56 protein-coding genes, 1 tRNA gene and 4 pseudogenes (1 of these 61 only partly in view) are annotated in these 53,835 nt (G+C 69.3%); 21 read left to right on the forward strand and 40 right to left on the reverse strand.

Features of this window, described 5'->3' with window-relative positions; all coding sequences use genetic code 11:
- Positions 1–119 precede the first annotated feature (119 nt).
- Positions 120–1,064, reverse strand: coding sequence for an AraC family transcriptional regulator (locus ABZZ22_RS07910; RefSeq protein ID WP_354928924.1), 945 nt, complete (start codon positions 1,062–1,064; stop codon positions 120–122).
- A gap of 191 nt (positions 1,065–1,255) precedes the next feature.
- Between ABZZ22_RS07910 and ABZZ22_RS07915 the strand changes: the two genes are divergently transcribed.
- Both ABZZ22_RS07915 and ABZZ22_RS07920 read left to right on the forward strand, forming a co-directional pair.
- Positions 1,256–1,831, forward strand: a complete 576-nt coding sequence (locus ABZZ22_RS07915) for a flavin reductase family protein (protein ID WP_354928927.1) — start codon at positions 1,256–1,258, stop codon at positions 1,829–1,831.
- A gap of 32 nt (positions 1,832–1,863) precedes the next feature.
- Entirely contained in the window at positions 1,864–3,447 is a 1,584-nt protein-coding gene (locus tag ABZZ22_RS07920) for a 4-hydroxyphenylacetate 3-hydroxylase N-terminal domain-containing protein (protein ID WP_354928930.1), read from the forward strand.
- Positions 3,448–3,503: 56 nt separating this feature from the next.
- Here the strand turns inward: ABZZ22_RS07920 and ABZZ22_RS07925 are convergent, their stop codons facing one another.
- Positions 3,504–3,839: a hypothetical protein gene (locus ABZZ22_RS07925; RefSeq protein ID WP_354928933.1), complete on the reverse strand. Its 336-nt coding sequence runs from the start codon at positions 3,837–3,839 to the stop codon at positions 3,504–3,506.
- Positions 3,840–3,921: 82 nt separating this feature from the next.
- The gene (locus ABZZ22_RS07930; RefSeq protein ID WP_354928936.1) at positions 3,922–4,272 is read right to left on the reverse strand and encodes a metalloregulator ArsR/SmtB family transcription factor; all 351 of its coding nucleotides are present in this window, start codon (positions 4,270–4,272) and stop codon (positions 3,922–3,924) included.
- A gap of 89 nt (positions 4,273–4,361) precedes the next feature.
- Between ABZZ22_RS07930 and ABZZ22_RS07935 the strand changes: the two genes are divergently transcribed.
- Entirely contained in the window at positions 4,362–5,708 is a 1,347-nt protein-coding gene (locus ABZZ22_RS07935; protein WP_354928939.1) for an NAD(P)-binding domain-containing protein, read from the forward strand.
- Here ABZZ22_RS07935 and ABZZ22_RS07940 read toward each other — a convergent pair.
- Positions 5,695–6,144, reverse strand: a complete 450-nt coding sequence (locus tag ABZZ22_RS07940; RefSeq protein ID WP_354928942.1) for an arsenate reductase ArsC — start codon at positions 6,142–6,144, stop codon at positions 5,695–5,697. The genes ABZZ22_RS07935 and ABZZ22_RS07940 overlap by 14 nt on opposite strands.
- A gap of 38 nt (positions 6,145–6,182) precedes the next feature.
- Positions 6,183–6,854, reverse strand: a complete 672-nt coding sequence (locus tag ABZZ22_RS07945; RefSeq protein ID WP_354928945.1) for an ArsR family transcriptional regulator — start codon at positions 6,852–6,854, stop codon at positions 6,183–6,185.
- Between the two features lie 134 nt (positions 6,855–6,988).
- Here ABZZ22_RS07945 and arsB point away from each other — a divergent pair, with 134 nt between their 5' ends.
- On the forward strand, positions 6,989–8,029 hold the full coding sequence (gene arsB / locus ABZZ22_RS07950) for an ACR3 family arsenite efflux transporter (RefSeq protein WP_354929192.1): 1,041 nt from the start codon (positions 6,989–6,991) through the stop codon (positions 8,027–8,029).
- Positions 8,030–8,053: 24 nt separating this feature from the next.
- Here arsB and ABZZ22_RS07955 read toward each other — a convergent pair whose 3' ends face one another.
- From ABZZ22_RS07955 to ABZZ22_RS07985, 7 genes are all read right to left on the reverse strand, one after another.
- Positions 8,054–11,254: a BTAD domain-containing putative transcriptional regulator gene (locus tag ABZZ22_RS07955; RefSeq protein ID WP_354928948.1), complete on the reverse strand. Its 3,201-nt coding sequence runs from the start codon at positions 11,252–11,254 to the stop codon at positions 8,054–8,056.
- Positions 11,255–11,317: 63 nt separating this feature from the next.
- Complete coding sequence (locus tag ABZZ22_RS07960; RefSeq protein ID WP_354928951.1) at positions 11,318–13,384, reverse strand: MMPL family transporter; 2,067 nt, start codon at positions 13,382–13,384, stop codon at positions 11,318–11,320.
- Positions 13,385–13,457: 73 nt separating this feature from the next.
- The gene (locus ABZZ22_RS07965) at positions 13,458–14,465 is read right to left on the reverse strand and encodes an SDR family NAD(P)-dependent oxidoreductase (RefSeq protein WP_354928954.1); all 1,008 of its coding nucleotides are present in this window, start codon (positions 14,463–14,465) and stop codon (positions 13,458–13,460) included.
- Positions 14,462–15,802 carry a deoxyribodipyrimidine photo-lyase gene (locus ABZZ22_RS07970; protein ID WP_354928957.1) on the reverse strand — a complete coding sequence of 447 codons (1,341 nt, stop codon included), beginning with the start codon at positions 15,800–15,802 and terminating at the stop codon, positions 14,462–14,464. Before ABZZ22_RS07970 ends, ABZZ22_RS07965 begins: the two co-directional genes overlap by 4 nt.
- Positions 15,799–17,067 carry a cyclopropane-fatty-acyl-phospholipid synthase family protein gene (locus ABZZ22_RS07975; protein WP_354928960.1) on the reverse strand — a complete coding sequence of 423 codons (1,269 nt, stop codon included), beginning with the start codon at positions 17,065–17,067 and terminating at the stop codon, positions 15,799–15,801. Before ABZZ22_RS07975 ends, ABZZ22_RS07970 begins: the two co-directional genes overlap by 4 nt.
- Complete coding sequence (locus ABZZ22_RS07980; RefSeq protein ID WP_354928963.1) at positions 17,064–17,819, reverse strand: DUF1365 domain-containing protein; 756 nt, start codon at positions 17,817–17,819, stop codon at positions 17,064–17,066. Before ABZZ22_RS07980 ends, ABZZ22_RS07975 begins: the two co-directional genes overlap by 4 nt.
- A complete protein-coding gene (locus tag ABZZ22_RS07985) occupies positions 17,816–19,114 on the reverse strand; it encodes an FAD-dependent oxidoreductase (RefSeq protein ID WP_354928966.1) in 1,299 nt (432 codons plus the stop codon). The genes ABZZ22_RS07980 and ABZZ22_RS07985 overlap by 4 nt, the downstream gene beginning before the upstream one ends.
- A 76-nt stretch (positions 19,115–19,190) precedes the next feature.
- Here ABZZ22_RS07985 and ABZZ22_RS07990 point away from each other — a divergent pair, with 76 nt between their 5' ends.
- Together ABZZ22_RS07990 and ABZZ22_RS07995 are read left to right on the forward strand one after the other, a co-directional pair.
- Positions 19,191–19,628, forward strand: a complete 438-nt coding sequence (locus ABZZ22_RS07990) for an SRPBCC family protein (protein ID WP_354928969.1) — start codon at positions 19,191–19,193, stop codon at positions 19,626–19,628.
- A gap of 8 nt (positions 19,629–19,636) precedes the next feature.
- Positions 19,637–20,539, forward strand: a complete 903-nt coding sequence (locus ABZZ22_RS07995; RefSeq protein WP_354928972.1) for a MerR family transcriptional regulator — start codon at positions 19,637–19,639, stop codon at positions 20,537–20,539.
- A 46-nt stretch (positions 20,540–20,585) separates the two neighbouring features.
- Here ABZZ22_RS07995 and ABZZ22_RS08000 read toward each other — a convergent pair whose 3' ends face one another.
- Complete coding sequence (locus tag ABZZ22_RS08000; protein WP_354928975.1) at positions 20,586–21,269, reverse strand: TetR family transcriptional regulator; 684 nt, start codon at positions 21,267–21,269, stop codon at positions 20,586–20,588.
- A gap of 97 nt (positions 21,270–21,366) precedes the next feature.
- Here ABZZ22_RS08000 and ABZZ22_RS08005 point away from each other — a divergent pair, with 97 nt between their 5' ends.
- Entirely contained in the window at positions 21,367–21,849 is a 483-nt protein-coding gene (locus ABZZ22_RS08005; protein ID WP_354928978.1) for a nuclear transport factor 2 family protein, read from the forward strand.
- Positions 21,849–22,730, forward strand: coding sequence for an alpha/beta hydrolase (locus ABZZ22_RS08010; RefSeq protein ID WP_354928981.1), 882 nt, complete (start codon positions 21,849–21,851; stop codon positions 22,728–22,730). The genes ABZZ22_RS08005 and ABZZ22_RS08010 overlap by 1 nt, the downstream gene beginning before the upstream one ends.
- A 10-nt stretch (positions 22,731–22,740) precedes the next feature.
- On the opposite strand, the gene ABZZ22_RS08015 is transcribed toward ABZZ22_RS08010, so the two are convergent.
- Positions 22,741–23,187 carry a helix-turn-helix domain-containing protein gene (locus tag ABZZ22_RS08015; protein WP_354928984.1) on the reverse strand — a complete coding sequence of 149 codons (447 nt, stop codon included), beginning with the start codon at positions 23,185–23,187 and terminating at the stop codon, positions 22,741–22,743.
- Between the two features lie 65 nt (positions 23,188–23,252).
- Here ABZZ22_RS08015 and ABZZ22_RS08020 point away from each other — a divergent pair, with 65 nt between their 5' ends.
- The gene (locus ABZZ22_RS08020) at positions 23,253–23,837 is read left to right on the forward strand and encodes a hypothetical protein (protein WP_354928987.1); all 585 of its coding nucleotides are present in this window, start codon (positions 23,253–23,255) and stop codon (positions 23,835–23,837) included.
- A gap of 5 nt (positions 23,838–23,842) precedes the next feature.
- Here ABZZ22_RS08020 and ABZZ22_RS08025 read toward each other — a convergent pair whose 3' ends face one another.
- The 7 genes from ABZZ22_RS08025 to ABZZ22_RS08055 all read right to left on the reverse strand — a co-directional run bounded on the left by ABZZ22_RS08025 (position 23,843) and on the right by ABZZ22_RS08055 (position 29,282).
- The gene (locus ABZZ22_RS08025; RefSeq protein WP_354928990.1) at positions 23,843–24,613 is read right to left on the reverse strand and encodes an enoyl-CoA hydratase/isomerase family protein; all 771 of its coding nucleotides are present in this window, start codon (positions 24,611–24,613) and stop codon (positions 23,843–23,845) included.
- Positions 24,614–24,781: 168 nt separating this feature from the next.
- Positions 24,782–25,054, reverse strand: coding sequence for a hypothetical protein (locus ABZZ22_RS08030; protein WP_354928993.1), 273 nt, complete (start codon positions 25,052–25,054; stop codon positions 24,782–24,784).
- Positions 25,054–25,272: a hypothetical protein gene (locus ABZZ22_RS08035; protein ID WP_354928996.1), complete on the reverse strand. Its 219-nt coding sequence runs from the start codon at positions 25,270–25,272 to the stop codon at positions 25,054–25,056. The genes ABZZ22_RS08030 and ABZZ22_RS08035 overlap by 1 nt, the downstream gene beginning before the upstream one ends.
- Before the next feature lie 19 nt (positions 25,273–25,291).
- Positions 25,292–25,957, reverse strand: a complete 666-nt coding sequence (locus ABZZ22_RS08040; RefSeq protein WP_354928999.1) for a metalloregulator ArsR/SmtB family transcription factor — start codon at positions 25,955–25,957, stop codon at positions 25,292–25,294.
- A complete protein-coding gene (locus tag ABZZ22_RS08045) occupies positions 25,950–27,278 on the reverse strand; it encodes an MFS transporter (RefSeq protein ID WP_354929002.1) in 1,329 nt (442 codons plus the stop codon). The genes ABZZ22_RS08040 and ABZZ22_RS08045 overlap by 8 nt, the downstream gene beginning before the upstream one ends.
- Positions 27,275–28,633, reverse strand: coding sequence for an MBL fold metallo-hydrolase (locus ABZZ22_RS08050; protein WP_354929005.1), 1,359 nt, complete (start codon positions 28,631–28,633; stop codon positions 27,275–27,277). Before ABZZ22_RS08050 ends, ABZZ22_RS08045 begins: the two co-directional genes overlap by 4 nt.
- A gap of 55 nt (positions 28,634–28,688) precedes the next feature.
- Positions 28,689–29,282, reverse strand: coding sequence for a helix-turn-helix domain-containing protein (locus ABZZ22_RS08055; protein WP_354929008.1), 594 nt, complete (start codon positions 29,280–29,282; stop codon positions 28,689–28,691).
- A gap of 51 nt (positions 29,283–29,333) precedes the next feature.
- Between ABZZ22_RS08055 and ABZZ22_RS08060 the strand changes: the two genes are divergently transcribed.
- Together ABZZ22_RS08060 and ABZZ22_RS08065 are read left to right on the forward strand one after the other, a co-directional pair.
- Positions 29,334–30,092 carry an ATP-binding cassette domain-containing protein gene (locus ABZZ22_RS08060; RefSeq protein ID WP_354929012.1) on the forward strand — a complete coding sequence of 253 codons (759 nt, stop codon included), beginning with the start codon at positions 29,334–29,336 and terminating at the stop codon, positions 30,090–30,092.
- The gene (locus tag ABZZ22_RS08065; protein WP_354929015.1) at positions 30,089–30,853 is read left to right on the forward strand and encodes a hypothetical protein; all 765 of its coding nucleotides are present in this window, start codon (positions 30,089–30,091) and stop codon (positions 30,851–30,853) included. Before ABZZ22_RS08060 ends, ABZZ22_RS08065 begins: the two co-directional genes overlap by 4 nt.
- A 22-nt stretch (positions 30,854–30,875) precedes the next feature.
- On the opposite strand, the gene ABZZ22_RS08070 is transcribed toward ABZZ22_RS08065, so the two are convergent.
- Together ABZZ22_RS08070 and ABZZ22_RS08075 are read right to left on the reverse strand one after the other, a co-directional pair.
- Positions 30,876–32,729 (reverse strand): YhgE/Pip domain-containing protein, encoded by a 1,854-nt coding sequence (locus ABZZ22_RS08070; RefSeq protein WP_354929018.1) that lies wholly within the window; start codon positions 32,727–32,729, stop codon positions 30,876–30,878.
- Entirely contained in the window at positions 32,726–33,379 is a 654-nt protein-coding gene (locus ABZZ22_RS08075) for a hypothetical protein (RefSeq protein ID WP_354929021.1), read from the reverse strand. The genes ABZZ22_RS08070 and ABZZ22_RS08075 overlap by 4 nt, the downstream gene beginning before the upstream one ends.
- Positions 33,380–33,497: 118 nt before the next feature.
- On the opposite strand from ABZZ22_RS08075, the pseudogene ABZZ22_RS08080 reads away from it, so the two are divergent.
- Both ABZZ22_RS08080 and ABZZ22_RS08085 read left to right on the forward strand, forming a co-directional pair.
- Positions 33,498–33,620 (forward strand): annotated as a pseudogene (locus ABZZ22_RS08080) (FAD-dependent monooxygenase); the annotation flags it as partial.
- 29 nt (positions 33,621–33,649) lie between these two features.
- Positions 33,650–33,799 (forward strand): annotated as a pseudogene (locus tag ABZZ22_RS08085) (oxidoreductase); the annotation flags it as partial.
- 19 nt (positions 33,800–33,818) lie between these two features.
- Here the strand turns inward: ABZZ22_RS08085 and ABZZ22_RS08090 are convergent.
- Positions 33,819–34,673, reverse strand: coding sequence for an aconitase family protein (locus ABZZ22_RS08090; RefSeq protein WP_354929195.1), 855 nt, complete (start codon positions 34,671–34,673; stop codon positions 33,819–33,821).
- Between ABZZ22_RS08090 and ABZZ22_RS08095 the strand changes: the two are divergent.
- A pseudogene (locus ABZZ22_RS08095) lies at positions 34,584–34,915 on the forward strand (aconitase family protein); the annotation flags it as partial. The gene ABZZ22_RS08090 and the pseudogene ABZZ22_RS08095 overlap by 90 nt on opposite strands.
- A gap of 145 nt (positions 34,916–35,060) precedes the next feature.
- Here the strand turns inward: ABZZ22_RS08095 and ABZZ22_RS08100 are convergent.
- The 10 genes and pseudogenes from ABZZ22_RS08100 to ABZZ22_RS08145 all read right to left on the reverse strand — a co-directional run bounded on the left by ABZZ22_RS08100 (position 35,061) and on the right by ABZZ22_RS08145 (position 42,026).
- Positions 35,061–35,330: an aconitase family protein gene (locus tag ABZZ22_RS08100; protein WP_354929024.1), complete on the reverse strand. Its 270-nt coding sequence runs from the start codon at positions 35,328–35,330 to the stop codon at positions 35,061–35,063.
- A gap of 177 nt (positions 35,331–35,507) precedes the next feature.
- Complete coding sequence (locus tag ABZZ22_RS08105) at positions 35,508–35,756, reverse strand: hypothetical protein (RefSeq protein WP_354929027.1); 249 nt, start codon at positions 35,754–35,756, stop codon at positions 35,508–35,510.
- 39 nt (positions 35,757–35,795) lie between these two features.
- Positions 35,796–36,029 carry an erythromycin esterase family protein gene (locus ABZZ22_RS08110; protein ID WP_354929030.1) on the reverse strand — a complete coding sequence of 78 codons (234 nt, stop codon included), beginning with the start codon at positions 36,027–36,029 and terminating at the stop codon, positions 35,796–35,798.
- A gap of 67 nt (positions 36,030–36,096) precedes the next feature.
- Positions 36,097–36,453: pseudogene (locus tag ABZZ22_RS08115) on the reverse strand (erythromycin esterase family protein); the annotation flags it as partial.
- 111 nt (positions 36,454–36,564) lie between these two features.
- Positions 36,565–36,638, reverse strand: a tRNA-Met gene (locus ABZZ22_RS08120).
- Between the two features lie 53 nt (positions 36,639–36,691).
- On the reverse strand, positions 36,692–39,595 hold the full coding sequence (locus ABZZ22_RS08125) for a UPF0182 family protein (protein ID WP_354929033.1): 2,904 nt from the start codon (positions 39,593–39,595) through the stop codon (positions 36,692–36,694).
- A complete protein-coding gene (locus tag ABZZ22_RS08130; protein WP_354929036.1) occupies positions 39,592–40,188 on the reverse strand; it encodes a PPA1309 family protein in 597 nt (198 codons plus the stop codon). The genes ABZZ22_RS08125 and ABZZ22_RS08130 overlap by 4 nt, the downstream gene beginning before the upstream one ends.
- Positions 40,185–41,231 carry a PDZ domain-containing protein gene (locus ABZZ22_RS08135; RefSeq protein ID WP_354929039.1) on the reverse strand — a complete coding sequence of 349 codons (1,047 nt, stop codon included), beginning with the start codon at positions 41,229–41,231 and terminating at the stop codon, positions 40,185–40,187. The genes ABZZ22_RS08130 and ABZZ22_RS08135 overlap by 4 nt, the downstream gene beginning before the upstream one ends.
- Before the next feature lie 84 nt (positions 41,232–41,315).
- On the reverse strand, positions 41,316–41,552 hold the full coding sequence (locus tag ABZZ22_RS08140) for a hypothetical protein (protein WP_179659494.1): 237 nt from the start codon (positions 41,550–41,552) through the stop codon (positions 41,316–41,318).
- A 36-nt stretch (positions 41,553–41,588) separates the two neighbouring features.
- Entirely contained in the window at positions 41,589–42,026 is a 438-nt protein-coding gene (locus ABZZ22_RS08145; protein ID WP_354929042.1) for a molybdenum cofactor biosynthesis protein MoaE, read from the reverse strand.
- A 57-nt stretch (positions 42,027–42,083) separates the two neighbouring features.
- Here ABZZ22_RS08145 and ABZZ22_RS08150 point away from each other — a divergent pair, with 57 nt between their 5' ends.
- Together ABZZ22_RS08150 and ABZZ22_RS08155 are read left to right on the forward strand one after the other, a co-directional pair.
- Positions 42,084–43,448, forward strand: coding sequence for a zinc-dependent metalloprotease (locus ABZZ22_RS08150; RefSeq protein WP_354929045.1), 1,365 nt, complete (start codon positions 42,084–42,086; stop codon positions 43,446–43,448).
- Positions 43,445–43,972, forward strand: a complete 528-nt coding sequence (locus tag ABZZ22_RS08155) for an NUDIX hydrolase (RefSeq protein WP_354929048.1) — start codon at positions 43,445–43,447, stop codon at positions 43,970–43,972. Before ABZZ22_RS08150 ends, ABZZ22_RS08155 begins: the two co-directional genes overlap by 4 nt.
- A 16-nt stretch (positions 43,973–43,988) precedes the next feature.
- Here ABZZ22_RS08155 and ABZZ22_RS08160 read toward each other — a convergent pair whose 3' ends face one another.
- Positions 43,989–44,831 carry an AraC family transcriptional regulator gene (locus ABZZ22_RS08160; protein WP_354929051.1) on the reverse strand — a complete coding sequence of 281 codons (843 nt, stop codon included), beginning with the start codon at positions 44,829–44,831 and terminating at the stop codon, positions 43,989–43,991.
- Positions 44,832–44,896: 65 nt separating this feature from the next.
- On the opposite strand from ABZZ22_RS08160, the gene ABZZ22_RS08165 reads away from it, so the two are divergent.
- Positions 44,897–45,556 carry a dihydrofolate reductase family protein gene (locus tag ABZZ22_RS08165; protein WP_354929054.1) on the forward strand — a complete coding sequence of 220 codons (660 nt, stop codon included), beginning with the start codon at positions 44,897–44,899 and terminating at the stop codon, positions 45,554–45,556.
- On the opposite strand, the gene ABZZ22_RS08170 is transcribed toward ABZZ22_RS08165, so the two are convergent.
- Positions 45,475–46,020, reverse strand: coding sequence for a M48 family metallopeptidase (locus tag ABZZ22_RS08170; RefSeq protein ID WP_354929057.1), 546 nt, complete (start codon positions 46,018–46,020; stop codon positions 45,475–45,477). The genes ABZZ22_RS08165 and ABZZ22_RS08170 overlap by 82 nt on opposite strands.
- An 11-nt stretch (positions 46,021–46,031) precedes the next feature.
- Positions 46,032–47,084 carry a PHP domain-containing protein gene (locus ABZZ22_RS08175; RefSeq protein WP_354929060.1) on the reverse strand — a complete coding sequence of 351 codons (1,053 nt, stop codon included), beginning with the start codon at positions 47,082–47,084 and terminating at the stop codon, positions 46,032–46,034.
- Positions 47,085–47,624: 540 nt separating this feature from the next.
- Here ABZZ22_RS08175 and ABZZ22_RS08180 point away from each other — a divergent pair.
- From ABZZ22_RS08180 to argS, 3 genes are all read left to right on the forward strand, one after another.
- A complete protein-coding gene (locus ABZZ22_RS08180) occupies positions 47,625–47,783 on the forward strand; it encodes a DUF5679 domain-containing protein (RefSeq protein ID WP_091051197.1) in 159 nt (52 codons plus the stop codon).
- 234 nt (positions 47,784–48,017) lie between these two features.
- Positions 48,018–48,788: a hypothetical protein gene (locus tag ABZZ22_RS08185; protein ID WP_354929065.1), complete on the forward strand. Its 771-nt coding sequence runs from the start codon at positions 48,018–48,020 to the stop codon at positions 48,786–48,788.
- 157 nt (positions 48,789–48,945) lie between these two features.
- Complete coding sequence (gene argS / locus ABZZ22_RS08190; RefSeq protein WP_354929198.1) at positions 48,946–50,643, forward strand: arginine--tRNA ligase; 1,698 nt, start codon at positions 48,946–48,948, stop codon at positions 50,641–50,643.
- Positions 50,644–50,663: 20 nt separating this feature from the next.
- On the opposite strand, the gene ABZZ22_RS08195 is transcribed toward argS, so the two are convergent.
- From ABZZ22_RS08195 to ABZZ22_RS08205, 3 genes are all read right to left on the reverse strand, one after another.
- Positions 50,664–50,828: a hypothetical protein gene (locus ABZZ22_RS08195; protein ID WP_179659503.1), complete on the reverse strand. Its 165-nt coding sequence runs from the start codon at positions 50,826–50,828 to the stop codon at positions 50,664–50,666.
- Between the two features lie 79 nt (positions 50,829–50,907).
- Complete coding sequence (locus ABZZ22_RS08200; protein WP_354929068.1) at positions 50,908–51,390, reverse strand: carboxymuconolactone decarboxylase family protein; 483 nt, start codon at positions 51,388–51,390, stop codon at positions 50,908–50,910.
- Entirely contained in the window at positions 51,387–52,487 is a 1,101-nt protein-coding gene (locus tag ABZZ22_RS08205; RefSeq protein ID WP_354929071.1) for a dihydrodipicolinate reductase, read from the reverse strand. The genes ABZZ22_RS08200 and ABZZ22_RS08205 overlap by 4 nt, the downstream gene beginning before the upstream one ends.
- Positions 52,488–52,590: 103 nt before the next feature.
- On the opposite strand from ABZZ22_RS08205, the gene ABZZ22_RS08210 reads away from it, so the two are divergent.
- Positions 52,591–53,835, forward strand: partial view of a GMC oxidoreductase gene (locus ABZZ22_RS08210; RefSeq protein ID WP_354929074.1) — the 5' portion only. 399 nt of this gene lie beyond the right edge of the window; 1,245 of the gene's 1,644 nt are visible here — the first part of the coding sequence; its start codon is at positions 52,591–52,593; the stop codon falls past the right edge of the window.

Below are 53,835 nucleotides of genomic sequence, written 5' to 3' on the forward strand. Positions count from 1 at the left end.
AGGACGAGCCGACTCGACGCGGATCTCGGTCAGAACGAGCCGACTCGACGCGGATCTCGGTCAGAACGAGCCGACTCGACGCGGATCTCGGTCAGGACGAGCCGACTCGGCAAACAGGGTCAGCGGCAGCGCAGGGTCTGTGAAGGTGTCACGCCGTAGGCCTGGCGGTAGGCGGCGGCGAAGCGGCCGAGGTGGGTGAAGCCCCAGCGGTAGGCGACCTCGGCGACGGTGTCGCCGCGGCTGGCGAGGAGGTCGGCGTGGACCCGTTCGAGGCGGATCTCCTGCAGCTTCTGGGTCGGGGTGCGGCCGAGGTAGCGCTGGAAGCCCTGCTGGAGGCGGCGGGTGCCGACGTCGGCCTCGCGGGCGAGATCGGAGACGGCCCACTCGCGCGCCGGGTCGGCCTCCATGGCCTCGACGACGCGGGAGACGATGCGGGGCTGGACGGAGCCGACGGCCGGCTCCTCGGGGAAGCAGGCGGCGACGAAGGCCGCGGTCAGCGTCCCCGCCAACCGGCGACGCACCCGCTCGTCGCCGACCAGGGCCGGGTTGCGCATCGCCTCGGTGCCGAGCGAGCCGAGGAGGCCGATCCAGGCGCGGGCACCGTCGGCACGCAGGTCGAGCTGGGCGGGCAGCCGGTCGGTGTGCAGGCCGACCAGGGCCGCCACCTCCTCGACCAGGTAGTCACGGTCGACCCGCATCCCCACGATCGAGCAGTCGGCCGACCAGCGCGTCATCTTGGTCGGCCGGTCGGGAGGGCACACCGTCGCCTGGCCGTCGAGCGAGAGCACGTGGGCGCCACCGACGTTGGCCTCGAGCACACCGCTGCGCGGGATGTTGACCGCCCAGGCCCCCGGATGGTCCGACTCCACCGACACCTCCGCACCCCAGCCGATCCGGGTCAGCCGGACCGGACCGAGGTCGACCGCACGCAGCTCCGCCGGCCTAGCGGGTCGGCCGCGCATGATCAAGGCATGCGGGAAGTACGCCCGGGCGACCTCGTCGGAGAAGCTCTCCATGTCGCCGGACGACCCGGATGATGCGGTGAGAGTGCCGGTTACGCCCATCTGCCACCCCCTAGTGACGTCCTTCACATTAACAGCGCGTCCACCCGTCGCCGAGAGCGTCCGGAAACCCGGTGCGCAATCCGGATAGCCCGTTCGCGCAGCGGATCGCCGCCCTCGTGATCCGGATCTAGCGTCGTCCTCCAACGTGACCGCCGCCACACATCCTGCGGCCCCGACGAAGGAGGAGCTCCATGGACCCACGCACGCTGCGGTCGACCTTCGGCCGCTTCGCGACCGGCGTCACCGTGATCACCTGCCGCACCCCGGATGGCGCCCACCACGGCGCCACGGTCACGGCCTTCACCCCGATCTCGCTCGACCCGCCGTTGGTGCAGGTCGCCCTGACGCGTACGTCCAAGGCGGCCGCCTATCTCGAGGGTGAGGCCTTCGCGGTCAACGTGCTCGCCGATGACCAGAGCGATGTCGCCATGCACTTCGCCGGCAGACCCGGCAGCGACCCGCTCCCCTGGCGCGAGGGTGCGACGGCGCCGCGGCTGGGCGAGACGGCCGCGACGCTGGTGTGCCGCCCGTGGCGTACCGACGACGGCGGGGACCACCTGCTGTTCCTCGGCGAGGTCGTCGAGGTGATCACCACCGACCGCAAGCCGCTGCTCTTCCACGACAGCGCCTTCCACCACATCGGCAACCCGTCCTCCGAGGTCGTCTGGCTCGGTTGCCAGGACGACCCGAACACCGGCTGGTTCGACGCGACCACGTCGTTCACCGCCATCGAAGTCCCCGCGATCCCGCGATCCACCCACTACTGATCCGACCGAGACCCGATCCAAGGAGAAAGACCATGACCGACACCCTCGCCCCGGAGACGCAGCCCGACGGACCACCGACCGTCAACCCGGCCGCCGGCTCCCCGGCCAACCAGCAGACCAACTTCGCCTCCCGCCCGATGACCGGCGACGAGTACATCGAGAGCCTGCGCGACGGCCGCGAGATCTACCTGCACGGCGAACGGATCAAGGATGTCACCACGCACCCGGCCTTCCGCAACCCGGTGCGGATGACCGCGCGCCTCTACGACGCGCTCCACACCGGCCCGCACGTCGACGAGCTCACCGTGCCGACCGACACCGGCAACGGCGGCATCACGATGCCGTTCTTCAAGACCCCGACGTCCTCGGCCGACCTGCTCAAGGAACGCGACGCGATCGCACGCTGGGCCCGGATGACGTACGGCTGGATGGGCCGCTCCCCCGACTACAAGGCCAGCTTCCTCGGCACCCTGCACGCCAACAAGGAGCTGTACGCCCCGTTCCAGGACAACGCCGAGCGCTGGTATCGCGAGTCCCAGGAGAAGGTCCTCTACTGGAACCACGCGATCATCAACCCGCCGGTCGACCGCCAGCTGCCGCCGGACGAGGTCGGCGACGTCTACATGAAGGTCGAGAAGGAGACCGACGCCGGCCTGATCGTCTCCGGCGCGAAGGTCGTGGCGACCGGTAGCGCGATCACCAACTACAACTTCATCGCCCACTACGGCCTGCCGATCCGCAAGAAGCAGTTCGCGCTGATCTGCACCGTCCCGATGGACGCCCCCGGGATCAAGCTGATCTGCCGCTCCTCCTACACCGAGCAGGCCGCGCAGAACGGCGAGCCGTTCGACTACCCGCTGTCGAGCCGGATGGACGAGAACGACACCATCTTCATCTTCGACAAGGTGCTCGTGCCCTGGGAGAACGTCTTCATGTACGGCGACGTCGACCGGATCAACTCGTTCTTCCCGCAGTCGGGGTTCCTGCCGCGGTTCACCTTCCAGGGCTGCACCCGCCTGGCCGTCAAGCTCGACTTCATCGCCGGCCTGCTGATGAAGGCGCTCGACGCCACCGGCTCGGGCGGCTTCCGCGGCGTACAGACCCGGGTGGGTGAGGTGATCGGCTGGCGCAACCTGTTCTGGTCGCTGACCGAGTCGATGGCCCGCGACCCCGAGCCGTGGGTCGGCGACGCGGTCATCCCGAAGCTGGAGTACGGCCTGACGTACCGGATGTTCATGATCCACGGCTATCCGCGGGTCAAGGAGATCATCGAGCAGGACGTCGCCTCCGGGCTGATCTACCTGCCCTCGGGCGCCGCGGACTTCAAGAGCCCCGAGGTGAGGCCGTACCTGGACAAGTACGTCCGCGGCTCCAACGGCATCACCGCCGTCGACCGGGTCAAGGTCATGAAGGCGCTGTGGGACTCGATCGGCTCCGAGTTCGGCGGGCGTCACGAGCTCTACGAGCGCAACTACTCCGGCAACCACGAGAACGTGAAGGCCGAGCTCCTCTTCGCCGCCCAGAACCGCGGCGGGGCGGACGCGATGAAGGGGCTCGCCGACGAGTTCCTGGCCGAGTACGACCTCGACGGCTGGACCGTGCCCGATCTGTTCTGACCTGCTACTTGCTGAGGGCGGCGCCTCGATCGGACGCCCTAGATCAGGCGTTGCCCTCAGCGCAGCACGAACCAGAGGCCGACGACGGAGGGCACGATCCCGAGGATCAGCCAGGGCGTGAACGGGCTGCGCCGGTGGATGAGGAACCCGCCGGCCAGGCCCAGCACCCCGAAGGCGGCCGCGATGATGCACAGCCCGACTCGTGAGGCCTGGTAGGCCGGGTCGATCGCCACGGCCCCGATGACCAGCCCGACCACGATGTGGGCGACGGTGAACACGGCGAGCACGGATGCGACCCACTGCTGCACGTTCGTGAGCGACTTGTCGTTGATGGGCCGGATCGGGTTGTCCGGGTCCATCAGGTGTCGCGGTCGTCGCGGTTTCTCGTTCACGGTCGTGCCCTTCTGGTCCGGCTGCCGCCCCATGCTTACCAGGCGCGAGCGCACCGGGAAGATCCACCCAGGGTCGCGGAGCCTAGGAACGGGTGGCCAAGGTGCCGGCGAGCGAGTCGAGAACGCCGGGGACGATGGAGAAGTAGGCCCAGCGGCCGCGCTGCTCACGGGCGACCAGCCCGGCCTCGACCAGCAGCTTCATGTGATGGGAGACCGTCGGCTGGGACAGTCCCACCGGCTCGGTGAGGTCGCAGACGCATGCCTCCTGATCCTCGGCGGCCGCGATGATCGAGAGCAGCTTGACCCGGTTGGCGTCGCCGAGCGCCTTGAACACCCGCGCCAGCACCTCGGCCTGGTCGTCCTCGAGGACGCCTGCCGTCACCGGCGAGCAGCACGCGACAGCGGCGGACGGGAGCACGGGAAGAACGGTCATGCGAACAGTCTAACCCAAGGACATTGACGAACGTCGATACGTGATCTAAGGTCGGCCACATATCGACGATCTTGAATCCGAGGAGCATCATGACCGACCTTCCCGTTGCCGTCATCGGCGCCGGCCCCCAGGGGCTCGCCGCTGCCGCCCATCTCCTCGAGCGCGGCCTCACCCCGCTCGTGCTCGAGCAGGGTGCCGAACCCGCTGCGGCGGTCGCCGAGTGGGGCCACGTGCGCCTCTTCTCGGCCTGGCCCGAGCTGGTCGACAAGGCAGCCGCCCGACTCCTGGAACCGACTGGTTGGGCCGCGCCCACTCAGGGCTACCCGACCGGTGCGCAGTGGCGCGAGCGCTACCTCGTCCCGCTCGCCGAGGCCATCTCGACAAGCTCGACACATCGCCTCGGCGACCACATCCGCTACGGCACCACGGTCACCGGCGTCTCCCGCAAGGGCCGTGACCGCCTGGTCGACGCCGACCGCGCCGAGCAGCCGTTCGTCCTCCACGTGACCGGTGCGGACGGCGCCGAGGAGCGCCTCGAGGCGCGCGCCGTCATCGACGCCTCCGGCACTTGGCGCAGGCCCAACCCGGCTGGTGCCGACGGGCTCCCGGCCCTCGGCGAGCGCGCGGCGCACGCCGCGGGCGTGCTCGGCTACGCCGTGCCGGACCGTGCCCACCCCGAGGCGTACGCAGGCAGGCACACGGTCGTGATCGGCGCGGGCGACTCCGCTTTCAACGCCGTCAACGAGCTCACCGCCATCGGCACGGACCACCCGGGAACACGGGTCACCTGGGCGATCCGCCGCGGGGTCTCGACCAACACCTTCGGTGGCGGCGAGGCCGACGAGCTCCCGGAGCGGGGCGCCCTCGGCGTACGCGCCCGAAAGGCGGTCCAGGACGGCACCGTCGAGATGGTGACCGGCTTCCGCACGGAGCGGGTCGATGGCGCCACCGTCATCGCCGAGGACGGCCGCGAGATCGAGGCCGACCAGGTGGTCGTGCTGACCGGCTACCGCCCCGACCTCGGCTTCCTGAGCGAGATGCGTCTCGACCTCGACCCGACGCTGGAGGCGCCGCGAAACATCGCGGTCCAGATCGACCCCAACCTGCACTCCTGCGGCTCGGTCAGCGCGACCGGCGCCAAGGACCTCGCCCAGCCCGAGACCGACCTCTACCTGGTCGGGATGAAGTCCTACGGTCGCGCGCCGACCTTCCTGGCGATGACCGGCTACGAGCAGGTACGCAGCGTGGTGGCCGAGCTCGCCGGCGACCACGACGCGGCGGCCCGGGTGGAGCTGGAGCTCCCGGACACCGGGGTCTGCGGCGGCGCCGGTGTCTTCGACGACCCCGACAGCGCCAGCAGCGGCGGCTGCTGCGGGACCTCCGCACCGAGCGAGGAGCTGGTCACGATCAGCAGGGCGCCGATCACGCTCTCGTGATCGAGCGCTGCGGGGGCACACCGAGCTCGTCGAGCAGGCCGAGCACTCGCTGCTCGATCTCGTCGCGGATGCCGCGTACGTGCTCGATGCCCCCGCCCTTCGGGTCGGTGACCTTCCAGTCCTCGTAGCGCTTCCCGGGATAGAACGGGCAGGCGTCACCGCAGCCCATGGTGATGACCGCGTCCGCGCTCCGGACGACCTCGTCGGTCCAGGGCTTGGGATATTCCCCGGAGATGTCGATCCCGAGCTCGGCCATGGCCTCGACCGCGACCGGGTTGATGGCGGCGGCCGGCGCCGAGCCCCCGGACCAGCCGATCGCCTTCTCCCCGGCGTAGTGGGTGAAGAAGCCGAGCGCCATCTGCGAACGGCCGGCATTCTCGACGCAGAGAAACAGAACGGCGGGCTTGCTGTCGGTCGCGGATCCGTCGGTGCTCATCGAGTGGTTCTCCTGGTGGGTGCGTGGGGTGTGTGGGGTCAGGAATCGAAACGGGAGGCGAGCGCCCTGATCCGGTGCTCGAGCTCGAGATAGGCGACATCGAAGGCCTCGGGGCCGTTGCCCACCGGGTCAGGGATCGACCAGTGCAGCTCACCGCTGACCTTCGGCGTCTCGTGGGCGCGGTCACAGACGGTGACCACCAGGTCGTCCGGGTCGAGCACGTCGTCGACGTGGCGGGGCTCGACGATCGGAAGCTCGAGGTCGCGGCGAGAAGCGACAGCGACCGCCCCAGGATTGATGTGTTCGGCGGGATGGGTGCCTGCGGAGGCGGCGGGGATCGTGCTGACCTCGCGCCACAGTGCCGCGGCCAGGTGAGACCGCGCCGAGTTGCCGGTGCACACGAACAGGACACGCCTGGGCACCGCCACGGGGGACGCGGTGCCCAGGCTGTCGAGCATGTCCTGCTCGAGGTGCAGGTACGTGCGCCTCCCGTCGCCCTCGGACTGGTGGCGGGACACGACGCCTGCGCTCACCAGCGCCTGGACGTGGTGAGCGAACAAGTTCGACGGAACATCCAGCATCCCGGCGAGCTCCGTGGGGGAGGCATCACTCATCTGGAGGCTGTCGACGATCCGAAGCCGCATCGGATCACCGAGCGCCGCATGAATCTTGGCGCGGCGCTCCAGCTCCGACTTTCTCTCAACCTCCATTGACTCAATATTGACTGAGCAACCTTCCGCAGTCAAGATGTCCTGAGATGGCCGACGAATCCGAGGAGCCCCTGGTGACCAACACCGCCGACGCCGCTGCGTCCGACAAGGACCAAGCGCCCGTCCTTCAGCAGATGTCGGTCCTCGACCGGTTCCTGCCGGTCTGGATCCTGGCCGCGATGGCACTGGGGATCGGGCTGGGCCGAGCGATCCCGGGCCTGGACCAGGCACTCGATGCGATCAAGATCGGCTCGGTCAGCCTGCCGATCGCGATCGGTCTGTTGCTGATGATGTATCCGGTGCTGGCCAAGGTGTGCTACCGGCAGCTCGACCGGGTCACCGGCGACCGCAAGCTGCTGATCTCCTCGCTCGTCCTCAACTGGCTCGTCGGTCCGGCCCTGATGTTCGCGCTGGCCTGGCTGCTGCTGCCCGACCTGCCGGAATACCGGACCGGGCTGATCATCGTGGGTCTGGCCAGGTGCATCGCGATGGTGCTGATCTGGAACGACCTCTCCTGCGGCGACCGCGAGGCCGGCGCCGTGCTGGTCGCGATCAACTCCGTCTTCCAGATCCTCGCCTTCGGCGTGCTCGGCTGGTTCTACCTCCAGGTGCTGCCCGGCTGGCTGGGCCTCGACCAGGTCGACGCCGACTTCTCGTTCTGGACGATCGTCGTCTCGGTCCTCGTCTTCCTCGGGATCCCACTACTGGCCGGCTTCCTCACCCGAACCATCGGCGAGCGGAAGATGGGCCAAGAGGCGTACGAGTCGAAGTTCCTGCCCAAGATCGGCCCGGTCGCGCTCTACGGCCTGCTCTTCACCATCGTGATGCTCTTCGCGCTGCAGGGACACACCATCACCTCACAGCCGCTGGACGTCGTCAGGATCGCGCTCCCGCTGCTGGCCTACTTCTTCCTCATGTTCGGCGGCAGCTTCGTCCTGGGTGCCGGGATCGGACTGGGATACGAGAAGACGGCCACCCTCGCGTTCACCGCCGCGGGCAACAACTTCGAGCTGGCCATCGCCGTGGCGATCGGCGTCTTCGGCGTCACCTCCGGTGAAGCACTGGCAGGCGTCGTCGGCCCCCTGATCGAGGTCCCGGTCCTCGTGGCCCTCGTCTACGTCTCACTCTGGCTGCGGCGCCGGATGGCTCCTGCTTCGACCCAGCTGTCGAGGTGACCCAGCTCGCCCGCCCACGGACGACTAGTCCCTGAGCAGCTCGAGTACGCGGTCGGCTTCGCGCTGCAACGGCGCGAAGCCGTGCTCGATCGCCAGCTGCCGCCCCTTGGTGGCGTGGGTCCGAGCGGCCGCGTGGTCGCCCTCGGCGTGCAGCGCCTGCGCCAGCCCGATCCGGGCACGGGTCTCGGTGAACGAGGCGACGTGGGTATGGCTGAGCCGCACGGCGTACTCATAGGTCTCGGCGGCGTCGCGGAGGCTTCCGGTCGCATAGAGCGCGGCCGCATAGCTGCAGGCCGTCGAGGCGACGAAACGTACGTCTCCGTGAGCCCGCGCAGTCAGGTGGGCCCGGTCGGCGAGCTCGAGCGCCGAGGCCTGGTCGCCACGGACCAGGGCGAGCAGGCTGAGCTCCTCGAGTGCGTTGGCCTCGGCGAACGGGCTCCGGTTGCGAGTGGCCTGCGCCAGCGCTGACTCCAGCCGAGCGCCTGCCGAGTCGAGCAGGCCCAGGGCCCGCTCGGCCGCGGCCAGGGTGGAGAGCTCGAGCGGAGTGGAGCTGCCCTGCGCCTCGCTCAGCTGGACCGCCAGGAGATTGTGGCGCCGCCCCTCCTCGAAACGACCCTGCTGGGTGCAGGTGATGCCGAGCGCCTGGTGTGCCCAGGCACGCAGCCCCTCGGTGCCGGCCGCCTCGCCGAGGATCTCCAAAGCGTGCGCATAGGCGGACTCCGCTTCGCTTCCCGCATCCGCAACGCGATGACGGTGACCGTCGACGATCGCCGCGAAGGCCTGACCCTGCCGCCAGCCGCTGGTGTCGAGGAGCGTGCGGGCACGATCCGACTCCACCCAGGCCTCGTTCATGCGCCCCAGGACCCCGAGCACATCGGCCCGCAGCGTACGCAGGAAGGCCTCGGCCCGCACCTCACCCTCCAGCATGGCGGCCTCGGCTCCGACCGTCATCAGATCGAGGTAGGTGGTCACGTCGAGGCGGGTGCGGTAGTGAATCCTGGACTGGTCGACGAGCTTCCAGGCGTAGTGGCGCTGCTGCCGGTCGGCCCCGGCCTGCTTCACGAACGCGATCAGCAGCTGTGCCTCGTGGTCGAGCCAGGTGCGGGCGTCGTCAGCGGAGTCGAAGCGGCTGCCCGACGAGGGTTCGATCTCCAGCGCCCGAAGACGGTTCGGATAGACGATGTCGGTGGCGCTGACGGTGTTGTCGAGCAGCCAGTCGGCGAGCCGGCCCTGCGACTGCGGCTGCTCGGGGTCGGCCGTGGCCAGATCGCCGGCGTGGAGCCGGAGGAGGTCGTGGTAGTGGTAGCGACCGACGCCGTCCTCGGAGACGACGGTCTGCAGCATGTTGGCGTCGACCAGGTCCTCGAGCAGCCGCAGGGCGGTCTCCGGGTCGCGGTCGAGCACGGCGCCCGCCGGCGCGGGGTCGAAGTCGTAGGCCGAGATCAGCGAGCACAGCCGGAAGGCACGCTGCACCTCGGCGGGCATCGCCGCGTAGGAGATCTCCAGGCTGGCCGCGACGCTCACCTCACCGACGGCCAGCTCGGCGAGCCGGTGGGAGCTCGCGCTCAGTCGGTCGGCGTACGTCTCGATCGACCACTCCGGCCGGCTCAGCAGCCGGGCCGCAGCGATCCTGAGCGCGAGCGGGAGACGGCCGCACGCCAGCGCCAACGACTCGCTCGCGCCAGGTGCGGCGGCGACCCGCTCCGCGCCGACGATCGCGCCGACCAGTGCGACGGAGGCCTCGGTGCTGAGCTCGCCGAGGTGGATCTGGCGGCCGAGGTCGATCATGCCCGCGAGCGCCGGCAGCCGGTGGCGGCTCGTGATGATCGTCCGGTTCTCGCCGAGACCAGGCAGCAGCGGAACGACCTGGCTCGGACTGTCGACGCTGTCCAGCACGATCAGCATCCGCCGGTCGGAGAGCTCGCTGCGGAGCAGCGCCGCGGCGTCGGCGTCGTCGGTCGGGATCTGCTGGCCGGAGAGGCCCAGCGAACGCAGGAATCGTCTCAGCACCGAGCCGGGTGGCACCGCCTCTCCCGAGACGCCGTGGAGGTCGGCGTAGAGCTGGCCGTCGGGGAAGTCCCCCGCCAGGCGGGCCGCGGCGGTGAGTGCCAGCGCGCTCTTCCCGGAGCCGGCCGGGCCGGTGACGAGCACCGCCGCACCGCCATCCTCGCCGAGGCCGGCGGTCAGGTTCGCGAGCTCGGCCTCACGTCCGATCAGCGCCGGCGCCGCCGGCACCTCGCGAGGTACGTCCCGCCTGCGTGCACCCTCGACCAGGGTCGGCCGCCTGGCGTGCCATCGTCCTTCCAGGGTGCCTTGGCGGACGTCCTCGAGGACCGGGCTCGGGTCGAGGCCGAGCTCCTCGGCCAGGACGGATCGGACCGTGTCATAGGCGGCGAGCGCCTCGGCCTGGCGCCCGGCCGCCGCCAGCCCCTTCACGTACGCCGCCCACAGCGGCTCGTCCAGCGGACGCAGCCGGGCGAGCTCGCTCACGACCGGGAGGGCGTCGATGGCCTGGCTCTCAGCCACGCTCAGGTCGGACCATCTGAGCACGACCGCGACGTACTCGTTCTCGACAGAGCTCGACAACCACGGCACCTCCTCGAACCGGTCGGGACGCCCACGCCACAGGCGCACCGCCTCGGTCAAGGTGTCAAGGTCGTCGGCGGCGGCGAGCTCGCGGAAGCGGACGAGGTCGAGCTCGTCGGAAGTGGCGTCGAGGCTGAGCGCGTTGCCGTCGTGGGTCACCGTGATCGGGGCGACGAGCGCCCGCAGCCGCCGAAGCAGCTGGGCCATCCGCTTGCCCGCCGCGTCCGAGGTCAGCTCCGGCCACAGCAGGTCGAGCAGCTGGTCGCGCCCGACCTTCTCCCCCGGCTCCAGAGCCAGCCGCCTCAGCAGCAGCCCGACCTGCTCAGGCAGGTCGAGCTCAGCCCCGTCTCGGACCACGACGGTCGGTCCGAGGACGGAGATGCTCACCACCGCACTGTCGTCGGTGGCTCGGCTCGGCGAGGGGGCCTCGGTGAACTGCGCCGTCTCCTCCGCGGTCAGGTCGAGCGCGCGGGCGAGCGCGCGCAGAGATGCCGCCCTCGGCCGCCGGGTCCGGCCCTGCTCCAGGTCCCGGATGGAGGCGACGCTGACGCCGGCAGCCTCGGCGAGCGCACCCTGTGTCAGGGATCGCTCTTCACGCAGCAGCCGAAGCCTGATGCCGAGCAAACCCTCAAGGCGCACCCTGGCCCCCGTATCGACCCCGAGTCTGGCGAATCACCACGAGATCGTATCGGCTCGAAGCGATCAGGTGTCGATGGTCGCCCCTTCGGACTTCCGCCGGGAGATCGCCGCGGGCCACCAGATCCTGTCCCCGACAAGCGCGAAGACCGCGGGCACGACCACGGTGCGGACGAGGAAGGTGTCGAGCAGGATGCCGAGGCCCACGATCAAGCCCACCTGGGTCAACGTGATCAGGGGCAGCACACCGAGCACCGCGAACACCGAGGCGAGCACGATGCCGGCGCTGGTGATGACCCCACCGGTCAGCCCGACCGCCATGACCATCGCATCGACGGTGCTGCGCTCGGCACTCTCCTCCCGTGCCCGCAGGACGAGGAACACCGTGTAGTCGACGCCGAGCGCCACCAGGAACAAGAAGGCGTAGATCGGTGTGCTGACGTCGAGCGCAGGGAACCCGAAGACGTGCGTGCTCATCCAGGCGCCCAGGCCGAGCGCCGACAAGGTGGCGATCACGCTGATGGTGACGAGCACCAGCGGGGTCACGACCGACCGCAGTACGACGAAGAGCACCAGCAGCACGACCAGCAGGATCAGCGGAACGATGACCTTGAGATCACGCTCTGCGCCGTTTCGGCTGTCGAGGTCCTTGGCCACGCTGCCGCCGACCAGAGCACCGGTCCCGTCCAGCTCGCTGCGCATCGTCTCGATCGTCTCGATGCTCTCCGCCGTCGCAGGGGCGTCCTCGAGCGTCGCAGTGATCTTCACCAGGTCGTCGCTCTCGCCGGACGGACGCGCGCTGTCGACCCCGTCGATCTGGTTGACCGTCACGAGCACATCCTCGGCCTTGTCGGCTCCCACCACGATCGTCACCGGATCGGCCGCACCGGGCGGGAAGTGCTTGGAGAGCGTCTCCAGACCGTCGACGGACTCGGCCTCGACGCGGAACTGATCGGTCTGCGACAGGCCCACCTTGACGCCCAGAAGGCCCGAGGCGAGGACGCCGAGGATCACCGCGGCCGCAGCCAGCACCACTGCCGGGCGGCTCACCACGGCACGGGCGATCCGGAACCAGACGCCGTCGCGCGACTTCTCCTCCTCGCCGTCGCGCGGGACGAACGGCCAGAAGAGGCCGCGGCCGAACAACGACAGCGCGGCGGGCAGAACGAGGAGCGCGAACAGCAACGCGATCAGCAGACCGATGGCAGCCGAGACGCCCAGGGACCGAGTGTTCGGGGCGACGCTGAGCGTCAGCACCAGCAGCGCGAGTACGACCGTGAGGTTGCTGGCCACGATCGCCTCGGTGGATCCGCGCACCGCGGCAGCGAGGGCGTCGCGGTGGTGCGCGTGCCGTCGAAGCTCCTCGCGGTAGCGCGAGACCATCAGGAGCGCGTAGTTCGTGCCGGCACCGAAGACCAGCACGCTGGTGATCCCCGACGTCGATCCGTCGAGACCGGTGCCGATCCACTCCGCGATGATCTGGGTCGCCACCGACGCGGTGCGGTCGGCCACGGCGATCACGGTCAGCGGCACGAGCCACAGCACCGGCGAGCGGTAGGTCAGGATCAGCAGGAGGGCGACGACCCCGGCGGTCACGAGAAGCAGTCGCAGATCTGCCCCTTCGAACGCCGAGGAGATGTCGGCGGCGAAGGCGGCGCCGCCGGTCAGCTGGACCGTGAGGCCATCGGGCCGGTCCTCGTCGGCCGCTTCGCGCAGGTCGTCGACGAGCTCGGTCAGATCGAGCCCGGTCACGTCGGCATCGACGTCGATGGCGACGATCAGCGCCTCACCGTCCGTGGCCGGGATCGGTGGCGAGACCTCGTTCCCGGTGATCTCGGCCCAACGCTGCGACACCTCGCCGAGCCACTGCTGGTCCTCCTCGGTCAGCCCACCCGTGCGCTCGACCACGGCGACGGCGGGCAGCACGTCCCCGCCGGGAAAGCTCTGCTGCAGCTCCGCGACCTGCGCGGACTCGGCATCCGCCGGCAGCGGGTCAGGGGCCGAGCTCGTCTCCCCCAGCGACGACCCCAGCGCCATCACCCCGCCGGCCAGGAGGAACGCGACCACCAGGACCACCCACGCCGTGGCCTTCCTCGTGGTGATTCGCGCGAGACGTTCTATCGCAGACCGCATGGTCGGGCCTTTCAAAATTGTCGTGTTGTGTAGTTCGGCGAAAGGGATCGCCTCGCCGGTGCGGGCATCGGGCCTACGGCCGGTCCACACCGGCGGCCGCCGCCACCCATCGCCACAGCCTGTCGGTGTCGCCACTCTCGGGACGGGTCGAGGACCGGTAGCTCGTCGGACGCTGCCGCCGGTCGTGCCAGAACGTGCCGGAAGCCGGGGCCGGATCGGTGGCCGCCAGCCACACTGCTGTGTCGGCGCCTGCCTCGGCCGGCCGTAGCAACGGCCGACTCAGCGTACGGAAGGCGGGAAGCGATCGGGCCAGACCCGGCGTGTCCGCCCAGCCCGGGTGCATGACGTAGGTCGAGATCCGCTCCGGCGACCAGCGCCGGTCCAGCAGCGGCGCCAGCTCCACCTGCATGCGCTTGGACCTGGCATAGGCCACCGCGCCCCGGTAGTCGCCGCGCTGGAAATCCGGGTCGTCCACCGGCAGCGGCTGGGTGTACATCCCGCCCGAGGCGACGAAGACCACCCTCGCGCCGTACTCCGAGCGCCGTAGTGCCGGGAGGAGCCGCTCGGTCAGCCGGATCGGTCCGAGCACGTGGGTGGCGACGGTCAGCTCGTGGCCGTCGACCGACTCGGTCCGCTCCGGCGGCATGACCCCGGCGTTGTGCACGAGCACGTCGAGAGTCGTGGTGCCACCGTCACGGGAGCAGAGGTCTTCGGCGAACGCATCGACGACGGACAGGTCCGAGACGTCGCAGCGCTCGATCCGGAGGTCGGCGACCAGACCCTCCTCACGCAACTGCCGTTCGATCCGGGCGACCGCCGGTGCGGCGCGCTCGGGCGAGCGCACCAGGACGTGCACGCGAGCGCCGAGCCGGGCCAGGTCCAGTACGGTGGCCGCACCGAGACCGCTACCTCCGCCGGTGACCAGGGCTGTCCGCCCGGCCAAGGCTCCGGGGCGCGGGTCGGCCGCGGCCCACCGGCGGCGACGGATCGCATAGCCCAGGCGGGAGTAGCCCAGCAGGACCGTCCGGTCGAGCACGCGGTCCAGACCCTTGTCCTCGGTGGTCGTACGTGACGGAGTCATAGGGTCGAGTCCTTCAGCTCTGCCATCCGGGCCAGCGCCTCGCGACGCTCCTCGGCGTGGTCGACGATGCGACCAGGGTAACCGTTGGCCGACCCGTCGGGGTGAAGCCACGGCTCGTGTGCCGCCGCACCGGGAAGATGTCGAAGCTCGGGCACCCAGCGCCGGACGTAGTCGCCCTCCGGGTCGAACCGAAGCCCTTGGGAAACCGGGTTGAACACCCGGAAGTACGGCGCGGCGTCGGTCCCGGTCCCGGCCGCCCACTGCCAGCCGTGGCTGTTGGAGGCCAGGTCGCCGTCGAGGAGGTGGTCGAGGAAATGCCGGGCGCCCACCGGCCACCACATGTGCAGGTCCTTGACCAGGAAGCTCGCGACGACCATCCGTACGCGGTTGTGCATCCAGTTCTCCGCGAGCAGCTGACGCATGCCGGCGTCGACGAACGGATAGCCCGTGGTGCCCGACTTCCAGGCGTCCAGCAGGGCGGAGTCCTCGTCGTAGTGCATGCCTCTCAGCCCGTCACGCAGGTCGCGCCAGGCCGACTCGGGGTCGTGCCAGAGCACGTCGGCGTAGAAATCGCGCCAGGCCAGCTCGGCGACGAAGCGCTCGACGTCATCACCGGAGGCATCCGTGCTGCCCGCGGCCAGATCCGCCAGGAGCGTACGCGGGTGGATCTCGCCATACTTCAGCGCTGTGGAGAGGCGGCTGGTCCGGTCCAGATCGGGTCGGTCCCGGGCCGACGCATAGCCGGCCAGGTCCTCGTCGCAGAAGTCCTCCCAGCGGCGCAGGGCCGCACGCTCACCCGCCTCGCGGTCAGGATGGGACGGCAGCGGTTCCGAGTCGAGCTTCGTCATCCACTCGACCTGAGGATCACCGGCTGGCGCCCTCCACCCGTGCTCCCGCCACGCCCGCAGGAAGGGGGTGAAGACACGGTAGGGGGATCCGGCTGTGTTCAAGATCCTCCCGGGGGTCACGGCGTACGGGCTGCCGGTGCCGACCAGGGCGATGTCGTCGGTCGCCAGACGCTGCTCCACGGCTGCGTCGCGCCGCCGACCGTAAGGGGTCGTCTCTGTCGAGACGTGCACCCGGCTCGCCCCGGCCTCGGCCGCGACCTGGGCCACGGCCTCGGCCGGATCACCCTCCCGGATGACCAGCGCCCCGCCGGTCTCCTCCCGCAGCGCCGCGAGCGAGGCGAGGAGGCGCTCCCATCTCGGCCCCGGGCGGGCGAGGCGCGGGTCGATCACGAACAGCGGTACGACCTGCCCGTCACGAGCCGCGGCCTGCAGCGCGGGATGGTCCCCCAGCCGCAGGTCCCGCCGGAACCACATCAGCGATGTCGTCATGGCAGCTCCCGCCGGTCGGCTTCCAGACGGATCTGGGCGACGTCGATGGCCCCGGCGCGGAACCCCGCCTCGCAGTAGGCCAGGTAGAACTCCCAGGTGCGCCGGAACTCCTCGCCGAAGACGTCCGACCGGATCGTCGGCCACGCGGCCAGGAAGGCCGAGCGCCAGCGGCGCAGCGTCTCGGCGTAGTCGGCGCCGAACGTGTCGGTGTGGGTCACCGTCAGGCCGACCCGGCCGGCGTGCTCGGAGATGGCTGTCTCGGACGGGATCAGCCCGCCCGGGAAGATGTGCTTCTGGATCCAGCCGTAGGAGTGGCGGGTCGCCAGGTAGCGCTGGTGCGGCATGGTGATCGCCTGCAGGGCGATGGCCCCGCCCGGTCGGACCAGTCGGGACAGGGTGGCGAAGTACTCCGGCCAGTAGCGCTCGCCGACCGCCTCGATCATCTCGATGCTGACCACGGCGTCGAAGGTGCCGACGACGTGTCGGTAGTCCCGCACCAGCACCTCGACCCTGTCGGCGTACCCGGCGTCCTCCACCCGTTGCCTGGCCATCGCCGCCTGCTCCACCGACAGCGTGACGGTGGTGACCTGGGCGCCACGACGTGCGGCCTCGATCGCGAGAGTCCCCCATCCCGTACCGATCTCCAGCACCTCGTCACCGGCGCCGACGCCCGCCAGGTCGAGGGCGGCGTTGACCTTGCGCAGCTGCGCCTCCTCCAGGTCCTGCTCGGCGAGCGGACGCGTGCGGTCGAACATGGCCGAGCTGTAGCTGAGGGTGGGGTCGAGGAACGCGGCGAACATCTCGTTCCCCAGGTCGTAATGGGCGGAGACGTTCTCCTGGGTGTCCTCCACAGCCCCGTGCTGGTCGGCGGGGATCGGCTGGTCGACCAGGCCGCGCAGGCGCAGCATCCAGGCCGGGAGGAGCCCGGAGAGACGTTCGGCGTACGGCGTGAGCGCATCCGCGAGATCGGTGCCGTCGGCGGTGTCCCAGTCCTCGGCCGTATACGCCTCGCCGATGCCGATCTTCGGGTTCGCCGCGAGGCGGCCGTAGAACGACTCCGGGCGCCGCAGCACGATGCCCGGCCTTCCCGCGGTCGGCGAGCCGCCGCGACGGTTGAGGAGACACCCGTCCGGGAGCACGACGTCGACCGGCACCTGCCGCGTCGCCAGACGCAGTATCTGCTTGGCGACGCCTGCTCGCAGGCTCCCGGTCGACGCCGGTGCCCTGCGCACCGGCCGGTCGAGCGTCACGGACTCCGCGCTCATGATGTGGCCTCCTTCTGTGTGGCAGGACGAGTGAAGACGGGCAACTTGCGCAACCACAGCCGGATCCCGTGGAACCGGATGAGAGCGCTGACCCGGTGGGGCATCAGCAGATGGGTGAGACTCACCCGGAGCAGCGCGCGACGCGTCGCCGGCTCGGGGACGCCTCGAGTGGTTGCCGTCAGCACGCGGACGCCGTCGCGGTCCAGGCCGACAGTCACCGCGACCTCCCCCGGGTCGACCCGCAGCCGGATCTCATAGCTGCCGGCCATGTCGTTGAACGGCGAGACGTAGAAGGCCTTGTCGGTGCGGGCCTGCCCGCGCTGACCGAGGTCGAGGAGGTAGGCGTGGCGGCCACCGTAGGTGTTGTGCACCTCGAAGACGACCGCGCGCAGCACACCATCGTCCGTCTGCACCCAGAAGACGGTGAGGGGGTCGAAGACGTGGCCCAGCACGCGGGCGTTCGCCAGCATCAGCACCCGGTCGGTCGGCGCGAGGTCGACGCCACGGCCGGCGAGGAAAACACCGAGATCGCCACGTACGCCACGTCCCGACGCGCCCCCGTCGAGATGGTCCTCGACCCGGAACCCGGCCAGCGGACGCAGCCAGAGCGGCAGAAGAGGCGGATCGTCGACGTCGATGAGCCAGTGGTAGCTGCGGTGGCGAAAAGCGTTCCGCAACGGCACCTCTCTGGTGTGGCTGACATGACCGACGACCAGCGCAGGGACCTCGGGAAAGACCGGTGACGGGATCACCAGGTCACCCCGAACGACTCTGCTGCCTCCACTCCGGAGCGGCAGCCGTCCTCGTGGAAGCCCCAGCCGAGGTGGGCCCCGGCGAACGCCAGCCTGGGGCCGCCAGCAGAACGCAGCCGCGCCGCTGCCGCGACGGCCTCGGTGGTGAAGACCGGGTGCTCGTAGCTCATCCGCGCGGTGACCTTGGCCGGATCGACATGCTCGGTGGCGTTGAGCGTCACCACGTGCTCGTCGTGGTCGTCGAGACCTTGGAGCCGGTTCATCCAGTAGCTGACGACCACCTTGTCGGCGCCCCCGCCGCACGAGGCGAGGCGGTAGTTCCACGACGCTCGAGCACGGGGAGGATCCGGCAGCAGGGTGGCGTCACGGTGCAGCCAGGTCTCGTTCCGCGAGTATCCGATGGCGGCCAGATCCGCCTTCTCCTCGGGGGTCGCATCCGCCAGGAGCCTCAGAGCCTGGTCGGCGTGAGTCGCCACCACCACCCGGTCGAAATGTCTGGTCCCGGTCGCGGTGCGCACCTCGACGCCATCGGCATGTCGCACCACCGCGGCCACGGGTTCGCCGACGCGGACCTCTCCGAGCCGCTCGGCGAGCTTGTCCACATAGGCGCGGGAGCCGCCCACGACCGTCCGCCATGTGGGCGATCCGGTCACCTGGAGCATCCCGTGGTGGTCGAGGAAGGCGAACAGGTGCCGGGCCGGGTAGCTGGCGGCGTCCTCGTCGCCGCACGACCAGACGCAGGAGACCAGCGGCACGGCGAAGTGCTGGACGAAGTAGTCGCTGAAGCCGCCGTCGGCCAGGAACTCGCCCCAGGTCAGGTCGCTGTCGGTCTCGAGCAGGCGGCGGGCCCGGCGATGGAAGCGGGGCACCTGCGCCAGCATGCGGACGAAGCGAGGATCGCGGAGCCTCCCGGGCTGGGCCAGGATGCCGCCGAGACCCCTGCCCCCGGCGTACGCCAGACCGCAGTCGTCGCAGACGATGCTCATGCTCATCTCGGTCGGCCGGGTCTCGACGCCGAGCTCGCCGAAGAGGCGGAGCAAGTGCGGATAGGTGCGCTCGTTCATCACGATGAAGCCGCTGTCCACGCGCAGGACGGCGCCCGATGCGGTCGAGACGTCGTGGGTGTGCGCATGGCCGCCGAGTCTCTGGCCAGCCTCGAAGAGCGTGACGTCGTGGGTGCGTCCGAGGAGGTGGGCCGCGGTCAGTCCGGAGACCCCGCCCCCGACCACGGCGACCGTCGGCCGCGGGGTGCTCACCGCTCGGCTCATGACATCTCCCTCTTCGAGCAGCGGCATTGCCGCTGGCTAGTTCCAGAGATCGAATGTACAATCCTTGTTCAAGGTATGTCAAAGGTTTGAAAGGGATGTGACGATGCGAATCGACCGAACCGTGGAGACCTCCGCGCCGACAGCCGAGGTGTTCGACTTCTTGGCCGACTTCACCAACACCGAGCACTGGGATCCGGGGACCGTGCGAACCGACCTCGTCTCCGGAGACGGCGGGGTGGGGACGACGTACGCGAACACCTCTCGCTTCCTCGGGCGCACCACCGAGCTGACCTATGTGGTCGAGACGTACGAGCCCGGCACCCGGATCGTGCTACGCGGCGAGAACAAGACGGTCGTCGCTCATGACACGATGACCTTCGTACCGACAGCCAACGGCGGGACATCTGTGCGCTACGTGGCCGAGTTCGACCTGAAAGGCATGACCAAGATCGTGGCCCCACTGCTGGCTCCCGCATTCACCCGCCTGGGCGACAAGGCTTCCGAGCAGCTGCACGCGACCCTGGGCCAGCTGGCGCGGTAGCCGACCAGATGTACACCATCAAGCACGCGGCGCAGCGGGTCGGCATCACCACCGCGACGCTTCGTGCCTGGGAACGCCGGTACGGGGTCATCACCCCACACCGGTCCGAGAGCGGCTACCGCCTGTACGGCGATCACGACGTCGCCGTACTGCTCTCGATGAAGCACCTCGTGGACCAGGGCTGGTCGGTCGGCCTGGCTGCGGCTGAGGCGGTCCGGCTCGATCGCGAACACCCTGCTCCGGACACGACCCCAGGGTCGCCGGAAAGCGGCCGCGCCGCCGATCCGCGCCCCGACCTCGCGGAGAGACTGACCGCTGCCGCATCAGCACTCGACACCGCCGACCTGGCCACGACCCTGGACCAGGTGTTCGCACTCGGCAGCTTCGAGACGGTGATGACCGACCACGTCTTTCCCGCCCTGGAGAAGCTCGGCGAGGCCTGGGCGGACGGCCGGGTCAGCGTCGCCGGCGAGCATCTGTCGTCGAACGCGGTGATGCGGCGTCTCGCCGTCGCCTACGAGGCGGCGGCCGCCCACGGGCACGGCCCCCGTATCGCCCTCGGACTGGCTCCCCACACCCGGCACGAGATCGGTCTCTTCGCCTTCGCCGTCGCCGCCCGCCGCCGCGGCATGGACACCGACTACCTGGGTGCCGACCTTCCGCTCGAGGACTGGCTCGGCGTCGTCGACGATCCCGATCTGGCCGCCGTCGTGCTCGCGATCCCGACCACCGCCGACATTCCCTGCGCCGACGAGGTGATCACCGCCCTGTGCGACCGCCGACCCGATCTCGTCGTGGTCGTCGGCGGCGCCCAGCAGGCCCACGCTCCCGAGCCCGCCTTCCGCCTAGGTCACGACATCGCGGCCGGCGCGAGGAGCCTCGCCACCCTGATCTCCCTGCAGCAACGCTGACTCGCCTGTCGCCCTCATCAGCGCGAATCGCACCTAACGGGTCGACCTAGCCCCGTCCAGCGCCATCGTCGGCCCGTCCGGCGGCATCCCCGTCTTCGGGGCCGGCCGCGGAGGCCCCGGAGTCGCCGCGAAACAGACCATGGCCGACGACGTCTGTCGCCACGCGCAGCAGCCTCCTGAGCTCCTCGAGGTCGCATCCGAGCGCGTCGTTGCGCCAGCCGAGACTGATGATGCCGTTCCAGGCGGCCCACAGGATAGTGGCGACGTCGTCGGGGTCGACGGCCCGGAAGGTTCCGTCGGCGACGCCGCGGCGCAGCTCGGACACCATGCGCGCGTTCTGCTCCTGCACCGATGCCGCGAGCCGCTCCGCGAGCTCGCGGCCGGCGGCGTACGTCGTCGAGCCGTTCGGGAAGGCCAGGGTGCGGAAGTACTCGGGATTCGCCGCGTAGAAGTCGAGATAGGCGTCGGCCGCGGCGTAGAGCCTCTCCACAGGCGACCCGTCTCGCGTGTAGGCCCGGTCCATGAAGCGGCGATCAGCGGCGACGGCACGCTCCACCACCGCGGCGTGCAGGCCCGCCTTGGAGCCGAAGTGGTTGTAGACGGACCCCACGGCGACCCCCGCGGCCGCGGCGATCTCGTCCAGCGTGACGTCATCGACCGATCGACGTGCGAACAACGGCTCCGCAGCCGCGAGCAATGCGTCGATGGTGCGTCGCGCTCGAGGATCCATCGATGCTCTCCCGGCTTCTTGTGATCGTTGCAACAGTTTCGCGGCAAGGCTACCGTGATCACATGGCGTTTCTTGCAATCATTACAAGAGTGATCTGATGGGCGACTGGGATGCCGTCCACCGCCGGACGGTCGAGACCTTCCGGGCGGGCTGGGCGGCCGCCGGCCCGACCGCATGGGACGACTTCATCGACCAGCGGAGCGAGATGGTGCAGCCGATGCTCGACAACGGCACCGGCGCACGGTTCTGGAGCAGCGAGATCGGCCGCGCCCTCCAGGTGATGCCGGACCTCCGCGCGGACGTACTCGGCTGGAGCGGCAGCGGCGACCGTCTCTTCATCCAACTCAGGTTCCAGGCGACCGTCGGTGGCCGAGACCTCACCTGGGACGCGGTCGACGTGCTCCACCTGCGCTCCGACGGGGGCCTGATCCGTCGCGATTCCTTCTTCGACTCCGTCCCGGTCGCCCGCGCGCTGGCGACCCGGCCGCGTACGTGGTGGGCATGGTGGTGGTCAGGGCTGTGGCCCTGGGCCGGACGGCGATGGTTGACCGACCGACTCTCACCCGGACGCGATGCGTGATGGCCCCGACAGACGCCTTCTGGCGCGACCCCCGGCTCGGCACTCCCGGTCGCGTCGAGTTGTCGGCGGGGACCGTCGACTACCACTCCTTCGGCTCCGGGCCGGCGTTTCTCTTCGTCCACGGCTACCTGGTCAACGCCAACATCTGGCGCAAGATCGTTCCGCTGCTGGGTGACACCTACCGATGCATCACACCCGACTGGCCGCTGGGCTCACATCGAACGGCACTACGCCCCGGGGCGGACGTGACCCCACGAGGCGTCGGTGACATGATCGCCGAGTTCGCCGAGCGAACCGGCTTGGACGACGTCACCCTGATCGGCAACGACTCGGGTGGCGCCTATGCCCAGATCGCCGCGGCACGCCACCCGGGCCGCTTCGCACGCCTGGTCCTCAACAGTTGCGAGACGCCGCGATGCTCATGGCCCCCGAACCCCGGCGGGTTCGGGGTGCTGAAGCGCGCGGCCGCGCACCGCGTCAGCCACAGAGCGCTCTACCAACCGCTGCGCGTGCCGTGGACGTGGCGATTGCCCACCACCTACGGCTGGCTCGCGAAGAACCCCATCGACCATGCGGTCATGAGGACGTACGTCGGACCTGTCCTCGTCGACCGTTCGGTTCGCCGTGACGGCCGAGAGGCCATCAGCAGCGTCGGCGCTCACCACGTTCGAGAAGCCGCTGACCTGCTGGGCCGACGCGACGACCTGCCCATCCTCTCGCTGTGGGCCGCCGACGACCGGGTCTTCGCCCTCGAGCACGCGGTCGAGTACGCCGAACGCCTGGATGCCAGGCTGACGACGGTCGCCGACAGCTACACCTACACCGCCGAGGACCAACCCGAGCGAACGGCCGAGGCGCTCGACGACTGGCTGTCGTCATGAGTTCTGCACCTCAGTCGTCGGACTCCAGTTGCTCGGTCTCGACCTTGAGCGCCTCGATCACACCCGTGATCCAGCGCCCGATGGCGGCCAGCTCCTGCTGATCGAAGCCATGGTTCATCTCCTCGATCCGCCGAGCGAGGCCGGCCGCCGTCGGTCGTGAGGTCTGCTGGAAGTGCGGCGTGGTGCGGATGCGGAACGATCGGCGATCACGGGAGCTGCGCTCGCGGCGTACGTAGTCGGCAGCGACGAGCTTGTCGACGATCTTCGTCACGGCCGCGTTGCTCAGCCCGGTGGCGGCCGAGAGCTCCCCGGGAGTGATGCCCTCGGGGTGGCGGGCAACGAGATCGAGCATCTTGTGCTCGCTGTTGCCGACCCCCAGCCGGCGGGCGATGGCCTCGTGGAACATCACCACATGGAGGCTCAGCTCGGAACCGAGCCGGCTGCCGTCCTCGGACATACGACCTCCTCCCGTCCTCGCCAAATTTATTTCACCTTAGTGAAATAACAGACTAGTCTCCGCCCATGAAGATCGAACTGTCACCACCCCGGGCGACCACTGATTCCCCGACCTTTGCCGGCGCCCTGCTCCGCTGCTACGTCGCGACACTGCTCGTCGGAGCGCCGCTCGCCGCGCTGCTGCTCACCCCGGGCCTCATGCGGAGCCGGGTCGCCCTGGTTCCGGGCATCACCTCGTTCGGCGTCACCGCGTTCCTGGTCCTGTCGTTCCTGCTGATCGCCGTGGCGCCACGCCTCTCGGCCCGCGTCGCTCCCGGTGCCGGGTGGCGTCCGGGGCTCGTACGCAAGGTCGGGCCCGCGCTTCGTCGCGAACTGCCTCGCCAGTGGTGGGGTCGCGCCGGCGAGGCCCTGCTGATCTTCGTCGCGTCCCAGCTGGCCGGCGGCTTCATCTCCTGGATGATGCCCTACATCTGGGCCGACCCGGCCTCGACCGACGACCATGTGGCCTGGGTGCTCCACTACCCCAACTACGCGACCCAGGCCGTCTCGATGTTCCTCGTCATCTGCCTGGCGGCCGCATGGTTCGGCACCCGGCTGCGCCAGCTGGCCCTCGGCATCGACTTCGTCGACAACGGCCAGCCGGTGTCGTAGCAGGCTCAGCGCCCGAGCACCGCGCGGAGCCGATCCACCTGGGCGGTGCGTTCGGCGAGACGCTGCTCGTCGAGGCTCCGGCTCGACGCAGCCGCCAGAAGCTCGTGCGTACGCCGCACTGCGGTCGCATCGTGGGCGACGAGCGATCCGACCAGGTCGGTGAGCGTGGAGTCCAGCTCGGCCGCCGGCACCACGCTCTGGGCGAGACCGATCCGCTCGGCCTCGAGAGCTCCCACCTTGCGTGCGGTGGCGCAGATCTCGAGCGCCCGCGCATTGCCCACGGCCTCGACCAGCGGCTTGGTCCCGGCCAGGTCGGGCACCAGCCCCAGCGCAGGCTCCTTCATGCAGACCCAGGCGTCCTCGGCCATGATCCGCAGGTCGCAGGCCAGCGCCATCTGGAAGCCGGCCCCGATCGCGTACCCGTCGATCACGGCGATCGAGATGAACCTCGGGTCGGCCAGGGCCGCGAACGGTCGCTGATACTCACCGATCAGGTCGATGACCTCCTGGTCGCTGCGTGCCAGCGTCGCGACCAGGCTCCCCGGCACCTCGGTCTCCCCCGGGTCGACCAGCGCAAGGTCCAGCCCCGCGGAGAACGTGCCGCCGGCACCGCGCACCACCACGACCCGCACCTCATCCGGAAGCGACTCGAGGAACGTCGCGATCGCCGCCCACATCGCCGGATGCTGTGCGTTGCGTACGTCAGGACGGTCCAGCAGCACGGTCGCCACCGCCCCGTCGACACTCAGATCCACACCGGTTTCGTTCGTGTTCATGGCTTCGTCGTTCCCTTCGGGCCAGGAGTACGTCGCGTGACGCATCACCAACCTAGAGGACATCTACGTACACGAGCAGTGCCTACGCCTCCGGCGGGAGCGTCCCCACAGCCTCATCGAAGAGCCCTTGTAGCGAGGTATCCCACGCCGGCAGGTCGGTCGCGAGCGTCAACCAGGTGAGCTCACGGTTGATCTCGTCGTACTGGTGGATGATGAAGTTGCGGTTCGCAACGGCGAGCGCCACTCCACGCCGTCGGGCGCCAAGACACCCAGCCGGGAGAGCCGGTTCGCAGCCTCGCCGAGCTTCATCATGAGCGAGTCTCCAGCTTCCTGAAGAAGCGCGTCGGCGAGGTATGCATCCTTGCCTCGACGCACGATCTCGTCGGTCCGCACCAGCCAAGCCTGAATGCGCAGCAGCCCCTTGGCGCCCTTGAGGTCCATCAGAGCAGCACCGCATCACGCCTGATGTCGTCATCAAGCCGCGGCTTCAGACCGCCGTAGTCGACGAGGTCGATCTCGCGGCCGAGGATCTGTTCGAGCACATGTCCGGACTCGAAGGTCTGGCCCATCACGCCGTAGCCGGCGACGCGTTCCTCCGACCCGGGCGGCAGCTGCGGGTGCCGCTCAGACTCCTCGGCGTGCTCGCGCGGCGACCTCATCTTCACAGGCTAGACCCCCTCAGGCCGCTCCGTCGCGCTTCAGGAGACCTGCGATGCGCCATTCCAGTGCTCCGTCGATGGCGCGGCTGGCCCGATAGCCGCGCCGGTTGAGCAGGCGTGCGGCATCGTGCGCGAGCACGCAGTATCGGCCGCGGCAATAGGCGACGATCTCGCGGTCGTCCGGAAGTTCGCCAAGGCGGGCCGCGAGCTCCTCCACCGGGATGTGGAGCGCGCCCGGGAGATGGCCGCCGGCGTACTCGGGCTCGGGCCTGACGTCGAGGACGGCGACCTCTCCCTCAGCGATGCGGGCGAGGAGCGTCTCGGTGGTGACGGCTTCGGTGTCCTCCGGCCCCAGGTACGCGGCGCGGGCGCGCTCGGTGTGGGGACGGTGCCGCAGGGCGACGCGTCTGAGGTTGTCCCACAGGCTCGCGACGTCGTCAGCGACGAGGGAGTAGTAGATCCGTCTGCCGTCGCGGCGGGTCTCGACGAGCCCCGCTTCCCGAAGGGTCTGCAGATGGGCCGAGCAGGTGCTGACGGCGAGGTCGGCGGCGTCGGCAAGGTCCTCGACGCTGCGGGGCCCTTGGGCGAGCAGGTCGAGGAGCTCGAGGCGTCCGGGGCTGGCCAGGGCCTTGCCGACGGCGGCGAACTCGGTGAACAAGGCGTTCTTGGTGGTGCGGTCACCCATGGGAGGATCCTTCACTGTCATCGACGCCGGAGCCGGGGGCTCGGCCGCTGCGGTGGTGGGTCTCGTACATCCGGACCGCCACGACGAGTGCGGAGACCGCGCTGATGGCGGCTGCTGTCCAGACGGCAGCACGCAGGCTCCACAAGTCGGCGACCACGCCGCCCATCAGTGCGCCGACGGCGTAGCCGAGGTCGCGCCAGACCCGGTAGATGCCCACGGCTCGCCCGCGCCAGATCGGGTGTGCGACGTCCCCGATCGCGGCGAGGAGCGTCGGGTAGACCATCGCGGTGCCGGCGCCGAGCAGCATCGTGCCTGCTGCCCACCAAGCGAACGTGTCGGTGGCGGCGATCACCGCGAGGGCGCTCGCCTGGACGACCATGCCGACGCTGATCAGGCGTTTACGACCCCACCGGTCCGACAAGGCACCGGTGAGCAGCTGACCGATGCCCCAGACCGCCGGATAGAGCGCGAACAGCACCCCGATCTGAGCCACGGGCAGTCCTGCCGTGGCGAAGAGAAGCGGAAAGAGTCCCCAGGAGAGTCCGAAGTTGAGGTTGTTGACCAGTCCCGCCTGGCTCGCCGAGGACAGCGCCCTCTCGCGGAAGCTGGTCTGCACGAAGACCTCGCGGTTGTTGAGGTCGCCGTGGAGGTGGTCGTGCAGCCCGTCGGCTCGCGGAACATGACCGACGGCTTCCGCACGGGCGTGGCCTCGGGTCTCCTTGACGGCGAGGGTCGAGAGCCCGAGCGCCAGTGCGGTGTAGGACAGGCCGAGCAGGAACGGCACCGGGCGCAGACCGTAGTGGGCCGCCAGGTAGCCGGCGGCCAGGGACGTCAAGGCCACTGCCCCGTAGCCAGCGGCCTCGTTGAGCCCCATCGCGAGGCCTCGTTGCCTGGGGCCGACGAGGTCGATCTTCATGATCACCGTGGTCGACCACGTCAGGCCCTGGTTGATGCCGAGCAGCACGTTGGCGGCGACGACCCAACCCCAGCTAGGCGCCCAGATCAACATCAGGGGCACCGGAATCGCGACCAGCCATCCGGCGATCAGCACCGGCTTGCGGCCGTACCGGTCCGACCATGTGCCCGCGAAGTAGTTCGCGCCGGCCTTGGCGATCCCGAAGGCGATCACGTAGGTGAAGATGAAGGTGTAGCCGGTCAGCCCGAACTCGCGTTCGGCGAGCAAGGGCAACACGGTCTGCTGTTGGCCGACCATGCCGCCGACCAGGGCGTTGATCGCGACCAGGAGCGTGAACTGGGCAGCATTGGCCCGCAGCCCGAGGCGAGGCCGCGTGCGGTCGTCCTGGGCGTCGACGGGGGTCACGATCCCGCTTCGAGGCGGCGACCGGTGGCGGCGGCCCAGTCGTCGGGACCGCCGACGAGAACGGCGACATCCTGCCGGCCCGCCCGGGCCAGAAGACTGGCGGCGCCCATGGCGCGTTCGCCGTGGCCGCACATGACGACGGTCGGGCCGCCATGGGAGCCGCTCGCTGTCTTGTCCGGTAGGTCGCCGAGCTCGACGTGAGCAGCACCGGGGAGGTGGCCGGCAGTGAACTCGCTGGTCTGCCGGATGTCGAGCACACTGGCACTGCCGATGTCCGGGGCGGTGACGAGTGGGATGGAACCGGTTGGATGACCGGCTTGCATCCAGGACCGAATGCCACCCTCGAGTTCGCCGATCACATGGTCATGGCCGATCTTGCGGGCCTGCCAGAGGATCTCGGCGGGGTCCTGGTCGGCGTCGCGGACGATGACCAGTGGCTTGGCGCCAGGCAGGAGCCATCCGAGCCAGGTCGCGAACACCGGTCGCAGCGGGATCGACACCGAACCCGGCAGATGGGCTGCGGCGAAGTCCTGGACCGAGCGGACATCGACGATCTCGGCGCCGGCCTCGCGCAGCCGGGCAACCGCGCCGGCCGACAAGCCGGGCAGCGAGTCGCCCTTGACGAGTCCCGGTCCGCGACGGTTGATCTCGCCGAGGGTCAGGAAGTACGGCGGGAAGCTGCCGAGGGAGTCGAGCAGCTGTTGGACGAAGGCATCCTCGGACTCCGCACGAAACAGGGAGTTGGTGACCCGCTCGGCGCCGATGGTCGAGGTCCGCTCCGCGCCCGGAGGTGCCGAGCAGAACGAGCCGGCGCCGTGGGTGGGCCACACCGCGACGTCGTCGTCGAGCTCGGCCAGCCGCCGAAGCGACCTGTATTGAGCACGGGCGAGCTCCTCGGTCCGGTCCGGCGATACGAGGTCAGTGCGTGCCGCTGAGCCCACGATCAGGGAGCCACCGGTGAACACGCCGAGGACCCGCTGGTCATCGAGCAGCTCGAAGGCGATGTGCTCATGGGTGTGGCCCGGGGTGGCCAGTGTCCGCAACCTCAGTCCGCCGAGGTCGACGTCGTCGCCGTCGGAGAGGCCCCGGTGCGGGAATTCCCGGCCCCCGGCCCGCGACGCAAGGATGCTCGCCCCTGCGTCGACCGCCAGCTGGACCGCCCCGCTGAGGAAGTCGGCGTGTAGATGGGTATCGGCGGCGAAGGCGATCCGCAGGCCACGGCGGTCCGCTTCGGCTCGAATCGCGCGCAGGTCGCGGCTCGGATCCACCACAAGCGCCCGCCCGTCGGACAGGTCCACCAGGTAGGCGGAGTTGCCCAGACCTTCGTCGACCATCGGGATGACGGAGATGCCCATGACTGGATCCTATGTCATTCCAAGGAATATTGGAATGACGCCCCCGTCGGAGCCCTCAACGCGGCACGTCGCCGTCCTGAACACCGGCAGCCGCCGCGCTGATCCCGTGGATCGCAGCACGGATTCGTCCGGCGGCGGCGTCCGGGTCGGGCTGGCCGTTGTCCAGCCAGGCGATGACCGCGTCGGTGGTCACGGCCGGAATCAGCTGGGCTGCCCAGTCCAGCCACGGCCCCGAAGGAATCTGCTTGGCGAGGTTCGTACGCGCCACGGTCGTCGCGGCAGTCGAGAGGGCGTCGGTCAGGTCCCTGAACTCACGCTCACGGTTGGCAAAGCGGAAGAGCAGACGGAACGCATCAGGGTCTTCGGCGGCAGCACCAAGGAGCGCGGGGATCGCATCGTCCTCGAAGTCGTCGGTGCCCACACGCTCGGCGAGCCGCTCACACGCCCGATCGAGGATCGTCCGATAGAGCTCCGCCTTGGAGTCGAAGTGCCGATAGAGCACGACCCGGGTGATCCCGGCTTCCTTGGCTATGTCATCGAGACCGGTGTCGGCGAACCCGTGCCGCGCGAACGCACGCGTGGCAGCCGCCAGGATCTGGGCACGGCGTTCGGCACGCGGCAGCCGCTGCTTGGACGAAACGTCGGGCATGCACCCCTCCTTCACTTGTGTACTTTGAAGTATACATCTATCTTTGTTTACATGAGAGTATACAAAGGCATTGGCTCGATGACGCGTGAGCCGGTTGCACGCATCGAGGCCAACGGGTTGACCAAGCACTTCGCCGGCATCGCGGCCGTCGATGACGTGAGCTTCACCGTTGAACCCGGCTCGGTCACAGGATTCCTCGGGCCCAACGGCGCAGGCAAGACCACCACACTCCGGATGTTGCTCGGCCTGGTACGTGCTGACCGCGGCTGGGCGACCATCGGCGGGGTCGAGTACCGAGACCTCCCGGCGCCTCTCGAGGTCGTCGGCGCCGCCCTGGAGTCCACCGGATTCCACCCCTCTCGCACCGGCCTCGACCATCTCCGGATCTACACGAGTGCCGCCGCCCTGCCGGCCTCACGCGCCGCGGCGGCGATCGAGGCGGTCGGCCTCAGCAAAGCCAGGAATCGGAGAGTCGGCGCCTACTCCTTGGGTATGCGGCAACGCCTCGCCTTGGCCACCGCGCTTCTCGGTGACCCTGCGGTCCTGATCCTCGACGAGCCGGCCAACGGGCTCGACCCTGAAGGCATCGTCTGGTTGCGCAGTTTCCTGAGGGAGTACGCCGCCACCGGGAGGACCGTGCTCGTCTCCAGCCACGTGCTGACCGAGATGCAGCAACTGGTCGACCGAGTGGTCATCCTCCATCGAGGCCGTGTGGTGCAACAAGCAACCCTGGCAGAGCTCGCCGGCACGCACGGCGATCTCGAGACCGCCTTCTTCGAGCTCACCACCGGCCAGGAGGCCCGACGATGAGATCCCTGATGGCCGCCGAGGTCCACAAGCTTCGCTCCACCCGGCTGTGGTTGTGGTTTCTCCTGGCCGCGATGGCACTGACTGCTCTCTACGTGACGCTGTTGATCGGCTTCAGCGACGACCCCGACACCTTGACCGCGCCGCTGAGCACGGCCTTCGGCCAGCAGACCCTCTTCGCAGTTGCCTCGGGCGGAGCCAACACCCTCGTCGCCGTCTTGGCAGCTATCGGCATCACCGGGGAGTTCCGCCACCGCACCGCAACCGCCACGTTCCTCACCACGCCACACCGCGGGAAGGTGGTCGCGGCCAAGCTCGCGACCTACGCCGCCGTGGGCGTGGGGTATGCGGTCGCATGTCTTCTGGTGGTCGCCGCCATCGCATGGCCCTGGTTGGCTGCCAAGGACATCGACATGGCGGTCCTCGGCAACGGGCTTCCCGGCACATACGCCGGGGTCGTCGCCGACGTGACGATCTTCGCCGTCGTCGGTGTCGGCCTGGGCGCCCTGCTGCGCAACCAGGTCGCCACCGTCGTCGGACTCCTCGTCTACCGCTTCGTCGCCGAGCCCATGCTGACCGCCGTTCCGGCCATCTCCGGATGGACTGCGTACCTGCCCGGGTCCGCCTCGGCAGCCCTCACGCAGGTCTCGCTCAGCACCCAGGACTACCTCGACCCCTGGCTGGGCGGGCTGGTGCTCGCCGCGTACGGCCTGCTCTTCGCCGTCGTCGGCACTCGCGTCTCGATACGTCGCGACATCACCTAGATGATCGGCCATCTCGAGGCCATCACAGGGCGATCTCCGGTCGCACTCGCTTGGGCGTCCAGACGCGCTGCCGGCGGGCGCCGTAGCTGGTCAGCAGCAGTGCGCCGACGAGGAAGGCGGCCAGGACGAGGACATCTGTGAGGACCCGTCCCGACAGCCCGCCGTACATCAGCTGCCGCAGCCCGTCGACGGCATAGCTCATCGGCAGTACGTGGTGGAGCCAGTGCAGCGGCTCGGGGATCGTCTGCCACGGGAAAGTGCCGCCGGCGGTGACGAGCTGGACGACCATCAGGACCAGGCCGAGGAACTGCCCCGGTGCGCCGAGGAGCGCGTTGAGCATGTGCACGATCGCGATGAAGGTCGTGGAGGTGAGCAGCAGGAAGCCGAACGTGCCCAGCCAGTTCACCGGGGTGATGTCGACGGCGAGACCGACGACCACGAGCACGACGACCATCTGCGCGGCGCCGATGAGGGCCGGGGTGAGCCAGCCTCCCAGCGCCACTCTCAGCGGGGTCTGGTTGGCGGCCAGTGCGCGGGTCGAGATCGGCCGGACGAGCAGGAAGAGGACGTACCCGCCGATCCAGGCGCCCAAGGCGAGGAAGAACGGTGCCAGCCCAGCACCGTAGGAGGACGCTTTCGCCTCGGAGACGGAGTCGATGGCGACCGGGTCCGCGATCGTCGAGGCGATCCGGTCGCGCAGCTCCTCGTTGGTGGCGGGTGCCTGCGCGGCGCCGTCCCGCAGCCCCTTCTTCAGGTCGCCGGCGCCGGTGGCGAGCTGGGCGGCACCGTCACGCAACTTGGTCGCTCCGGTGCTGAGCTCGCCGGCCCCGTCGGCGGCCGAGGAGACCCCGGCGACGAGATCGGGCATTGCGTCGGCGAGCTGCTCGTTGCCGTCGGCGACCTGGTCCGCGCCGGAGGCGAGCTGGTCGAGCCGGCCGGAGACGTCGCCGACCCGCTGGTCGACCCGGTCGAGCGGGGCGGATCCGCGGTCGTAGATGGCAAGCACCTCGGCTCGCTGCTGCTCGTCCAGCCCCTGCGCCTCGAGCCGGGCATCGAGTGCGTCCCGATTCGACTCGTACGCCGCGACGGCATCGTCGACGGCGGTCGCCGCCCGCTGACCGGTGGCAGCGATCTCGCCGTTGGCGTCGGCGACCGTTCGGGCGCCGGTGGCCAGCTCGCGTGTCTTGGCGGGCAGATCGGCGACCTTGCCCTCGATCGTGTTCAGGCCGTCCTCGAGGTCGCCCGCTCCGGTGGCCAGCTTCCCGGCGCCGTCGCGGAGCGTGCCCGCGCCCTTCTCCAGCTTCGCGGCACCGTCGGCGGCCTTCGTCAGGCCCGAGCGGAGGTCGGAGATGCCGAGCAGGAAGCTGGCCGCGGCCTGCTCGGAGACCTCGCTGGCGATGGCGTCGCGGACCTTGTCGGTGACGTTGGTCGCGATCGTGGTGGACAGGTAGGAGTTGGCGTCGTTGGTGATGACCTGGATCTGAGCCTGCTTCGGGTCGAGCCGCTCCGCGCCGGTCAGCGTCCGGGAGAACCCTTCCGGGATCCGCAGCGCGAAATAGTAGTCGCCCTCGCGAACGTCTTCCTCCGCCTCGGCCGCGGAGGTCTCCGACCAGTCGAAGTCACCCGATTCCAGGAGCTTGTCGGCGACCTCGCGCCCGGCGTCGATCTTCGTGCCGTCGGTCGTGGTGGCCCCGGTGTCCTCCACGACGAGTGCCGCCGGTAGCTCATCGAAGTTCGCGTACGGATCGTGATTGGCGTAGAGGTAGAGCCCGGCGTAGAGCGTGGGAACGAGGACGAGCGCGACGATGACGAGCTTGGCCAGACGGCCGGCCGTGATCCGGCGCAGCTCGGTCAGAGCGATACGCAGCGAGTTCATGCTTCCTCCGTCGGGCCGATGGTGAACGTCCGGACTCCGGCCGGGATGACGACCGCACGACTCGCGGTGACGAGGACACCGGGCCGGCTCTCAGAACCGGCTAGGTCCCTGGCTATGTCCAGCCACTGTGCGACCGGCAGCCCGAGCCGCTCAGGGTAGGTGAGGACGAGGTAGCGGGTCCCTGGCCGAAGCAGCGCCATCCGTCCCAGGATCTCCAGACGCGGCGCCGACGGGACGTCCTCCGTGGTGATGCCCGGCGCGAGGTCGAAGTCCCCCAGCCAGCGATCGATGACCTCGGCGCTCGGCTTGTGCTTCGCCATGGCGAGCTCCTCGCCGAGGATCGTGCGGAACGGCACCACCTCGTCCGGCTCGGAGACCCCCGGCACATCGACCAGCGCCACCGCAGCCTGCAGGACCCGGGGCGACGCGTCGCCGGCCACCTCCACCCTGCCCGCGTCCAGCGGGAGCCGCCCCGCCAGCGCCAGCGCCAACGACGTGTGACCGCCCCCGGGCGGACCGACAGCCACCGCGACCTCTCCACCGTGCACCGTCACCGACGTGGTCGGGAGCAGGTCCCGAGTCCCCTGCCGAACCCGCACGCCGAGGGCCCTCAGCCTCGTCGTCTCCTCTTCGACCGCGTCCTCGCTCATGGCCAAACCCTGTCACCAAATGTCGGCAAAGACCGTCAGGCACAACGATCCGGCCGCAGCCGCGCCAAGAACGTCGTACCGTGACTTCAGCCGTACGACGCGAACGGAGGTTCCCGCGATGCCCGATGTCGACGTGGTCGTGGTGGGAGCCGGTCCGGCCGGCCTGAGCGCGGCCGACAGGCTCACCGGTGCCGGCAGGTCCGTGGTGGTGCTGGGGCCAGGGACCGGGTCGGCGGCCGCACCGAGGGGGCAGTCCTCGAAGGGCATCCGATCGAGCTCGATGGGACCTGGATCGGCGAGGGTCACACCGAGATGTACCGGCTCGTCGACGAGCTGGGTCTGGAGACGTTCCCGACCTGGAACGACGCCGGCGAGCTGCTCGTCGACCTCGGCGGCAAGCAGTCCCGGCTCGGTCCGCAGAAGGGCGCGACGCCCAAGCTCAACCCGATCGTCCTGGCCGACCTCGCCCCAGGGCCTGGCCCGCTACGAACGGCTCGCGCGCAGCGTCGACGTCGAGCGTCCGTGGGCTCATCCGAAGGCCACGCTGCTGGACGGGCAGACCTTCGAGTCGTGGATTCGTCGCAATCTGAGGACGGCGACCGGTCGTTCCTAGCTTGGGGATGTTGCTGCGATAGGGCAGCACCCGGGCGCCGGCCGGGAGGATCTCGTCGGTGGAGAGATCGTCACCGACCGTCAGCAGCACCGGGAGCTCGAGGCGATCCGGCAGCGGTTCGAGGTCCGGGAGGCTGGCGATGTTCGGGCCCTTGACCAGCTCCGCCTGCACCGCCTCGTCCGGCGCAGGCGGCGGCTCGAGCTTCTCGGTGTTCACCGCGGACACCGTCGGCAGCTCCACGGTCGGGTAGTCGAGACCCAGGAGGTCCGGCAGCGTTCGAGGGTCCGTGATCGTGCCGGTCAGCGCCGATGCGGCCGCGGTCTCGGGCGAGCAGAGGAAGACCGAGTCGTCGGAGGTGCCCGAGCGACCCGGGAAGTTGCGCGGCATGGTGCGCAAGCTGTTGCCACGTCGCGACAGCGCCTGGCCCATGCCGATGCAGCCCAGGCACCCCGACTGGTGCAGCCGGGCGCCGGCCGCGATCCGGTCGAAGGCGCTGCCCATCCGCATCAGGTCCTGCAGTCCCTGCCGCGAGGTCGGGTTGACGTCGAAAGACGCCCCCGGGCGATCGCAGGTGAGCCGGTCTACCTCACGATGCCGGAGATCTGGGGCGTCGAGCTGACCGGTGAGCTGCCGCCGTGGGTCAGCGCCAAGGACGTCATCCTGGAGATGCTGCGGCGGCACGGCGTCAAGGGCGGCGTGAACCGGATCGTCGAGTACCACGGACCGGGCCTGTCCGCCTTGACTGCGATGGACCGCACGTGATCGCCAACATGGGCGCCGAGCTCGGGGCGACCACGAGCGTCTTTCCCGCCGACGACCGGGTGCGCGCCTTCCTCGCAGCGGAGATGCGCGAGGACGACTTCACCGCCATCGCCGCCGACGACGACGGGGCGTACGACGTCACCGAGTCGATCGACCTGTCCACGCTGGAACCGTTGATCGCCCGACCCGGCTCTCCAGGTGACGTGGTGCCGGTGGGCGAGGTCGCGGGGGAGAGGGTCGAGCAGGTGGTGATCGGCTCCTCGGCCAACCCGGGGCTGCGCGACTTCGCCATCGCCGCCGCCATCGTCAAAGGCAAGCAGACCGACCCGGGGCGACCTCGATCCCGCCGACGCCGATCGCCAGCATGCCCAGTGAGCCTGCCGCGGGCGTGTGGCTGTCCGAGCCGACCATCGTCTTGCCCGGGATCCCGAAGCGCTGCATGTGCACGGGGTGGGAGACGCCGTTGCCGGGCTTGGAGTACCACAGCCCGAACCTTCGGCACGCCGAGTGCAGAAACGCGTGGTCCTCGGCGTTCAGCTCGTCGGCCTGCAGCAGGTTGTGGTCGACGTACTGCACCGACACCTCGGTCTGCGCCCCGCTGCAGGTCCAGCGCCTCGAGCTCCAGCATCACCATGGTGCCAGTGGCGTCCTGGGTGAGGGTCTGGTCGATGCGCAGCCCGATCTCGGTGCCGGGTCGCATCTCACCGGACTCGAGGTGCGTGGAGATCAGCTTCTGCGCGACGTTGAGCCCCATCACGGCGTCTCCTCGTGGGTCGGGGCGTCGGGCAGCACGTCGGCGTACCTGTCCAGGATCTCCTCGTCGGTGGTCTGCCCGAGCTTGCGGGCCACGAACGGCTCGAACGGTGCGTCCAGAGCCGTCGCGACCGCGTCACCCACCAGAATCCCTCCCCACGGCAGGGCCAGCACTACCGGGCGCTCCAGCTGCTCCCGCTCGAGGCGCTGAGCGAGACGTTGTCCTGCATCCCTCCTGTCCTTGAACATCCGATCCTCCTTTCGATGGATCAGCCAGGTACCGGTCAGCTAGGCACCGAATGGCCACACCTCGAGCTCACCCTCTCCGGACGCCAGGGGCCGGAGCGGGTTCAACGCGGTCGTCTCGTCGACGACGCTGCCGTGATGGCTGGCGAATCCCACCAGCACGGTGTCGGGCTCGCCGTACCGTTGGCGCACGAGCTGGCCGACGTTGACCATGCCGGCGTCGGACATGGCGGTGAAGCGCGCGTCGCCGATGTGGGTGTTGTGCTCCCAGACCACGGCCTTGACCGCAGCCTCGACCGGTTTGTCTCCGCAGCGCTTCTCGTGGTGTCGGGACCAGCCGGTCGAGAGTGTCGGCCATGTGGATGTCGCGGACGTTCCAGGACTCGGGGCCACCGCGCACCATCGCGCGGTAGTAGGCCTCCGCGCTGACGACCGCGCGGGCGTTCTGTTCGGCGGCGAATGCCTCGTCCGCGTCGCCGTCCGTCCGGCCCGCTGTGGCCCGCTTCTCCAGCACGTCCCTGAGGAGCGACACCACCTCCGGCTCGCAGGTGTTGGGAACGAGCCGCGTCGCGCGGGGATAGGCCTGTGGGTCCTCGGCGTACGGCTCGAGGCACCGGCAGGCCTCCAGTGCTGCCTCGACGTCGTCGGGCCGACGAATGCCGGACGCCTCAGTGCCGAATCCAGAGGAGAACGGAGAAATTCACAACCGGACTCATGAAGCACTGAACAAGGTTCAACTACACACGAAACCGCAAGTCAGGCTCGAAATCACGAAGGCCCGGACCTCTCGGTCCGGGCCTTCGTCTTGGAGTAGCGGGGACAGGATTTGAACCTGTGACCTCTGGGTTATGAGCCCAGCGAGCTACCGAGCTGCTCCACCCCGCGTCGCAAGAAGAACATTACACGCGAGGGGAAACGAACCCTAATCGGAGATGTCCTCAGCCCCCGGAGATCAGATCGGCGGCCTGGTCGACCTTGTCCTGCGCCTCGGCGATGAGCCGCTCGCGCTCGGCGTAGTCGCCGGACTTGCCGGCCTGGTCCGCCTCGGAGAACAGGGTGCGCGCATCCTCGAGAAGCTGGCCGACCTCGCCCGGCGAGTCGCCAGACGAGGGTGGCTCCGTCTCAGCCGGTTCTTCGTCTTCGGGATCCGAGGTCGACGGCGGCGTCGGTGCGGCGCCGGTCAGCGCGACCTCCAGAGCCTCGTTCAACGTCGAGCCGTAGCCGACCCGGCCGTCGTAGGAGACCAGCACGAAGGCGAGCTGGGCATAGCCGGAGGTGGAGGCGGTCGCCCGGCGGGCGTAGATCGGCTCGACGTACAGGATGCCGTCCTTCGCCGTCGGATAGGTGATCACCTGGCCCCAGACCGGTGCCGAGCCGGAGCGGTTGAACGAGGCGACCTCGTCGGCGATCGCCTTGTCCGTACGGAACTCGTTGGAGACCATGCCAGGACCCTGGGTGTCCTCGGGGAAGCCGGTGGTGATCCGGATCCTCCCGTAGTTCTTCGAGGTGGCGTCCGAGTCGACCGACATCATCGCCGCCAGGTTGGGGCGGTTGTAGGGCACGAAGGCCGAGGTGAGCGACCAGCGAGCCGTCCCCGAGCCGTCGTCGAGGAACATCCGGTAAGGCGTCTGCTGGTGGTTGTCGTCGTTCGGGTCCTCGGGTACGGCCCAGCGCTCGTTGCCGGAGAAGAAGACGTCCGGGTCGGAGACGTGGTAGCGCGCCAGCTGGTAGCGCTGCACCTTGTAGAGGTCTTCGGGGTAGCGAAGGTGCTCCAACAGCTCCTTCGGGATCGACGACTTCGGCATCACCGTGCCGGGGAAGGCCGCCTCCCACGTCTGCAGGATCGGGTCCGCCTCGTCCCACTCGTAGAGGGTGACCGTGCCGTCGTAGGCGTCCACGGTCGCCTTCACCGCGTTGCGCATGTAGTTGATCTCGTCGGTCGGCAGCGTCTGCACCCCGGCCGAGCTCTGAGTGGCGTCGTCGGTCATCGAGGCGAACGAGTCGCTCGCGGACTGCGGGTAGCGGTCGGTGGTGGTGTAGCCGTCGACCACCCACTGGATCCGCCCGCCCACGACCACCGGGTAGACGTCGTCGTCGAGCGTCAGCCACGGGGCGACCTTCTGCACCCGCTCCTTCGGGGTGCGGTCGTAGAGGATCTCGGAGTTCTCGTTGACCCGCGAGGAGAGCAGGAAGTTCGTGGAGCCGAACTGGATGGCGTACATCAGCTGGCGGAAGTTGGACCCGATCGGGACCCCGCCGGAACCTTCGTACGTCGTCCGGGTCTCTCCGTCCTCGGAGTTGTAGTCGAGCTCGACCGGGTTGCCCTTGCCTGCCTTCCCGACGATCGAGTACTCCGGCGAGTCCTCGCCGAAGTAGACCTTGTCCTGGAAATCGCTCTGGCCCGAGGTCAGGTCGTGCTGGCCGGTGCGGTCACCCTCGGCCCACTGCATCTGGTTCGACTCGGTCTCGTCGTCGGCGCCGCGCATGTTGGCGTAGGAGGCGATCACGCCGTTGGAGTGGGTGTAGACCGTGTGCAGGTTGGTCCAGGTGCGATCGGAGTCGGAGATGCCGGCCTGGTTGAGCTCGCGTACGCCGAGCACGACCGCCCGCTCCTTGCCGCCGATCTCGTAGGTCGAGATGTCGAGCGGCTCGTGCACCGAGTAGTAGGAGCGGCCCTGCTGGACCTGCTCGAACTCGCGGTGGACGACCGTGGAATCGACGATCGGCAGCGAGGAGGCGGTCTCGTCGAGCTTTTCGGGCGAGGCGCCGTCGGCCTCGGCCTGCGAGCCGTACTTGGTGATCTCGAGGTCGTCCTCGGCGATGCCGTAGGCCTCCTGGGTGGCCTTGATGTTGGCCGCCAGGTAGGGCTTCTCCTTGTCCTGCTCGCTCGGCCGGACCTGGAAGCCCTGCACGACCGCGGGCCAGATCATGCCGATCAGCAGCACCGAGATGACGAACAGCGAGATCGCGATCGAGGGCAGCTGCCAGTTGCGTCGCCACATGTTCAGGATGAAGAGGAGCCCGCAGATCACCGCGATCGCGAGCAGGATCTGGTTGGCCGGGAGCACCGCGTTCTCGTCGGTGTAGGTCATCCCGTCCAGGCGAGGGCCCGAACCGTTGACGAGGTCGTAACGGTCGACCCAGTAGTCGAGCCCCTTGACCAGCAGAATCAGGCCGAACATGGCACTGAGCTGGACCTGGGCCGAGCGGGTGAACCGGTCGCGCTGCGCGGTGAGCCGGATCCCGCCGTAGACGTAGTGGACGACCATCGCGTCGATGGTGCCGAGGATCAGCCCGGTCAGGGCGAAGTTGACCAGGTAGTGCAACCACGGCAGATCGAAGATGTAGAAGCCGACGTCCTTGCTGAAGAACGGGTCCTTCTTGTCGAAGTCGCGCCCGTGGCGCCACATCAGGTAGGCGCGCCACTGGCCCGAGCCGGAGAACCCGGCGAAGATCCCCGAGACGCCGGCGATGCCGATCAGCAGCCACGTGCGGATCGGGGCGATCGCGTCGCGGTAGCGATCCAGGCCGCCGATGTCGTCTGCCGGGTGGAAGTAGGGGCGGGTGCGGTAGGCGAGCGCCGCGGGCAACCCGATCAAGATCGCCATCAGCACACCGAAGATGACGAAGAGCGCCGCCCGCGTCCAGAAGACCGTGCCGAAGACGCTGCTGAAGTCGATCGCGTCGTACCACAGCGCGTCGGTGTAGATCGCCGCGAAGGCGCTGATGCTGAAGAAGAGCACGATGACCGATACGGCCGAGATCGCCAGCCAGCGGTTGCGACCGGTGCTCTGGGTGCGCGCCGGCGCCTGCGCCGGGTCGTCGTCGTCAAACAAGCTCATTGGTCGCCCTCGCTGTCCGGGATCTCCTCAAGAGTGACACGCAGCAGTTCGAGCAGCTCCGGGACCAGGTCGACGCCGCCGATGACCGACTGGTCGTCGTCGTGCGCCTTCAACCTCAGCGCACAGTACGTGGCACCGGCACGTGTCGCGCCGGCCACGATGCGTACCTCTTGCCGGTCGGGGTGTGCCTTGGCGAACTCGGCGGCCGCCTCGGCGTCCTCAGGGATCTTCCCGTCTGCGTCGGGCGGCAGCACCAGACGCTCGACGACCGCGGCGCAGCCGGTGACGCCTTGCGGCCAGGCGGTCGTCTGGAGGACCTCCTCCAACTGCGTCGTCACCGGGATCTGATCCTGCTCGATCGGGGTCAGCGACCCGTCCTGGTCGGGAGCGTCCAGGCCCATCATCGTGGCGAGCGCGGGCTCGGCCTCGACCAGCGCGGCGGTGTCGACGAGCGCGAAGAGCCTCGCCGGTCCGTCCCACCCCTCCCCGGCGACGTGGGCCTCGATCTCGAGGACGGCCGTGGCCAGCGCGGGGTCGGTCTCCAGATCGAGTCCGCGGCTGAGCTCAGGCGTGGGCTCAGGGGTGTCGTTCACTTCGTGCTCCCACAGGTCGGCAGCTTGGCATTGGGGTCCTCGGTCCAGGTTTCGATTGCCTCGATGGCGTCATCGAGAGTCTCCACACGGGTCAGGCGCATGTCACCGTTCGCGGCGCCCTCGACGTCTTGGCAGTTGCCGGCGGGCACCAGGAAGAGCTCCGCTCCGTCCTCGGCCGCTCCCGGGATCTTCTGTTGGATCCCGCCGATCGGACCGACGTTGCCGTCACCGTCGATGGTGCCGGTGCCGGCGATCTTCCGCTCGTCGGTCAGCGGATCCTCGGTGAGGGTGTCGTAGACGGAGAGCGCCATCATCAGCCCCGCGCTCGGCCCGCCGATGGCCGGGTCGAGGGTGATCTTGATGTCGTAAGGGAACTCGTAGGTCGCCCCCAGCGAGACGCCGATGTAGGCCTTGCCGTCCTTCTCACCGGTCGTGATGGTCTCAGTGCGCTTCTTGCCGTCGCGCTCGACGGTCATCACGACCGTGTCCCCGGGCTCGACCTTCTGCACCTCGGTGACGACCTCTTGCGGGGTGTCGACCGGCTTGTCGCCGACCTTGGTCACCACGTCGTCGGCCTTCAGCTTGCCGGCTGCCGGCGCGTCCTTGGCCACCTCGGCGACCGAGACCTCGTCGACGTCCTCACCGAGCTTGGTCAGCGCCGCCGCGATCGCCGCGTCCTGAGCGCTGGCCATCTGCACCTGCCCGGCCTCACGGTCGTCCTCGACAGTGCCCTGGTCCGGGTATGCGACCTCGCGCGGGTAGACCGCCTCGGTGTTGCTCATCCACGCACCCAGCAGAGTCCACAGTCCGAGCCTGGCCTCGCGGGTGGTCTCGGAGACCGTGGTCATCCGCAGCTGTCCCTCGTCGTCGTAGGCCTTGTGACCCTCGACCTGGACGATGTCCTTGCCGTCGAACTCGCCCAGGACATTCACCGTCGGCCCAGGGCTGTAGATCGTGTAAGGCAGCGGAACCACCCACGCGATCACGATCAGGGCGACGACGAGCGGCAGGGCGATGAGACCCGCCAGGGTGCGCTGCGTCATAGCGTCACCTTCTCATTCGAGACAAACAGGTGACCGAGGGTGGGTCTCGACGAGCTCGGGGCCACTACGTTCAGCCCCCAAAGCCTAGGAGGCATCGCGGTTGACACGCACCGCGAGCCCGGTCGACCTGTCGGGCGGCGGCTGGGGGGCTGCGTACTTCTTCGAGCGCTCGCGGGTCTTGGTCTTCTCCAGCGCGATGCCGAGGCGGCGGACGACCTCTTCCCGGTCCTCCTCGCGCCCCTCACGCCCCAGGAAAGCAACCCAGGCCATCGCCAGCACGGTGATGACCGCGGAGGGTACGAGCCAGAGCAGAATGTCCACGATCAGCAATCGTATTGGTGTCGCCAACAGGGCGCGTCAGGGCGCGCCGACCCACTCGTCCGTGCCGTCGGTGAAGGCCTGGTGCTTCCAGATCGGGACCTCGGCCTTGAGGGTGTCGATGAGGTCGCGAGACGCGGCGAAGGCCTCGCCGCGGTGGCCGGAGGCGGTGGCGACGATGACCGCGATGTCACCGATGTCGAGGTGACCGGTGCGGTGAACGGCGGCGACGCCCGCGACGCCGTGGTCGGCGGCCACCTTCTCGGCGACCTCCGTCAAGCGCGCGAGGGCGGTCGGGTGGGCCTGATAGTCGAGGCCGGTCACGCCCTTGCCACCGTCGTGGTCACGTACGCGGCCGACGAAGAGGGTCACCCCGCCGGAAGCGTCGTCGTCGAGAGCGTCCATCACCTCGGTGACGTCGAGCGGGGTCTCCCGGATGTCGAGGAGCTTCACGGCACCCTTCTTACGTTCAGCCATGAGATACATGCTAGTCCTTGCAGACAGTGGGCTTCCGTAACCGCGTAGGCTGGAGACATGAGTCAGACCCCAGGTGGCCCCGACGAGCCGGAGGAGCCGGAGAACCCGTTCAAGGGCACGCCCTTCGAAGCTTTCTTCGGTGGTTTCCCCATCGGCGGCGTCGGTGGCGGCCCCGGCGGCATGCCGGACCTGAGCCAGATCTTCGGTCAGATCCAGTCGCTGCTACAGCCCTATGACGGCCCGCTGAACTGGGACGTCGCGATGGACCTTGCCCGCAAGGTCGCCGCATCCACACCCGACCCGACGCCTTCTCAGCGACAGAAGGACGCGGTCGCCGACGCGATCCAGCTGGCCGACCACTGGTTGGAGGAGACCACCTCCTTCCCCACCGGCGTGAAGTCCGCCACCGCCTGGTCGAAAGCGGAGTGGCTGGTCAACACGCTGGACGCGTGGAAGCCGCTGATCGAGCCGGTCGCGGCGTCCACGGCGAGCGCGATGAGCGGTCAGCTCCCCGAGGAGATGAAGGCCCAGATGGGCCCGATGATCGGGTTCGTCGGCAAGGCGATGGGCGCGTTGTACGCGAACCAGGCCGGCACCGGCCTCGGCCATCTCGCCGGCGAGGTCATCTCGGTCTCCGACATCGGCATCCCGCTCGCCGAGCTCGGCCAGGCCGCGCTGCTGCCGGTCAACGTCGAGCCCTTCGCCGAGGGCCTGGGCGTCAGCACCGACGACGTGCTGCTCTACCTGGCGCTGCGCGAGGCGGCCCATCAGCGGCTCTTCGCGGGGGTGCCGTGGCTGCGCGACCATGTCGTCTCCGCCGTCACCGACTACGCGCAGGGCGTAGAGCTCAACATGGAGGCCATGCAGCAGCGGATCGAGGAGCAGATGCGCGGCCTCGACCTCTCCGCGATGCAGGACCCCACGCAGCTGCAGAACATGTTCGAGGAGGGCATGTTCGAGGTGCCCGACTCGCCGGTGCAGAAGGCTGCGCTGGAGCGGCTCGAGATCGTGCTGGCGCTCGTCGAGGGCTGGGTCGACGAGGTCGTCGCCCTGGCCACCGCCGACAAGATGCCGGTTGCCACACAGCTGCAGGAGGCCGTACGCCGCCGCCGGGCTGCCGGCGGTCCGGCCGAGCAGACCTTCGCGACCCTGGTCGGCCTGGAGCTGCGACCGCGTCGACTGCGGGACGCGGCCGCGCTGTGGGGCTCGCTGCGCACCCGGCAGGGCATCGAGGCCCGCGACGGCGTCTGGATGTCCCCGGCGCTGCTGCCCACCTCGGCCGACCTGGACGACCCGCTCGGCTTCCGCGAGGGCGCCGAGGCTCCCGACGTCGAGTCGATCGACTTCGACGAGGAGCTCAAGAAGCTGCTCGGTGGCGACGGCGACGGAGGCAGCGACACCAGCGGGGACTCGAAGGAGTGAGCGCGCTCGCGATGCTGCGAGCGTGGGAAGCGCCGTCCGACTCGCAGGAGGCTCTGCGGCAGCGCTATGTCGCTCACCTCGAGGCGAACCCTGAAGGTGTCTTCAAGCCGTCCGTCCCCGACCATCTGACGGCTTCGTGCCTGGTGGTCTCCGAGGACGGCTCGCAGGTCCTGCTCACCCACCACCGCAAGGCCCGGCGCTGGTTCCAGTTCGGTGGCCACCTCGAGCAGGGGGACCCGACGCTGTGGGCCGCGGCCGCCCGCGAGCTTCGCGAGGAGTCGGGCGTGCCCGACCTGGAGCCGATGCCCGGCATCGTCCAGCTCTCCGAGCACCCGGTCCCCTTCTGCGCGCCGTCCGGTGACGTCCACCATCTCGACGTACGCTTCGTGGCCCTCGCTCCCGCCGGTGCGGTTCCGGAGGTGAGCGAGGAGTCGCTGGACGTGCGTTGGTGGCCGGTCGACGCCATCCCCGACCCCGAGGAAGACCTCCTCGAGCTGGTCAAGCTCGCCCAGGCTCGTCTCTAAACCGTGAGACGCGTCCTCATGGGTCCGTGCCGAGCGCGGTGTGGGCGGTCGGCCGACGGCTGACGGCGAGCGCGGCGGGCGGTTCACCTGCGTATCTGACGACGTCGCGGGTCAGGTGGCTCTGGTCGGCATAGCCGTGACGGGCGGCGACCTCGGCGACGGTCAACGCGCCGAGGCGATGTATCGAGCTTGTCGAGATGTCGGAGGCGGCGCGCTCGAAACGTACGACACCGGCAGCTGCCTTCGGAGTGAGCCCGACCGCGCGCTGGAAACAGGTCGTGACGTATCGATGGCTCCATCCGGTCTCGGCCACGAGGTCCCGGATGCGGACCTGACCTCCGGACTCGGTGATCCGATCCCACAGCCAGGCCACCAGCGGGTCGGCCGGACCACCGGCCCGCGCCAGCAGAGCGGACTGCACCAGGTCGAACCTCGGTCGCCAGGTCCCGGCCTCTGCGAGCTGTTCCGAGAAGGACGGCCCGAGCTGGGGCATCAGGTCCTCGACCGCGATCACCCTCCCGGCCACCTCACGACCCGGGACACCGAGCAGCTGGGAGATGCCGAGCGGCGTCAGATAGACCTGCACGCACGCATGGCTACGGCCGGACCGGGTCGAGACCGGCCCGCGCATGAACCCGGACAGGAACGACTCGTACGTCCCGACGCCTTCCCCCGCGGCGACGTCGACGATCTCGAACGGGTCCCCGAAGGAAAGGACCAACGGAAGCAGGGTCCCCGCGGACTGGCGCCGTTCGAGCGGCGTGGCCGACTGTTCACGGAAGCCGACGACGCCCGCCACCAGACCCCGCAGACCAGGGTGGGTGGGCAGACGCACGATCTCGCGGGTCACGCCGGTCACATACCGATGATCGCCGGTCGATTTCGTTCAAGCCAGACGATTCGAGAAAGGCGCAGGCTGTAGGCATGCGAAAACTTGCGATCGTGGAGTTCTTGAGCGTCGACGGCGTGATGCAGGGGCTGGGCTCCCCGGACGAGGACCGAGAGGGTGGATTCGAGCACGGCGGGTGGGGCGCGCCGTACAGCGCTGCGCTCGGGGAGGTCCTCTCCCCCGACGTCGGTGCGCAGACCTCGGCGTACGTCATGGGACGGCGGACCTACCAGAAGATGGCCGAGTTCTGGCCGACCCAGCCCGATACGAACCCCATGGCGGCGAGCCTCAACTCAGCCCCGAAGCACGTCGCGACCCGCACGCTCGACGACCTGTCCTGGAGGGGTGCCAGCGCGCTCCAGGGAGACGTCATCGAGGCGGTCGCCGGCCTCAAGGCCGAGGGGAAGGGCACCATCGTGGCGCTCGGGAGCGGTGACCTCGTCCGTCAGCTGATGAGTGCCGGGCTCGTCGACGAGCTGCAGCTGTTCCTGCATCCGTTGCTGCTCGGCACCGGCAAGCGACTCTTCGGCGACCTGCCGTCGCCGTGCTCGCTGCGGCTCGAGGACATCGCCTCGACGAGGCTCGGCACGGTCGCGCTCACCTACGCCGTCGATCAGTCGATCTCTTCGACGTCGTCGTCGTCCTCACCCGGAGGGGCGGGGAGCCTGGCGGCGGCGGACCAGCCGGCCAGGTAGCCCTTGGCGCGCTCGGCCTGGGGGTAGCGGTCGACCCAGGCCCAGAATGCGTCGTTGTGCTTGGCCTCGAAGAGGTGGGCGAGCTCATGGACGAGCACGTAGTCGATGACCCAGTTCGGCATGCCGCGCAGCCGGTCACTGAGCCGGATCGAGCGGTCACCCGGGGTGCAGGAGCCCCAGCGGCTGTTCTGGTTGTCGACCCAGCGCACGGAGTCGGGCTTGGCCAGACCGCCGAAGTACTGGTCGCTCAGGGCGACGGAGCGCCGCATCAGGTCGTCGTCGCTGGGCTTGCGGCGCCGCTCGGCCTTCTCCAGCCGGGCGACCATCTGCTCGACCCACTCGGACTCCTCCCGCTGCGACATCGCGGCCGGGATCATCACGATGATGCGGTCGCCGTCACGGTAGGCAGAGACCGTACGCCGACGCCGCTTGCTGCGTCGCACCTCGATCTCCGGGCCGTCCATAGGACAAAAAACTACCTGTTCGCCCAGGCCAGCAGGCGGTCCCGCGGCCAGGTGTTGACGATCCGTTCCTCTTCGATGCCCGCCGCTTCGGCTCGTTCGCATCCCAGGACGAGGAAGTCGAGCTGACCCGGAGCATGCGCGTCCGAGTCGATCGAGAAGAGGCAGCCGATGTCGCGAGCGAGCTCGAGGAGCTTGGTCGGCGGGTCTCTCCGCTCGGGCCGCGAGTTGATCTCGACCGCGACCTGGTGCTCGGCGCACGCCTCGAAGACCTTGCGCGCGTCGAACTGGCTGCCCGGCCGGACGCCGCGGTTTCCGGTGACCAGTCGGCCGGTGCAGTGGCCGAGCACGTTCATCCGGGTCGTGGAAACCGCCGTGACCATGCGCCTGGTCATCTGCTCCTTCTCCATCTTGAGCTTGGAGTGGACGCTCGCGACCCGTAGCTCGAGCTTGTCGAGCATCTCGTCGGTCTGGTCGAGACTGCCGTCGTCGAGGATGTCGACCTCGATCCCCTTCAGCAGGGTGAACCCGTGTCCGGCGAGATGGTCGTTGACGGCGTCGACCACGCCGAGCTGGCGCTCCAGGCGGGCGACGCTGAGTCCGTTCGCGATGGTCAGACGCGGGCTGTGGTCGGTGAGCACGAGGTAGTCATGACCGAGCTCGATCGCGGTGAAGGCCATCTCCTCGATCGGCGACCCACCGTCGGACCAGTCGGAGTGACTGTGCAGGTCGCCCCGGATCCGGCTCCGCAGCCCGTCCCCGGCGCCATCGGCGGTCAGCGACCCGCCGTGCGCCCGCTCGGTGTCCCGCAGCCGCTGCGGAACCTCGCCGCGCGCCGCCTCGGCGATGACCTTTGCGGTGCTCGCGCCGACCCCGCTCAGCTCGGTCAGGGTGCCTTCGTCCGCCCGGCGGCGGATGTCGTCGTCGGAGAGGGGAAGGATCGCTGCCGCGGCGGCGCGGAAGGCCTTCACCTTGTAGGTGTCCTCGCGACCGCGCTCGAGCAGGAACGCGATCCGACGCAGGGCCGCGACGGGGGACAACGCCTCGCCTACCAAATCTTCCTCCAACTATTTTCTCCTCCACAGCTGGCCGAGAATGATTTTCCCAGGTCAAGGTCTTGATTCCACTCAACATTCTTCATCCGCGTTCCATGGTTACTCACAGGAACGGACGTGTCATCCACCGGATGTCCCCAAGCAAAGCCGGGTTCTCCACATCTTGTCCACAAGGATCGCGGAGTGGGACGTTGACGTGCCCCGCCATCCTCTTTAGGTTCGATATCAGTGGGACCCCCGGCGCCGCCGGACGGCCTTCGCAAGGGGAAGGCGAAGGACGATCCAGGCACCGGGGGTCCCTCCATATTTCCAGACGACTCGGTCTCCGCGACAACGACTTCTGCGCGCTGTCGCGAGCGCCTTCGATGCTCCTTCGAAAGCCCCGAATCCCCCGGTATCACGCCAACACGCCGAGACTCGCTCGATAGCCCGTGTTGCCGCCGCAAGCCTCGTGTGTCGTAGGGTCGAAGCGGCTCGCCATGGCGAGCTTCCGACGGGCTTCCCTGACCACCCCGTCGCGACGACCAGTTACATCGAGGCAAGGAGGCCGTCATGGCGGAGACCTGGAGCGGCGAGTTCTACTGCGTGAAGTGCAAGGAGAAGCGCGAGGCGACCGGTGAGATTCGGGTGAACGACAAGGGCACCAAGATGGCCAAGGCCGTCTGCCCCGTCTGCAGCACCAACCTGAACCGCATCTTGGGCAAGGCCTGAGCCTGCGACTCCGCGACGAAGGAGCGGAGTCGCAACGCGAAGGGATCGAGCGAGCGCGCGGCTGAGCTTGCGAAGTCGCGACCGCGGGTCGAGATACTTCACTCAGTTCATCCTGAGCCCACGCGGCGGCGTCCCCGGCATGTCCGGGCGGCGCCGCTGTCGCATTTCAGAAGTTATCCACAGGCCCTGTGGATTGCCGATGCAAGAATCCTGAGCCGATGTGAGACTCCCGGTATGAGCACGCGCTACCGGATTCGGCCGGGGTATGTGGCCGTACGACGTGATGATTCCCGACTCCAGATCGGCATCGACCCGCCACGGCGGGCGATCGTGCAGGACGGCGTGGAGGTTCGCCGCCTGCTGACCGACCTCGCCGCCGGAAGGGCCGTCGAGCCCGACCATCTGCCGGGGTGGCACGCGATGCAGCAGCTCGGCAACGCCGGTCTGCTGGCGGAGGCGGACGGTGAGGACCCGCCGCCACCGGTCGCCTTCGACGGGCCGCCCGCGATGGTCTCGGCCGCTCGGGCACTGCTCGGGCCGGCGCCGGCATCGAGCGACCCGGGCGTCGTCGTGCTTCTCTCCCAGGGACCGCTCGATCGCGAGCGCGCCGATGAGATGGTGCGTGGCGGACGGGCGCACCTCGTCGTGGAGAGCGGCCCCGACAGCTGGTCGGTGGGCCCGCTGGTCGTGCCCGGTGTCACCGCGTGCCTGCGATGCGTCGACGCAGCCCTCGCCGAGGAGGACGACAGGCGTGCCGTGGTCGTGAACCAGCTCGTCGGCATCAAGGTGCCGAGCGATGCGTTGCTGCAGTCCCTCGCGCTCTCCTGGGCCGTACGCGACGCCCACACCTACTTCACCGGACGCACACCGGCCTCGTGGTCGGCGACGGTGGTCCTCACCCGTGACGACGCACCCACGGTCCGGCCCTGGCTTCGGCATCCCTACTGCGGCTGCGCCTGGGACCTGATCGCCGCAGCGGGGGCGGAGGGCGGCGAACCGGCTTGACCGGACTCAGGTGCCTCCGGCACCCTTGCGGACATGGTCACGAAGAGCGCGCTGCGACGACGAGGCTCGGGTCTCTGACCCCGCCTTCGCGTCAGGCTGCCCTCTTCACCTCCTAGGACCACTCGTGCACGAGCACACCCTCGCCCTGTCCGCACACCTGCAGGACGCCGTCGTCACCTGCTTCGGTGGCGCCTACGCCGGCATCGACCCCGAGCTGCGCCCGGCCACCCGGCCCGAGTTCGGGCACCTCCAGTCCAACCTCCCGCTGCGACTGGCCGGCCCCCTCGGCCTGCCGCCGCAAGACATCGGCGCCCGCCTCATCGACGCCGTGGACATCTCGACGAGCTCGATACATCGCCTCGGCGGACTAGGCACCCTCGAGCTGGCCGGCGCCGGATTCATCAACGTCACCTGGTCCCCCAGCGTCCTCGGCGCGGCCGTCCGGGACCTGCTCACAGACCCGCACCTGGGCGTACCCGCTCAAGAGAGCCCGAAACGGGTCGTCGTCGACTACTCCTCCCCCAACGTCGCCAAGCAGATGCACGTCGGGCACCTGCGTTCCACGGTCATCGGCGACGCCCTGGCGCGGGTGCTGACCTGTGCCGGCCACGAGGTCGTCCGGCAGAACCACCTCGGCGACTGGGGAACACAGTTCGGCATGCTGGTCGAGGAGCTGCTCGGGGAGGATCTCCGCGACCCGGCGGCGGTGGCCGGTCTGGACATGGCCGAGCTGCTCGCGCTCTACCAGCGGGCCAAGGTGCGCTTCGACGACGATCCGGGTTTCGCCGACTCCGCCAGGCGGCGGGTCGTGGCGCTGCAGTCCGGCGAACCGACCACGCTCGCGCTGTGGCAGGCGCTGGTCGACGCCTCGATGACGGAGTTCGACGCCGTCTACAGCCGGCTCGGCGTACTCCTGACCGACGACGACTTCGACGGCGAGAGCCGCTACAACGACCGGCTTCCCCGCGTCGTCGACGACCTCGACGCGTTGGGGCTGCTGACCGAGTCGGCCGGCGCGCAGGTCGTCTACCCCGACGGTTTCACCGGCCGCGACGGCGCCTCGCTGCCGCTGATCGTGCGCAAGTCCGACGGTGGGTTCGGCTACGCGGCCACCGACCTCGCCACGATCCGGCACCGTGTCGACGACCTCGCCGTCGACCGGGTCGTCTACATCGTCGACCACCGGCAGAGCCAGCACTTCGAGATGGTCTTCGCCGTCGCTCGCGCCGCCGGCTGGCTGCCCGACTCGGTGGAGGTCCATCACGTCGGCTTCGGGACCGTGCTTGGCCCCGACGGTCGGCCCTTCAAGACCCGCTCGGGCGAGACGGTGACGCTGACCGCGCTGCTGGACGCTGCCGAGGAAGCGGCCGCGGCCAGCTATGCCGGCCCGGAGGTCGTACGCATGGTGGCCAACGCCGCCGTGAAGTACGCCGACCTCTCCAACCATCTCGCCCGCGACTACGTCTTCGACCTCACCAGGATGTCGGCCACCACCGGTGAGACCGGCCCGTATCTGCAGTACGCCCACGCCAGGGTGTGCAGCATCCTCGCGCAGGCGCCCCAGCAGACGTACGCCGCCGGCACGCCGCACCACCCGGCCGAGCAGCGGCTCGCGCTGGAGCTGGCCGGCTTCGCTCCGGTGGTCGCCAAGGTCGCCGACACTCTGGAGCCGCATCACCTGACTGCGTACCTCTATGGCCTGGCGACCGCGTTGACGGCGTTCTACGAGAGCTGTCCGGTGCTGAAGGCGGAGGGCGAGGTCAGGGAGACGCGGCTCGGGTTGTGCGAGGCGACGCGTCGGGTGCTGTCGACAGGGCTCGGGCTCCTCGGGATCGAGGCGCCCAAGCGGATGTGAGCGGGGCCGACTGGTGAGGCCTAGGCCCACCAGTCGGAGTCGAGCTTGGCTTCCATGGAGCGCACGTGACGACGCGAGCAGGCCTCGCAGAACGACTTCGCGCGCCCACGCTCGACCGCGGTGGTCCATGCCAGGAGGCGGTTGGGGTCGGCCTCGTAGCATCCGCAGAAATCGCAGGTCTTCATGGCTCAACGATAGGTCGAGATCCTGCGGTTCGGCGGACACAACACCGAAATTCTGCGTCTCCTGGATGTCAGAGCCGGGTTACCTGTGGGACGGCAGGACGCAGGCGGTGTCGAGGCCCAGGACGTGGTTGAGCCGGCCGAACGCCAACCACGACCCCAGGCACATGCTCAGCTCGACGATCTCGGCGTCGGTGTAGTGGGCCGACATCCGGTCCCAGAAGGCCTGGTCGATCCCATGGTGGTCGTTCGCGTAGCGCTCCGCGAACTCGGCCGCGAGCCGGGTGCGGTCGTCGAAGGCGCCCGTCGTACGCCACTCCTCGACCGCCTCGGCGAACGACTCCTCGACCGTCTCACCGTCTCGGTCGGTGCGCCAGTCGAGGCAGAAGACACACCCGTTGATCTGCGCGATCCGCAGCCGGGCGGCCTCGAACTCGCGAAGCCCGAGCGTGGTGTGCTCGTAGACCGCGAGCGAGAGGCCGGCGGCGGCCGGGCCGATCCCGGGGACCATCTCGCCCCAGACGTACTCGATCGGGTCCCGTCCGTCGGGGACGTCGATGATCATGCGGTCACACCATCCTGGGCGGCCTTGGCCGCGCCGAGCCTGCCGGTCGCCGGACGCAGCGGCACGTCCAGCGCGTCGTAGAGGCCGGGGCCTGCGTCGACGAGCCACTCGATCGCCCCGACGAGCCGACCGACCGCGGTGGCGTTGCCGCCCGCCGCCCTGTTGCCGGTCTTGTCGGTCGCCTCGACCGTCACCTCGATCCGAGGGTCGCCCTCGATGATCACGCGGTGGGCGCCGTCGCCGTCGGGCGGCGTGGGCCAGTGCGGAGCGCAGGAAGGGTGGATGCGGGTGACGTGCTCGACGACGATGAGCGGCTCGCCGTCGACGATGCCCTGGACCTCGAAGCGCACCGCGCCCTGGGTGCCCTTCTCGAAGTCGCCCATCGACGCGGTGGTCACGGTCTCGTCGAGCGGGAGCCGCTGGACGGTCTCCCGGACCTCGTCGAGCTCGACCTCGAGCGCCCTGGCCAGCAGCCGGATCTGGCCGCCCCACACCATGGTCGGCACCGTTTCGGCGAGCATCGGGGCGTCGTAGTCCATCGGCTGGCCCATGCCTACGAGGTAGCGGACCGAGTCGGGCTGGTCGTAGGTGGAGTAGTCGAAGATCTCCTGGCACCGGACGACGTCCACGGTGCTGCCCAGGCCGCTGACGAGCAGCGGCAGCACGTCGTTCGCCCACCCAGGGTCGACGCCGGAGACGAAGAGGGACCCCCCGCCCTCGGCGATCGCGGCCAGCACCGGCTCGCGCATCTCCGGCGGCGCGTTGCGCTGGTCGTAGAGCGCGTAGAGGGCCGGGGTGACGACCACCGCTCCGGTCCCGAGCGCTCGCACGATGTCGGCGAGGGCCTCGTCAGGACGGATGTCGCCGGACGCGGCGTACACCACCGCCTGCGGACGGGACGCGAGCACCGAGTCGATGTCGTCGGTCGCGGCGACACCGAGATCGCGGCCGAGATCCCCGAGGTCGCCCGCGTCTCGGCCGACCTTCCCGGGGTCATGGACGAGGACGCTCGTCAGCTCGAGACCTGGATGTGCGTCGATCGCCCGGATGGCGAGTCGACCGATATTTCCTGTGCCCCAAACGCAGGCGGTGACCATGCGAGCTCCTTGTCGGTCTGCGTGAATTGTTGCGAAACCTATGACACCCCCACCGGCATACTAGAACATGTTCTAGGAATCAGTGATGAAAAGGGAGGACATCATGAGCAACGCACCACGAGAGGACGGGCCGCGAGGTCTGTCACGCCGAGGATTCATGCTCGGCGCAGGATCGCTGGCCGGTGTCGGGATGCTGGGAGGAGCATTCGGAACCGGCGCGGCGTGGGCGGCCTCGGCGTCGTCGATCGGCAACGGCGCACGTGTCCCGGTGCTGGTCATCGGCACCGGGTACGGCGGCTCCGTCGCGGCCCTACGACTGGCCCAGGCGGGCATCGACGTCCACATGGTCGAGATGGGCCAGGACTGGTCCACGGTCCCACCGGGGCCGGACGGCAAGATCCACCCGAAGGTCTCCAGCCCGGACTACCGCTCCTTCTGGATGCGCACCCGAACCAAACAGCCGCTCAGCAACTTCCTGGGGTTCCCCATCGACAAGGCGGTTCCGAAGTACGCCGGCATCCTGGACGCCGAGGACTTCGCCGGGATCTCCGTCTACCAGGGACGTGGCGTCGGCGGCGGCTCGCTCGTCAACGGCGGCATGGCGGTCACCCCGAAGCGCCAGAACTTCGCCGACATCCTGCCCTCGGTGAGCGCCGAGGAGATGTACGCCACCTACTACCCTCGCGCCAATGCCGCGCTCGGCGTCAGCACGATCGATCCCGCCTGGTTCGAGCGGACGTCGTACTACCAGTACTCGCGGGTGGGGCGTAAGCACGCCGAGCGCTCGGGCTTCGACTGGACGTTCGTCCCGGCCGTCTACGACTGGGACTACATGGAGGCCGAGGACAACGGGAGCGTCCCGAAGTCGGCCCTCGGCCAGGAGATCCTCTACGGGAACAACCACGGCAAGAAGACCCTGCCGAAGACCTATCTCGCGCAGGCCACTGCCACCGGGCGGGTCTCGATCTCCGCGCTGCACCGGGCCACCTCGGTCAGGCCGGCCGCGGCCGGTGGCTACGACGTCGTCCTCGAGCAGATCAACACGGCCGGCGATGTCGTGGCCACCAAGACCGTCAACGCCGGCAAGATCTTCTTCGCGGCCGGCAGCGTCGGCACCAGCAAGCTGCTGGTGAAGATGAGGTCGACCGGCGCGCTGCCCGCGCTGAACGGCGAGATCGGCCAGGGGTGGGGCGACAACGGCAACATCATGGTCGGACGCGCCAACCACATGTGGGACGCCACCGGCGACGTACAGTCCACGATCCCGTGCTCGGGCATCGACAACTGGGACGCCGGCGGCGCCTTCGCGGAGGTCGCTCCCCTGCCTGCAGGGCTCGAGACGTTCGCG

Origin of the sequence: Nocardioides sp. NPDC006273 (genome assembly GCF_040613495.1) — a bacterium.
Classification (GTDB): domain Bacteria; phylum Actinomycetota; class Actinomycetes; order Propionibacteriales; family Nocardioidaceae; genus Nocardioides.

Bases quoted from the DNA above. Each gene is read 5' to 3' on its own strand.
- ABZZ22_RS08145 (WP_354929042.1), bottom strand. From the start codon at position 42,026: ATGGCTGAACGTAAGAAGGGTGCCGTGAAGCTCCTCGACATCCGGGAG.
- ABZZ22_RS08125 (WP_354929033.1), bottom strand. From the start codon at position 39,595: ATGAGCTTGTTTGACGACGACGACCCGGCGCAGGCGCCGGCGCGCACC.
- ABZZ22_RS08050 (WP_354929005.1), bottom strand. From the start codon at position 28,633: ATGGGCATCTCCGTCATCCCGATGGTCGACGAAGGTCTGGGCAACTCC.
- ABZZ22_RS08180 (WP_091051197.1), top strand. From the start codon at position 47,625: ATGGCGGAGACCTGGAGCGGCGAGTTCTACTGCGTGAAGTGCAAGGAG.
- ABZZ22_RS08075 (WP_354929021.1), bottom strand. From the start codon at position 33,379: ATGAGCGAGGACGCGGTCGAAGAGGAGACGACGAGGCTGAGGGCCCTC.
- ABZZ22_RS08035 (WP_354928996.1), bottom strand. From the start codon at position 25,272: ATGAGGTCGCCGCGCGAGCACGCCGAGGAGTCTGAGCGGCACCCGCAG.
- ABZZ22_RS08205 (WP_354929071.1), bottom strand. From the start codon at position 52,487: ATGGTCACCGCCTGCGTTTGGGGCACAGGAAATATCGGTCGACTCGCC.
- ABZZ22_RS08040 (WP_354928999.1), bottom strand. From the start codon at position 25,957: ATGGGTGACCGCACCACCAAGAACGCCTTGTTCACCGAGTTCGCCGCC.
- ABZZ22_RS07945 (WP_354928945.1), bottom strand. From the start codon at position 6,854: ATGGAGGTTGAGAGAAAGTCGGAGCTGGAGCGCCGCGCCAAGATTCAT.
- ABZZ22_RS07965 (WP_354928954.1), bottom strand. From the start codon at position 14,465: ATGACTCCGTCACGTACGACCACCGAGGACAAGGGTCTGGACCGCGTG.
- ABZZ22_RS07990 (WP_354928969.1), top strand. From the start codon at position 19,191: ATGCGAATCGACCGAACCGTGGAGACCTCCGCGCCGACAGCCGAGGTG.
- ABZZ22_RS08070 (WP_354929018.1), bottom strand. From the start codon at position 32,729: ATGAACTCGCTGCGTATCGCTCTGACCGAGCTGCGCCGGATCACGGCC.
- ABZZ22_RS08000 (WP_354928975.1), bottom strand. From the start codon at position 21,269: ATGGATCCTCGAGCGCGACGCACCATCGACGCATTGCTCGCGGCTGCG.
- ABZZ22_RS08135 (WP_354929039.1), bottom strand. From the start codon at position 41,231: ATGACGCAGCGCACCCTGGCGGGTCTCATCGCCCTGCCGCTCGTCGTC.
- ABZZ22_RS07995 (WP_354928972.1), top strand. From the start codon at position 19,637: ATGTACACCATCAAGCACGCGGCGCAGCGGGTCGGCATCACCACCGCG.
- ABZZ22_RS07975 (WP_354928960.1), bottom strand. From the start codon at position 17,067: ATGAGCGCGGAGTCCGTGACGCTCGACCGGCCGGTGCGCAGGGCACCG.
- ABZZ22_RS07910 (WP_354928924.1), bottom strand. From the start codon at position 1,064: ATGGGCGTAACCGGCACTCTCACCGCATCATCCGGGTCGTCCGGCGAC.
- arsB (WP_354929192.1), top strand. From the start codon at position 6,989: ATGTCGGTCCTCGACCGGTTCCTGCCGGTCTGGATCCTGGCCGCGATG.
- ABZZ22_RS08185 (WP_354929065.1), top strand. From the start codon at position 48,018: ATGAGCACGCGCTACCGGATTCGGCCGGGGTATGTGGCCGTACGACGT.
- ABZZ22_RS08010 (WP_354928981.1), top strand. From the start codon at position 21,849: ATGGCCCCGACAGACGCCTTCTGGCGCGACCCCCGGCTCGGCACTCCC.
- ABZZ22_RS07960 (WP_354928951.1), bottom strand. From the start codon at position 13,384: ATGCGGTCTGCGATAGAACGTCTCGCGCGAATCACCACGAGGAAGGCC.
- ABZZ22_RS08020 (WP_354928987.1), top strand. From the start codon at position 23,253: ATGAAGATCGAACTGTCACCACCCCGGGCGACCACTGATTCCCCGACC.
- ABZZ22_RS07915 (WP_354928927.1), top strand. From the start codon at position 1,256: ATGGACCCACGCACGCTGCGGTCGACCTTCGGCCGCTTCGCGACCGGC.
- ABZZ22_RS07935 (WP_354928939.1), top strand. From the start codon at position 4,362: ATGACCGACCTTCCCGTTGCCGTCATCGGCGCCGGCCCCCAGGGGCTC.
- ABZZ22_RS08065 (WP_354929015.1), top strand. From the start codon at position 30,089: ATGAGATCCCTGATGGCCGCCGAGGTCCACAAGCTTCGCTCCACCCGG.
- ABZZ22_RS07930 (WP_354928936.1), bottom strand. From the start codon at position 4,272: ATGACCGTTCTTCCCGTGCTCCCGTCCGCCGCTGTCGCGTGCTGCTCG.
- ABZZ22_RS07920 (WP_354928930.1), top strand. From the start codon at position 1,864: ATGACCGACACCCTCGCCCCGGAGACGCAGCCCGACGGACCACCGACC.
- ABZZ22_RS08200 (WP_354929068.1), bottom strand. From the start codon at position 51,390: ATGATCATCGACGTCCCCGACGGACGGGACCCGATCGAGTACGTCTGG.
- ABZZ22_RS08025 (WP_354928990.1), bottom strand. From the start codon at position 24,613: ATGAACACGAACGAAACCGGTGTGGATCTGAGTGTCGACGGGGCGGTG.
- ABZZ22_RS08170 (WP_354929057.1), bottom strand. From the start codon at position 46,020: ATGGACGGCCCGGAGATCGAGGTGCGACGCAGCAAGCGGCGTCGGCGT.
- ABZZ22_RS07940 (WP_354928942.1), bottom strand. From the start codon at position 6,144: ATGAGCACCGACGGATCCGCGACCGACAGCAAGCCCGCCGTTCTGTTT.
- ABZZ22_RS07970 (WP_354928957.1), bottom strand. From the start codon at position 15,802: ATGACGACATCGCTGATGTGGTTCCGGCGGGACCTGCGGCTGGGGGAC.
- ABZZ22_RS08150 (WP_354929045.1), top strand. From the start codon at position 42,084: ATGAGTCAGACCCCAGGTGGCCCCGACGAGCCGGAGGAGCCGGAGAAC.
- ABZZ22_RS08005 (WP_354928978.1), top strand. From the start codon at position 21,367: ATGGGCGACTGGGATGCCGTCCACCGCCGGACGGTCGAGACCTTCCGG.
- ABZZ22_RS08015 (WP_354928984.1), bottom strand. From the start codon at position 23,187: ATGTCCGAGGACGGCAGCCGGCTCGGTTCCGAGCTGAGCCTCCATGTG.
- ABZZ22_RS08105 (WP_354929027.1), bottom strand. From the start codon at position 35,756: ATGTTCAAGGACAGGAGGGATGCAGGACAACGTCTCGCTCAGCGCCTC.
- ABZZ22_RS07985 (WP_354928966.1), bottom strand. From the start codon at position 19,114: ATGCCGCTGCTCGAAGAGGGAGATGTCATGAGCCGAGCGGTGAGCACC.
- ABZZ22_RS08030 (WP_354928993.1), bottom strand. From the start codon at position 25,054: ATGGACCTCAAGGGCGCCAAGGGGCTGCTGCGCATTCAGGCTTGGCTG.
- ABZZ22_RS08060 (WP_354929012.1), top strand. From the start codon at position 29,334: ATGAGAGTATACAAAGGCATTGGCTCGATGACGCGTGAGCCGGTTGCA.
- ABZZ22_RS08055 (WP_354929008.1), bottom strand. From the start codon at position 29,282: ATGCCCGACGTTTCGTCCAAGCAGCGGCTGCCGCGTGCCGAACGCCGT.
- ABZZ22_RS08195 (WP_179659503.1), bottom strand. From the start codon at position 50,828: ATGAAGACCTGCGATTTCTGCGGATGCTACGAGGCCGACCCCAACCGC.
- ABZZ22_RS08165 (WP_354929054.1), top strand. From the start codon at position 44,897: ATGCGAAAACTTGCGATCGTGGAGTTCTTGAGCGTCGACGGCGTGATG.